General features: G+C 67.5%; 49 protein-coding genes (1 of these 49 only partly in view). 29 read left to right on the plus strand and 20 right to left on the minus strand.

Going from position 1 to position 57,018, the window contains the following annotated elements:
* The 6 genes from WKW79_RS08210 to WKW79_RS08235 form a co-directional block, all read right to left on the minus strand.
* A partial coding sequence (locus tag WKW79_RS08210; protein ID WP_479694193.1) for a transposase domain-containing protein occupies positions 1 to 441 on the minus strand: 441 nt, incomplete at its 3' end.
* An 85-nt stretch (positions 442 to 526) separates the two neighbouring features.
* Positions 527 to 868, minus strand: coding sequence for an IS66 family insertion sequence element accessory protein TnpB (gene tnpB / locus WKW79_RS08215; RefSeq protein WP_340334649.1), 342 nt, complete (start codon positions 866 to 868; stop codon positions 527 to 529).
* Positions 869 to 880: 12 nt separating this feature from the next.
* Positions 881 to 1,303, minus strand: coding sequence for an IS66-like element accessory protein TnpA (gene tnpA / locus WKW79_RS08220; RefSeq protein ID WP_340334650.1), 423 nt, complete (start codon positions 1,301 to 1,303; stop codon positions 881 to 883).
* Entirely contained in the window at positions 1,260 to 1,658 is a 399-nt protein-coding gene (locus WKW79_RS08225) for an SMP-30/gluconolactonase/LRE family protein (protein ID WP_340334651.1), read from the minus strand. Before WKW79_RS08225 ends, tnpA begins: the two co-directional genes overlap by 44 nt.
* 67 nt (positions 1,659 to 1,725) lie before the next feature.
* Positions 1,726 to 3,606 carry a glutamine--fructose-6-phosphate transaminase (isomerizing) gene (gene glmS, locus WKW79_RS08230; RefSeq protein WP_340334652.1) on the minus strand — a complete coding sequence of 627 codons (1,881 nt, stop codon included), beginning with the start codon at positions 3,604 to 3,606 and terminating at the stop codon, positions 1,726 to 1,728.
* A gap of 342 nt (positions 3,607 to 3,948) precedes the next feature.
* Positions 3,949 to 4,764, minus strand: a complete 816-nt coding sequence (locus WKW79_RS08235) for a DUF481 domain-containing protein (RefSeq protein WP_340334653.1) — start codon at positions 4,762 to 4,764, stop codon at positions 3,949 to 3,951.
* Between the two features lie 367 nt (positions 4,765 to 5,131).
* On the opposite strand from WKW79_RS08235, the gene WKW79_RS08240 reads away from it, so the two are divergent.
* Positions 5,132 to 5,629, plus strand: a complete 498-nt coding sequence (locus WKW79_RS08240; RefSeq protein ID WP_340334654.1) for an Lrp/AsnC family transcriptional regulator — start codon at positions 5,132 to 5,134, stop codon at positions 5,627 to 5,629.
* Between the two features lie 52 nt (positions 5,630 to 5,681).
* Here WKW79_RS08240 and glmU read toward each other — a convergent pair whose 3' ends face one another.
* Positions 5,682 to 7,094, minus strand: a complete 1,413-nt coding sequence (gene glmU / locus WKW79_RS08245) for a bifunctional UDP-N-acetylglucosamine diphosphorylase/glucosamine-1-phosphate N-acetyltransferase GlmU (RefSeq protein ID WP_340334655.1) — start codon at positions 7,092 to 7,094, stop codon at positions 5,682 to 5,684.
* Here glmU and WKW79_RS08250 point away from each other — a divergent pair.
* Positions 7,093 to 8,004, plus strand: coding sequence for a DUF6279 family lipoprotein (locus WKW79_RS08250; RefSeq protein ID WP_340334656.1), 912 nt, complete (start codon positions 7,093 to 7,095; stop codon positions 8,002 to 8,004). The genes glmU and WKW79_RS08250 overlap by 2 nt on opposite strands.
* Here WKW79_RS08250 and WKW79_RS08255 read toward each other — a convergent pair.
* Complete coding sequence (locus WKW79_RS08255) at positions 7,986 to 9,272, minus strand: hypothetical protein (RefSeq protein WP_340334657.1); 1,287 nt, start codon at positions 9,270 to 9,272, stop codon at positions 7,986 to 7,988. The genes WKW79_RS08250 and WKW79_RS08255 overlap by 19 nt on opposite strands.
* Positions 9,273 to 9,289: 17 nt before the next feature.
* On the minus strand, positions 9,290 to 9,991 hold the full coding sequence (locus WKW79_RS08260) for a Crp/Fnr family transcriptional regulator (protein ID WP_340335171.1): 702 nt from the start codon (positions 9,989 to 9,991) through the stop codon (positions 9,290 to 9,292).
* 163 nt (positions 9,992 to 10,154) lie between these two features.
* On the opposite strand from WKW79_RS08260, the gene WKW79_RS08265 reads away from it, so the two are divergent.
* Positions 10,155 to 10,553 carry a BLUF domain-containing protein gene (locus WKW79_RS08265; RefSeq protein ID WP_340334658.1) on the plus strand — a complete coding sequence of 133 codons (399 nt, stop codon included), beginning with the start codon at positions 10,155 to 10,157 and terminating at the stop codon, positions 10,551 to 10,553.
* A 4-nt stretch (positions 10,554 to 10,557) separates the two neighbouring features.
* Here the strand turns inward: WKW79_RS08265 and WKW79_RS08270 are convergent, their stop codons facing one another.
* Positions 10,558 to 10,869 (minus strand): DUF2917 domain-containing protein, encoded by a 312-nt coding sequence (locus tag WKW79_RS08270; protein WP_340334659.1) that lies wholly within the window; start codon positions 10,867 to 10,869, stop codon positions 10,558 to 10,560.
* Between the two features lie 125 nt (positions 10,870 to 10,994).
* Here WKW79_RS08270 and WKW79_RS08275 point away from each other — a divergent pair, with 125 nt between their 5' ends.
* The gene (locus tag WKW79_RS08275; RefSeq protein ID WP_340334660.1) at positions 10,995 to 11,978 is read left to right on the plus strand and encodes a LysR substrate-binding domain-containing protein; all 984 of its coding nucleotides are present in this window, start codon (positions 10,995 to 10,997) and stop codon (positions 11,976 to 11,978) included.
* 69 nt (positions 11,979 to 12,047) lie between these two features.
* Positions 12,048 to 13,055 (plus strand): Bug family tripartite tricarboxylate transporter substrate binding protein, encoded by a 1,008-nt coding sequence (locus WKW79_RS08280; protein ID WP_340334661.1) that lies wholly within the window; start codon positions 12,048 to 12,050, stop codon positions 13,053 to 13,055.
* Positions 13,056 to 13,196: 141 nt separating this feature from the next.
* Here the strand turns inward: WKW79_RS08280 and WKW79_RS08285 are convergent, their stop codons facing one another.
* On the minus strand, positions 13,197 to 13,814 hold the full coding sequence (locus WKW79_RS08285; RefSeq protein ID WP_340334662.1) for a 5-formyltetrahydrofolate cyclo-ligase: 618 nt from the start codon (positions 13,812 to 13,814) through the stop codon (positions 13,197 to 13,199).
* Positions 13,815 to 13,823: 9 nt separating this feature from the next.
* Here WKW79_RS08285 and WKW79_RS08290 point away from each other — a divergent pair, with 9 nt between their 5' ends.
* From WKW79_RS08290 to WKW79_RS08300, 3 genes are all read left to right on the plus strand, one after another.
* The gene (locus WKW79_RS08290; RefSeq protein ID WP_340334663.1) at positions 13,824 to 15,827 is read left to right on the plus strand and encodes a lytic transglycosylase domain-containing protein; all 2,004 of its coding nucleotides are present in this window, start codon (positions 13,824 to 13,826) and stop codon (positions 15,825 to 15,827) included.
* A 76-nt stretch (positions 15,828 to 15,903) separates the two neighbouring features.
* Positions 15,904 to 16,461 (plus strand): MgtC/SapB family protein, encoded by a 558-nt coding sequence (locus WKW79_RS08295; RefSeq protein WP_340334664.1) that lies wholly within the window; start codon positions 15,904 to 15,906, stop codon positions 16,459 to 16,461.
* A 94-nt stretch (positions 16,462 to 16,555) separates the two neighbouring features.
* Positions 16,556 to 17,251 carry a glutathione S-transferase family protein gene (locus WKW79_RS08300; RefSeq protein ID WP_340334665.1) on the plus strand — a complete coding sequence of 232 codons (696 nt, stop codon included), beginning with the start codon at positions 16,556 to 16,558 and terminating at the stop codon, positions 17,249 to 17,251.
* 7 nt (positions 17,252 to 17,258) lie between these two features.
* On the opposite strand, the gene WKW79_RS08305 is transcribed toward WKW79_RS08300, so the two are convergent.
* Positions 17,259 to 17,987 carry an OmpW/AlkL family protein gene (locus tag WKW79_RS08305; protein ID WP_340334666.1) on the minus strand — a complete coding sequence of 243 codons (729 nt, stop codon included), beginning with the start codon at positions 17,985 to 17,987 and terminating at the stop codon, positions 17,259 to 17,261.
* A gap of 208 nt (positions 17,988 to 18,195) precedes the next feature.
* On the opposite strand from WKW79_RS08305, the gene WKW79_RS08310 reads away from it, so the two are divergent.
* The 4 genes from WKW79_RS08310 to otsA all read left to right on the plus strand — a co-directional run bounded on the left by WKW79_RS08310 (position 18,196) and on the right by otsA (position 22,669).
* Positions 18,196 to 19,323, plus strand: a complete 1,128-nt coding sequence (locus tag WKW79_RS08310; RefSeq protein ID WP_340334667.1) for a tRNA nucleotidyltransferase/poly(A) polymerase-related protein — start codon at positions 18,196 to 18,198, stop codon at positions 19,321 to 19,323.
* A 102-nt stretch (positions 19,324 to 19,425) separates the two neighbouring features.
* Positions 19,426 to 20,439, plus strand: coding sequence for a hypothetical protein (locus WKW79_RS08315; RefSeq protein ID WP_340334668.1), 1,014 nt, complete (start codon positions 19,426 to 19,428; stop codon positions 20,437 to 20,439).
* A gap of 71 nt (positions 20,440 to 20,510) precedes the next feature.
* The gene (gene otsB, locus WKW79_RS08320) at positions 20,511 to 21,284 is read left to right on the plus strand and encodes a trehalose-phosphatase (protein ID WP_340334669.1); all 774 of its coding nucleotides are present in this window, start codon (positions 20,511 to 20,513) and stop codon (positions 21,282 to 21,284) included.
* Positions 21,281 to 22,669, plus strand: a complete 1,389-nt coding sequence (otsA, locus tag WKW79_RS08325; protein WP_340334670.1) for an alpha,alpha-trehalose-phosphate synthase (UDP-forming) — start codon at positions 21,281 to 21,283, stop codon at positions 22,667 to 22,669. Before otsB ends, otsA begins: the two co-directional genes overlap by 4 nt.
* 87 nt (positions 22,670 to 22,756) lie before the next feature.
* Here the strand turns inward: otsA and WKW79_RS08330 are convergent, their stop codons facing one another.
* Positions 22,757 to 23,674 carry a LysR family transcriptional regulator gene (locus WKW79_RS08330; RefSeq protein WP_340334671.1) on the minus strand — a complete coding sequence of 306 codons (918 nt, stop codon included), beginning with the start codon at positions 23,672 to 23,674 and terminating at the stop codon, positions 22,757 to 22,759.
* A 108-nt stretch (positions 23,675 to 23,782) separates the two neighbouring features.
* Here WKW79_RS08330 and WKW79_RS08335 point away from each other — a divergent pair, with 108 nt between their 5' ends.
* Entirely contained in the window at positions 23,783 to 24,541 is a 759-nt protein-coding gene (locus WKW79_RS08335) for an SDR family NAD(P)-dependent oxidoreductase (RefSeq protein ID WP_340334672.1), read from the plus strand.
* 9 nt (positions 24,542 to 24,550) lie between these two features.
* On the opposite strand, the gene WKW79_RS08340 is transcribed toward WKW79_RS08335, so the two are convergent.
* The 3 genes from WKW79_RS08340 to hisN are packed head-to-tail and all read right to left on the minus strand — an operon-like array spanning position 24,551 to position 26,488.
* Positions 24,551 to 25,495: an ROK family protein gene (locus tag WKW79_RS08340; RefSeq protein ID WP_340334673.1), complete on the minus strand. Its 945-nt coding sequence runs from the start codon at positions 25,493 to 25,495 to the stop codon at positions 24,551 to 24,553.
* 19 nt (positions 25,496 to 25,514) lie between these two features.
* Complete coding sequence (locus WKW79_RS08345) at positions 25,515 to 25,709, minus strand: DUF2905 domain-containing protein (protein ID WP_340334674.1); 195 nt, start codon at positions 25,707 to 25,709, stop codon at positions 25,515 to 25,517.
* Positions 25,706 to 26,488 (minus strand): histidinol-phosphatase, encoded by a 783-nt coding sequence (hisN, locus tag WKW79_RS08350; RefSeq protein WP_340334675.1) that lies wholly within the window; start codon positions 26,486 to 26,488, stop codon positions 25,706 to 25,708. The genes WKW79_RS08345 and hisN overlap by 4 nt, the downstream gene beginning before the upstream one ends.
* Positions 26,489 to 26,621: 133 nt before the next feature.
* Here hisN and WKW79_RS08355 point away from each other — a divergent pair, with 133 nt between their 5' ends.
* Positions 26,622 to 27,005 carry a DUF5329 family protein gene (locus WKW79_RS08355; RefSeq protein WP_340334676.1) on the plus strand — a complete coding sequence of 128 codons (384 nt, stop codon included), beginning with the start codon at positions 26,622 to 26,624 and terminating at the stop codon, positions 27,003 to 27,005.
* Between the two features lie 31 nt (positions 27,006 to 27,036).
* On the opposite strand, the gene WKW79_RS08360 is transcribed toward WKW79_RS08355, so the two are convergent.
* Positions 27,037 to 27,771, minus strand: a complete 735-nt coding sequence (locus WKW79_RS08360; RefSeq protein ID WP_340334677.1) for a hypothetical protein — start codon at positions 27,769 to 27,771, stop codon at positions 27,037 to 27,039.
* Positions 27,772 to 27,962: 191 nt separating this feature from the next.
* On the minus strand, positions 27,963 to 29,069 hold the full coding sequence (locus WKW79_RS08365; protein WP_340334678.1) for a class I SAM-dependent methyltransferase: 1,107 nt from the start codon (positions 29,067 to 29,069) through the stop codon (positions 27,963 to 27,965).
* Positions 29,070 to 29,088: 19 nt separating this feature from the next.
* On the opposite strand from WKW79_RS08365, the gene WKW79_RS08370 reads away from it, so the two are divergent.
* The 10 genes from WKW79_RS08370 to WKW79_RS08415 all read left to right on the plus strand — a co-directional run bounded on the left by WKW79_RS08370 (position 29,089) and on the right by WKW79_RS08415 (position 47,651).
* Entirely contained in the window at positions 29,089 to 29,871 is a 783-nt protein-coding gene (locus WKW79_RS08370) for an SDR family oxidoreductase (protein ID WP_340334679.1), read from the plus strand.
* Positions 29,868 to 30,257, plus strand: a complete 390-nt coding sequence (locus WKW79_RS08375; RefSeq protein ID WP_340334680.1) for a dihydroneopterin aldolase — start codon at positions 29,868 to 29,870, stop codon at positions 30,255 to 30,257. Before WKW79_RS08370 ends, WKW79_RS08375 begins: the two co-directional genes overlap by 4 nt.
* Before the next feature lies 1 nt (position 30,258).
* Positions 30,259 to 31,164 carry a tRNA 2-thiocytidine(32) synthetase TtcA gene (gene ttcA, locus WKW79_RS08380; protein ID WP_340334681.1) on the plus strand — a complete coding sequence of 302 codons (906 nt, stop codon included), beginning with the start codon at positions 30,259 to 30,261 and terminating at the stop codon, positions 31,162 to 31,164.
* A gap of 9 nt (positions 31,165 to 31,173) precedes the next feature.
* Complete coding sequence (locus tag WKW79_RS08385; RefSeq protein ID WP_340334682.1) at positions 31,174 to 31,824, plus strand: DUF4136 domain-containing protein; 651 nt, start codon at positions 31,174 to 31,176, stop codon at positions 31,822 to 31,824.
* A 14-nt stretch (positions 31,825 to 31,838) separates the two neighbouring features.
* Positions 31,839 to 32,477 carry a histidine phosphatase family protein gene (locus WKW79_RS08390; protein WP_340334683.1) on the plus strand — a complete coding sequence of 213 codons (639 nt, stop codon included), beginning with the start codon at positions 31,839 to 31,841 and terminating at the stop codon, positions 32,475 to 32,477.
* A 539-nt stretch (positions 32,478 to 33,016) separates the two neighbouring features.
* On the plus strand, positions 33,017 to 40,177 hold the full coding sequence (locus WKW79_RS08395; protein WP_340334684.1) for an amino acid adenylation domain-containing protein: 7,161 nt from the start codon (positions 33,017 to 33,019) through the stop codon (positions 40,175 to 40,177).
* A gap of 11 nt (positions 40,178 to 40,188) precedes the next feature.
* Positions 40,189 to 45,177, plus strand: a complete 4,989-nt coding sequence (locus WKW79_RS08400) for an amino acid adenylation domain-containing protein (RefSeq protein WP_340334685.1) — start codon at positions 40,189 to 40,191, stop codon at positions 45,175 to 45,177.
* A gap of 11 nt (positions 45,178 to 45,188) precedes the next feature.
* A complete protein-coding gene (locus WKW79_RS08405) occupies positions 45,189 to 45,893 on the plus strand; it encodes a 4'-phosphopantetheinyl transferase family protein (RefSeq protein WP_340334686.1) in 705 nt (234 codons plus the stop codon).
* The gene (locus WKW79_RS08410) at positions 45,890 to 46,696 is read left to right on the plus strand and encodes an alpha/beta fold hydrolase (protein WP_340334687.1); all 807 of its coding nucleotides are present in this window, start codon (positions 45,890 to 45,892) and stop codon (positions 46,694 to 46,696) included. The genes WKW79_RS08405 and WKW79_RS08410 overlap by 4 nt, the downstream gene beginning before the upstream one ends.
* Before the next feature lies 1 nt (position 46,697).
* Positions 46,698 to 47,651: an alpha/beta fold hydrolase gene (locus WKW79_RS08415; RefSeq protein ID WP_340334688.1), complete on the plus strand. Its 954-nt coding sequence runs from the start codon at positions 46,698 to 46,700 to the stop codon at positions 47,649 to 47,651.
* 48 nt (positions 47,652 to 47,699) lie between these two features.
* On the opposite strand, the gene WKW79_RS08420 is transcribed toward WKW79_RS08415, so the two are convergent.
* Together WKW79_RS08420 and WKW79_RS08425 are read right to left on the minus strand one after the other, a co-directional pair.
* Complete coding sequence (locus WKW79_RS08420; RefSeq protein ID WP_340334689.1) at positions 47,700 to 50,873, minus strand: efflux RND transporter permease subunit; 3,174 nt, start codon at positions 50,871 to 50,873, stop codon at positions 47,700 to 47,702.
* Positions 50,870 to 52,087: an efflux RND transporter periplasmic adaptor subunit gene (locus tag WKW79_RS08425; RefSeq protein WP_340334690.1), complete on the minus strand. Its 1,218-nt coding sequence runs from the start codon at positions 52,085 to 52,087 to the stop codon at positions 50,870 to 50,872. The genes WKW79_RS08420 and WKW79_RS08425 overlap by 4 nt, the downstream gene beginning before the upstream one ends.
* A gap of 209 nt (positions 52,088 to 52,296) precedes the next feature.
* Here WKW79_RS08425 and WKW79_RS08430 point away from each other — a divergent pair, with 209 nt between their 5' ends.
* The 5 genes from WKW79_RS08430 to WKW79_RS08450 all read left to right on the plus strand — a co-directional run.
* Entirely contained in the window at positions 52,297 to 52,764 is a 468-nt protein-coding gene (locus tag WKW79_RS08430; RefSeq protein WP_340334691.1) for a hypothetical protein, read from the plus strand.
* Between the two features lie 176 nt (positions 52,765 to 52,940).
* A complete protein-coding gene (miaB, locus tag WKW79_RS08435) occupies positions 52,941 to 54,302 on the plus strand; it encodes a tRNA (N6-isopentenyl adenosine(37)-C2)-methylthiotransferase MiaB (protein WP_340334692.1) in 1,362 nt (453 codons plus the stop codon).
* Positions 54,302 to 55,729: a sensor histidine kinase gene (locus WKW79_RS08440; protein WP_340334693.1), complete on the plus strand. Its 1,428-nt coding sequence runs from the start codon at positions 54,302 to 54,304 to the stop codon at positions 55,727 to 55,729. The genes miaB and WKW79_RS08440 overlap by 1 nt, the downstream gene beginning before the upstream one ends.
* A 58-nt stretch (positions 55,730 to 55,787) precedes the next feature.
* Entirely contained in the window at positions 55,788 to 56,402 is a 615-nt protein-coding gene (locus WKW79_RS08445; protein WP_340334694.1) for a hypothetical protein, read from the plus strand.
* Positions 56,399 to 57,018: the start of a sigma 54-interacting transcriptional regulator gene (locus WKW79_RS08450; protein ID WP_340334695.1), read on the plus strand. The gene runs 790 nt beyond the window's last position; only the first 620 of its 1,410 coding nucleotides appear in the window; the start codon lies at positions 56,399 to 56,401; the stop codon falls past the right edge of the window. The genes WKW79_RS08445 and WKW79_RS08450 overlap by 4 nt, the downstream gene beginning before the upstream one ends.

Raw genomic sequence — 57,018 nt, forward strand, 5'->3', positions numbered from 1 at the left:
CTCGCCGACGCGGTGCATGGGCCAGCCGCACTCAGGGTTCTGGCAGGTGGTGTCCTGAGGTTCGTGGCGATGCTCGACGCGCTCCAGATGCTCGGGCAGCGCCTGGCGGCGCGGCTTACGAGGGGGTGCCTTCGGCGTCTTGGGCGCCTCGGGCAGGCCGCGCTGCAATGCGGCGAGTTGCGCCTGCAGGCTGGCCTCGTCCTCTGCCAGCGCATCGTGGAACAGGGTGCGCTGCTGAGCCGTCATAGCCTCGGTCTTGGCACCGAACTTCCAGCGCTTGAGACGGGCAAGCTCGAAGTTGATCTTCTCGAGTTTGGCGTCGCGCCAGGCGATCTCCCGCGCCTGGGCCTGCACCTTCTGATGCAACCCAGTGATCAGCGCCACCGCCTCTGGCGGCAGTTGCGCCATGTCGATCCGGGGGGAAGCGGTGTCGCCGAGCATGCTCGGTATGTTGCACGAGTGGGGACGTGCTGCGCATCCGCAGATGCGATGTCAACGGCGGCACTGGGCTGTCAGCGCCCAGCACTCAGGTTCGACTGATGACGCTGAGCTCGCCCAAGCGTTGCCAGGGCAGACCCACCGCCAGGGCTTCGAACTGCTGCGCGGTCAACTGCAGCGTTGGAGCCTGCCCTGGCGCACGCTCCAACCAGACGAAGCGACCCGCGTGCAGGCGGCGCGTGGCGCACCACACACCGAACCCGTCGTGCACGAGCAGCTTGATGCGCGTGGCGCGCAAGTTGGCAAACAGGTAGCCGTGGTGCGCGTGCGCCGAGCCGACGGTGTTGACGACGATGTTGAGCAACCGGTCGGCGCCGGCACGCATGTCCTGCGGCTGGGTGCACAGCCACAGCGAATCAATGCGGATCAACGGGCAGGCTCCTTAGACGGCGCACAGCGCTTCGGCTAAGGCGCGCAATTGCGCGGCATACAGCGCGCCTGCGCTGGCAGCGCACTCAAGCTTCACGTGTAGGCCGCCGCGCTGGAGCTCGATGCGGATCTCGGACTGGGATGTTGGGGTGGCGACCACGCACTCAGACCGTGGCAACTCCACAGGGACGAACTGCAGAGCGGGCGCGGCGCCACTGGCCGCCGGCGCAGCGACGCTCATGCGCTTGAGACCGCGGCCCGTGAGCCACTTGCGCACGACGTTGGCATTCAAGCCATGTGCGATGGCCACGGCTGAGACCGACGTGCCGGGCTGCCGGCACTCGGCCAAGACCCGCGCCTTGAACTCGGCACTGTGGACCCGGCGATTGGAGCTATTGGGATGCATAGGTGTCCGCCAAAAATAGGTGGACGCCATCCTCTAAGGGTGCCGCGGAAGGCGCAAGGTGGGACCGCCGGACGCTCACGATCCACAGGCGACCGCGACGGTCGCATCGGCCGTCATTCAGCCGCGTGCCATTGCCGGCGGGTTCCACGTCGACGATGTGCTCCAGCGACGTGTTGGCAGGTTCGAAGCGGTGCAGGCTGTTGTCGAGCGCCACGACGAATCCGCCCCGGCGGTGCAAGGCCAGGCTTCCCAGGAAGGTGCTGTTGTCGAAGCGGTGGATGTCGTGCTGGCCGGTGCTTTCGTCGAAGGACTGCAGCCTGCGACGCTCGATGTCTATCCACCAGATTTTTTCTGTGCGCGGGCACCACAGGGGCGTTTCGCCCAACTGGTCACGGGCCTGGACGACGACGCGGACCGCGGGCCCGCTCTTCCCCCCGAGCGCAGTTCCATGCTCACTCCACCGTGACGCTCTTGGCCAGGTTGCGCGGCTTGTCCACATCCGTGCCACGCGCACACGCCGTGTGATACGCGAGCAACTGCAGCGACACCACATGCAGCAGCGGCGACAGCACGCCGTAGTGCTCCGGCATGCGAATCACATGCACGCCTTCGCTGCTCTCGATCTTCGTGTCGCCATCGGCCAGCACATACAACACGCCGCCGCGCGCCCGCACTTCCTGCAGGTTGCTCTTGAGCTTCTCCAGCAGCGCATCGTTGGGCGCCACGGTCACGACCGGCATCTCGCTGGTCACCAGCGCCAGCGGGCCGTGCTTCAGTTCGCCCGCGGCGTAGGCCTCGGCATGGATATAGGTCACTTCCTTGAGCTTGAGCGCACCTTCCAGCGCAATCGGATAGTGCAGCCCGCGGCCGAGGAACAGCGCGTTTTCCTTGCGCGCGAAGTCTTCCGACCAGCTGATGAGTTGCGGCTCCAGCGCCAGCACGGATTGCAACGCGACCGGCAGGTGCCGCATCTCCTGCAGGTACTGCGCTTCATCCGCATCGCTCAGCCGGCCCTTGGCCTGCGCCAACGCCAGCGTCAGCAGGAACAGGCCTGCCAACTGCGTCGTGAAGGCCTTGGTCGAGGCCACGCCGATCTCGACGCCGGCACGCGTGATGTAGGCCAGCTTGCATTCGCGCACCATCGCGCTGGTGGCCACGTTGCAGATCGTCAGCGTCTGCTCCATGCCCAGGCTGCGCGCATGCTTCAGCGCCGCCAGCGTGTCGGCGGTCTCGCCAGATTGGGTGATCGTGACGACCAGCGTCTTGGGGTCGGGCACCGAATCGCGGTAGCGGTATTCGCTCGCGATCTCGACCTGCGTCGGGATCTTCGCGATGCTTTCCAGCCAGTACTTGGCCGTGCAGCCGCTGTAGTAGCTGGTCCCGCAGGCCAGGATCAGGACCTTGTCGATCTCCTTGAACACGCGGTGCGCGCTGGCGCCGGTGCTGCCATCGTGCGTCACGCCATCGAACAGTTCCGGCGCGATGCCCACCACGCCTTCGAGCGTGTCGGCGATGGCGCGCGGCTGCTCGAAGATTTCCTTCTGCATGTAGTGGCGGTACGGGCCGAGCTCGGCCGCGCCGCTGTGCGCCTGCACGGTGCGCACGGTGCGCGTCACCGGCTTGTGCGCGCGGTCGACGATCCAGTACTTGCCCGGCTGCAGGTCAATCACGTCGCCTTCCTCGAGGTAGACGATCTGGTCGGTCACGCCGGCCAGCGCCATCGCGTCGCTGGCCAGGAAGTTCTCGGTGCCGTCCTTGCCCACGCCCAGGATCAGCGGCGAGCCGGCGCGCGCGCCGATGACGCGCTGCGGCTCGTCGCGGCAGATCACGGCGATCGCGTAGGCGCCATGCAGTTGCAGCACCGCGGCCTTGACCGCCTCGAACAGGTCGCCGTCGTAGAGGCTGTCGATCAGGTGGGCGATGACCTCGGTGTCGGTCTGGCTGTGGAAGACGTAGCCCTTCGCCTGCAGCGCGGCACGCAGCGGCTCATGGTTCTCGATGATGCCGTTGTGGACCATCGCGATGCGGGCCGGGCGGGCCTTTTCCGCGCCCTCGCCGGCGCCGTGGCTGAAATGCGGGTGCGCGTTGTGCACCGCCGGCGCGCCGTGCGTGGCCCAGCGGGTGTGGGCGATGCCAGTGAGGCCTTCAATCTTGTCGTCATGCACCTGGGTCAGCAGGTCGGCCACGCGCGAGGTGGTACGCGCCCGCGTCAGGCCGCCCGCATGGACGGCCACGCCGCAGGAGTCATAACCGCGGTATTCAAGCCGCTGGAGGCCCTGGACCAGGACCGGGACGATGTTGCGATGGGATGCTGCGCCGACGATGCCGCACATAGGAAGTTGCCTTGAAGGATTGCCAAGGTGCGAATGGTAGGCGCCTCGCGTCAAATAATGATTTCAATAGTCTCTAATATTTGAATTATTTTGCCATGTATCCCAGTTTATGGATATTTATTTCAAAAACTCAACAAATACGGAATAATCATCCAAACACTAGCGCAGAGCTAGTGAAAAGGTCCGCCTAAGCGGACCAAGTTCACATCGGCAGCGGGAAGAAGAGGTGAAGCTTTCGTAGCGAGGGCGCCGAGGTCGGGTCTGCGGCGCGGAACTGCACTCACGTGCAGTGAGCACCGCAGGCCCGAGATCGGCGTCCGCAGTAGAAAGCTTCACCCCTTCTCAGTACTTGTAGCCGAAGCCCACCGTGAGCAGTGCATCAGTGGTCTTGCGGCCCAGCGGCACCTTGGAGGCGTGGCGAATGGTCACGCCGGTATTGAGCGTCCAGGTGCCGGAGATGGCAGTGGCCAATCCGGCGTCGAAGGTGGTCAAGGCGCCCAGGTCCCCAGTGCCCGGGCGGAACTCCAGGCGTTGCTTGAAGGTCGTGGTCGAACTCAGCCGGTGCGACGACTGCTCGCCAAACAACAGTTCCGCGCCGCTGGCCGACCGGCCATCCGTGTAGCGGACGTTTGCCGCACCGACACCAGCGTAGACGTCGAAAGTGGTGTCCGGCGTCTGGAGGAGGTGATAGCCCGCGCCCACGTCGGCGCCAATGCGCGAACGCAGTCCGGCGACCTTGTTGGTCTCACCCTCGCCCGTGCCGAAGGCAAACACGCTCTGCGTCAGGTTGTAGTCGTAGCGGCCGCCCAGGCGCAGGCTGTCGTTGTTGGTCGTCTTCACGCCATTGTTCTTGCTGCTGCCATAGTTCGCGATGCCCCACAGCGAGATCTTGTCCTTCGCGGTCGCCTTGACGCCGTCGGCCGCAGCCGTCAGCACGAGGGTCGAGGCATTGCCCGACGCGGCCGCCCCGCCGATCGAGATGCCGCCATGCCACTGGTTGTCCAGCGGCGTGACAGGCGCCGTGGCGGGCGCCGGAGCGGCCACCGGAGGCGGCTGCTTCACCGTTTGCGCCTGCGCCGTGGCGGCAGCACCAAGTGCGGCAATGCAGGCCGCTGTCGCGCGGGTGATGTGTGACAGTTTGGAAGAAGTACGGTTCATGGGTCCCTGAAATTGAAGTTTTATGTGTGCTTGAAACGCGTGGGAGGGAGAGGAATCAAGGATTCATAGGCACGGAGGGGGTTGTAGGCACTGGCCCGGAACGCCTTTTTTAAGGGCGAAGTTGACCCGGTTGCACCGCGATGACGTCCAAAAGAGGAACTTTCGAACTACCAATGGGCTTTCCGTGAAATAAGTCAAATCCGGCGCGCGCCATTCGTCCTATTCGACTTCCGGCTTGCAACTTTGCGGCACGAAGACGAGTCGAGCGCGCGCTTTGCACTCGCTCGCATTCCAATACCCGTCGATCCATGAAATCGGATGCCATCCACGCCGGGCGCCGGAGTTTTCCTCCAGAATCTCGCCGATCATGGAATCAATCTCGCTGGACCCCATCGACCTGCGCCTGCTCGACGCCCTGCAGCGCGATGCCTCGCGGACCAACCAGCAACTGGCAGCCGACCTCCACCTCTCGCCGCCCACCTGCCTGCGCCGCGTGCAGCGCCTGCGCGCCGCCGGCTTGGTCGAGCGCGACATCGCCTTGCTCTCGCCCGACAAGCTCGCGCCCCTGCTGGGCCATGGGTTGCAGGCGGTGGTGGAGATCTCGCTGGACCGCCAGGGCAGCGAGGCGCTGGACGCCTTCGAGGCGCGCGTCGCGCCCGACGACGCCGTGCAGCAGTGCTACCGCGTGTCGCCCGGGCCTGACTTCGTGCTGATCGTCGCGACGCGCGACATGCCCGACTACCTGGCGCTGCAACAGCGCCTGTTCACGGCGGATGCCAACGTGCGCAACGTCAAGGCGTACTTCAGCCTGAAACGCTCGAAGTTCGCACCCCTCGTCCCCATGGACGCGTTAGAAAAAAGATAGCAGGAACCCGAAGTGCATCTCGTGGGCACCCGCGGAACGATTCGGGGGTGGGTCACGCCTTCGGCTTCTTCACAGGCCGCTTCCAGTCCGCGAAGCTCACCTGCTTGGAGCGCCCGATCGTGAGCGCGCCCGGGTCGGTCGACTTGGTCACCGTCGAGCCGCCGCCCACCGTGCCGCCGGCGCCGATGGTCAGCGGCGCCACCAGCACGCAGTTGCTGCCCACGTGCACGTCGTCGCCGATGATGGTGCGGTGCTTGTTGGCGCCGTCGTAGTTGGCCGTGATGCTGCCGGCGCCGTAGTTCACGCGCGCACCCACCGTGGCATCGCCCAGGTAGGCCAGGTGGTTGGCCTTGGCCCCCGCGTCCAGCGTGGAATTCTTGACCTCGACGAAGTTGCCGATGTGCACCTCGGCGCCCAGGCGCGCGCCCGGACGCAGCCGCGCGAACGGCCCGATGCGCGATCCCTCGCCAACCGTCACGCCAACCTTCTCGCCATCGATGTGGGTGAACGGATGGATCACCGCGCCGGTCTCGATGCGCGCGTTGGCAATCACGCAATTGGCGCCGATCGTCACGCCCGCGCCCAATGACACCGCACCTTCGAAGACGCAGTTGACGTCGATCTCCACGTCCGCCTCGCACACCAGCGTGCCGCGCACGTCGAAGCGCGCCGGATCGGCCAGCCGCACGCCCTGCGCCATCAGCGCATCGGCCAGCCGGCGCTGCCAGGCGCGCTCCAGGCCCGCCAGCTGGGCCGGATCGTTCACACCCGTGACCTGCAGGTGATCGTCGGTGCGGTGCGCCACCACCGGCACGCCATCGAGGGTGGCCATGCGCACGATGTCGGTCAGGTAGAACTCGCCCTGGGCGTTGCGGTTGTCCAGCCGCGCCAACCAGGGCTTGAGCAGCCGCGCGGGCACCGCCATCACACCACTGTAGACCTCCTTGATCGCGCGCTGTTCTTCGGTCGCGTCCTTCTGTTCGACGATGGCCTGCACCGCCTCGCCGTCGCGCAGGATGCGGCCATAGCCGGTCGGATTCTCGAAGTCGATGGTCAGCAGCGCCAGCCGGCGGCCGGCGCAGGCCGCGATCAAGGCGCGCAGGGTGTCATCGCGGATCAGCGGCACGTCGCCCGACAGCACCACCACGATGCCGTCATCCGGCAGCAGCGGCGCCGCCTGCTGTACCGCATGGCCGGTGCCGAGTTGCGGCATCTGGCGCGCGAAGACCGGAGCGCAGGGCGCATCGGCCAGCGCGGCCTCGACCTCGTTGGCGCCGTGGCCGGTCACCACCACCACGCAGCGCGCGTGCAGTCGCGCCGCGGTGTCCAGCACGTGCAGCGCCAATGCGCGGCCCGCCAAACGATGCAACACTTTGGGCCAGCTGCTCTTCATGCGCGTGCCCTTGCCGGCCGCCATGACGACGATGTCGACCGGCTCTTCGTTGTTGTGGGAAAAATCTGTCATGCGTACCTGCTCGCTCGATCAATGCTGGAAGTTGGCGCGGATTATCGTCGGCGCCCTCGGGTGCGCGCTGCTGGTCGCCTGCAGCTCGGTCAAGCTGGCCTACAACAACCTGCCGACCGTGACATGGTGGTGGCTCGACGGCTACGTCGACCTCGACGCCACCCAGTCACCGCGCGTACGCGAGGCGCTCGCGCAACTGCTGGACTGGCACCGCCGCAATGAGTTGCCCCGCTTCATCCCCCTGCTGCAGAAAGCGCAGTCGCTGGCACCGGACACGCTCACGGCGGAGCAAGTGTGCGCCCTCAGCGACGAGATCCGTGATCGCCTGCTGGCCTTTGCGGTGCAGGCCGAGGCGCCAGGCGCGGAACTGGTGCTCAGTCTTGGCGATGCCCAGCTTCAACATCTGCAGCGCAAGTACGCCAAGGTCAACGAGAGCTACCGCAAGGACTGGCTCGTTCTCGATGCGAACAAGCGTCAGGACAAACGCTTCGATCAACTCCTCGACCGCTACGAGGACTTCTACGGGCCGCTCGACAAATCGCAGCGCGAACTGCTGCGGCAACTTGTCGCGCAATCCGTCTTCAGTGCCGAGCGGTTCGATGCACAGCGACGGACGCGACAACAGGAAGCACTGGCCTTGCTGCGCGGACTGCGTGCGGGCTCGCCCTCCCCGGCCGAGGCCCCGGGCACCCAGGACATGCAGGCGGCCCAGGCCGCGCTGAATGGGTATGTGCAGCGCACCGCCCACCCACCGCCCGGCCCCTGGCGCGACTACCAGCAAGCCCTGTCGATGGAGGGCTGCCGCAACCTCGCCGCCCTGCACAACACCACCACCCCCGCCCAGCGCGAGCGCGCGGCACGGCGGCTGCGCGACTACGAGAACGACGTGCGTCAGCTGGCGGCGTCCTGATCCTTGTGCAGGTGCGACATCCGCGCGCCGAGCAGCGCATACTGAGCGACGAAATTGGCCAGACTGGTGGCAATGCCGAAGCCAAGCACCGACACCAGGTCTGAAATGCCGAACAGCCAGAAGTAGAGGACCTGCACGCTGATGATCACCGGCACGGTGTAGTGCTGCTTGGCCGTGAGTCCGCGCACGGCCAGCGTGCGGAAGGCGAAGCCGGAGGCGTTGATCAGGATGGCCGAGAGAATCACCATCCACACATGCGATTCCAGGTTGGCGTACTTCGCGCCGAGCAGCATCACCCAGAAGTGCCCGCCAAACACGGCGCTGAGGAACACCAGCGCCATCGCTGCCATATAGGCCGCGTGCACGCGCAGCACGATCTTCCCGAGCCGCGGCCCCGTAGGCGTACGCGCCAGCACCGGAAACAGCAGCACGCTGGTCACACGATCCACCACCGTCAACACGATTGCCAGCCGGCCGAACGCACCCACCTCGGCCAGCAGGTCGGTGGACCCAAACAACGACGCAAGGAAGATGGTGGCTACGCCCTGCACCTGCAGGAAGATCCCGGCCGGCAACAAGGGCAGCGTGATCTTCAGCGCCTGCTTGTCGACCTTCTTTCGATCCGCAGCGTCCAGCGTGAAGTCGGGCACCTCCAGCTTGCGCAAAGCGATGCGATACATCTCCACTGCCACCATGCCCGCCGCCGCCGTGGCGCCGAGGATGCCGGTGACCGACCAGTCCGTGACCGGCAGCAACAGCACCGCGCCGATCAACACGAGGCGGGTCGTCAACGCCACCGCGGCGATCCGGTTGGTGGTGGAGATATGGCCCAGGACAACTGCCACAGAGTTGTAGTAGTGCTCCCGAAGCTGCAGCAGCACGATGGTGAAGTACAACACCGTGCCAACCAGGTAAGCTGGCTCGATCCAGCCCCGACCGCTGGAATTGAAGTACCAGTAAGGCCCCACCACCAGCAGTCCCCCCGTCAGCATCACCCACCGCCAACTGAAGACCTGCCTGGAGACGCCGACCACCCACGTCTTCTCGCCGGCACGCGTGCCGATGATCGGCAACACGCAATGCGCAAGGCCGAGATCGCTGATACCCAGCATCAGGTTCGAAGCGGCGACAAGAAAGGTGTACTGCGCGTACTGTTCCTTGGGCAACACATTGACGATGAGCAGTCCGGCAATGCCTGCGAAGACCACCCCGAGCGTTTCGATACCGCCAACTGCCAGTATCTGGCGCAAACGGGCTTTGAGATTCATGGAGATCGGGAACGCTTTCAGATCAGTGGTGTCGGCCGCAGGGGCCGTTCGAAATAGTCGCCGAGGGCTTCGAGCGCCTTCGGATCGAGGATGCGCAGCCAGCCATTGTCGAACTCGTGCAGGCCGAGTTGCTGTAGCCGCCGCAAGGTCTTGTTGGTGTGAACGAGGGACAGGCCGATCGCATCGGCGATGTGCTGCTGGTTGAACGGGAACTCGACCCAGCCGTCGCGCTCCAGTCCTGCGCGCCTTGCGCGGCGATACAGGTGCATGAGCAGCATCGCCACGCGCTCGGTCGCATTGCGCCGACCCGCGGTCACCAGATTGTCGTCGACCATCTTTTCTTCACGCGCGGCCAGCCAGGTGATGTCATAGCCGAGCCGCGGCTGGCTGTTGAACAGGGGCCAGAGCTTGTCGCGCGGGAACACGCACAGCGTGACCACCGTGGCCGCCTCCACACCGTGCGTCTGGCCATCCGCGAACTCGTCCTGCACGCCGATGAAATCGCCCGGCAGCAGGAAACTGAGGATCTGGCGCCGGCCGTCGCTCAGCGTCTTGAAGCGAAACGCCCAACCTGAATAGAGCGTGAACAGTTGCGGGCTTGCACGGGACTCCTCGATGACCGCACGACCCGCCTCCACTACTCGCTCGCCGTGGCGAAAAGATTGAATTGCCAGGAGTTCCTCGACCGATACCGGCGTGAAGGCGGGACTGGCACGCAGTCCGCACGCCTCGCACGGATGGGTGCAATGCGGGGGATAGACAGGTGCGGCGTAGTCCTCGAGTTTCACCGGCGCACTATAGGCTGCGAACCCTGACTCGGGCGCCACACTGTGTCTTTTCACATTTTCGGATTGTGAATTGCTCCCTAGACTCGCCGGCCTGATGTCCCCAGCGAACCAAGCCCTTCATGAGATTCTTTATTGCAGCAAGCTCACCACCGGAGTATCACCGGCCGTGGTGGGCGCAATAGTTGCTCACGCACGCGTGCGCAACGCACAGAGCGGCGTCACAGGTCTACTGGTCTTCGATGGCGATCGCTTCTGCCAGCACTTCGAGGGACCGCGCGACGCCATAGTGCGCCTGATGGACCGCATCGGCGATGACCCGCGCCACACTGATGTTCGCGTGGTCTATGAAGGCCCGCTTGGCCAGCGCCGCTATCCGCGCTTCGAGATGGGTCTGGTCGATGCGGAGAAGGACTTCCCGGACCTCGACCGGCTCGACGGGGAGGAAGCGCTCGCGCGCTTCCTCGAACTGCGACCCGGCTACGACGTTTCGTAGACGTTCAGGCAACGTCCCACGTGTAGGTCGCGCCGTAGCCATCCCACGGCTCCATCACGAGCCGTTCGCCGGCAGCGACCTTCAGCGACTCGCCGGGGGCGAGCACGATGTCTTCGCTGCCATGCGCGCGGTTGGCATCGAGCGTGACCCAGACGCGACCCTGACGAATCCGCATGATGCTGTTCGATGACGCCTTCAGGCTGATCGCCTGGCCGGCGCAAATCTGCCACGCGCCGCGACGCGTCGCGGCCGGCACGGTGGCCGGACGTGCGGGCAGCGATGCGGACGAGGACGGGGCGTAGACGGCGGTGGACATGATGAACTCCTGTGTGGTTCCGAAATTCGCAAAATCGCGATTCGGGAATGAATGATCGGTCTTGCCCCGTTGGCAGTCCAATGAATACGAGATAGGCTACTGATTCCGTTTCCGCATCAATCACCGTGCAGTATTCCCAGACCCACCTGCGTTCCCGGCCCATCTCGGCGGGCCACCTGCGTGCGTTCGAGGCCGTCGCCCGGCACCTCAACTTCCGGGCCGCCGCAGAAGAGATGGCGCTGACCCAGTCGGCCGTGAGCCGGCAGATCCAGTCGCTGGAGGAGGAGGTCGGCGTCGCGCTCTTCCTTCGCCATACGCGCGCGGTCGAGCTCACCAGCGCGGGCTCGCAACTATTGCTCGCCGTGCAGCAGTCGCTGCCGCGCATCGACGGCGCGGTGCGGCAGATCCGCCAGAGCGCGGGACGCAAGAGCGTGTCGCTCACCACCTTCGCATCCTTTGCATCGATGTGGTTGATCCCGCGGCTCGAAGCCTTCCAGCGCGACAACCCCGACATCGACATTCGCATCGACGCCAGCGACACCGCCGTGGACCTCGACGTTGCCGATGTCGATCTGGCGCTGCGTTACGCCCCGCCGAGTTCGATGCCGCCAGGATCGCTGCGACTGTTTGGCGAAACCCTGACGCCGGTGGCCAGCCCCTGGCTCATCAAGAGCAGCCCGCCGATCAGGACGCCCGCCGACATCGCGCAATTCACGCTGATCGAGGCTGGCGATGCACACCGCACCCACCTTGAATGGCTGACCTGGCGCCGCTGGTTCGAGATCAACGGCCAGGCCCGTGCGCAGCCGCGACGCTGGCTGTACTTCAGCTATGCCTACCAGATGGCGCAGGCGGCGTTGACCGGCCAGGGCCTGGTACTGGCGCGAAGTTCGCTCATTGCCGAGAGCCTGGCGAACGGCGACCTCGTCCAAGTGCTGCCGCAGCACCGACTGGATTCACCGATGGCCTACTGGCTGATGATCTCCCCCCGCAGCGCACAGCGCCCGGAGATCAAGGCCTTCTGCGACTGGTTGCAAGCGCAGGCCGCCATCACGCGCCAGACCATTGGCGAGGTGCCCGACCCGGATACGGTGGATTTCATCGAATGACCCTCCCTGGCGCGGGTTGTCTGTAGGCGCGCGCAGCCAGACAATCGGCCGACAAATCAAGGAGGAGACATGACTCGTTCGAACCCACCGTCGGCGCCCACGCGCCGTCATTGCCTCGCCCTCGCGGCCGGCGCCGCGGCCACGCTGCTGCTGCCCACGGCTCATGCCCAGGCCTGGCCATCCAGGCCCATCCGCATCGTGGTGCCCTACCCGCCCGGCGGCGCGACCGACAACCTCGCCCGCATCATCGGGGACAAGCTCTCAGCGCGCCTCGGGCAGCCCGCGATCATCGACAACAAGGGCGGCGCCGGCGGCATCGTGGGCACCGATGCGGTGGCCAAGGCCGCGCCCGACGGCTACACCCTGCTGGTCGCCCTCACCACCTCGATGCTGACCAACCAGTTCCTCTACGAAAGCCTGCCCTACAACCCGCAGCGCGACCTGGCGCTCGTCTCGCAGATCGTGGTGGCGCCGGTGACGCTGGCGGTGCATCCCTCGATTGCCGCCAGCACCATGCCGGAGTTGATGAAGTACATCGCGGCCAACAAGGGCAAGCTGTCCTACGGCTCCTGGGGCAACGGCTCGTACGCGCACATGGCGGGCGCGCACATGAGCCAGGTGGCGGACGGCGACATGGCGCATGCCGCCTACAAGGGCGAGGCGGCCATGATCCAGGACCTGATCGGCGGCCAGATCCAGATGGCCTTCGCCAGCGCGCTCAACTCCAAGCCGCATGCGGACACGGCCAAGCTCAAGCTGATCGGCGTGACCGGCACCAAACGCATGCCGATCCTACCGAACACGCCGACCATCCTGGAGCAGGGCCTGAATGACGAGGTCTATCAGATCGTGGGCTTCATCGGCATGGGCGCGCCTGCGAAGACGCCGCGCGAGATCGTGCAGCGTCTCTCCAGCGAGGTGCAGACGATATTCGAGGCGCCCGACATCGCGCAGCGCGTGGCCAACATGGGTTTCACGGTCACGGCCGGCACGCCCGAGGCCTTTGCCGCGACCTACAAGCGCGACCTGCCGGTGTGGCAGCGCATGGTCAAGGCGTCCGGGGCGAAACTTGACTGACACCCCCAAGCGCCTACGGCGCTCCCCCTCGAGAGGGCGCACCCAACGGCCCGGCAGAGCCGGTTCCGTGGGTGCCCACGAACAAGCCTCGTCGTGATGCCCCTCAACTCTGCGAGGATGGCGTGCACTGCATGCGGCGCGTCACCCAATCGGCCAGACCACCCCGTTGTCATTGAGGATGGCGTCCAGCGGCACATCGTGCGGCTCGGGCTCGAAGTCGTCCAGGAAGCCTTGCGTGAAGCCGAGGCCCACGGTGAACGGCTTGGGTTGCAGCGTCGCCAGCGTGCGGTCATAGAAGCCGCCGCCGTATCCCAGTCGGTAGCCGCCCGCGCTGTAGCCCAGGCAGGGCACGAACAGCAGCGTGGGCACGATCAGCATCGTGTCCTTGGGCTTGGGAATATCGAAGGCATCGTGCTCCATCGGGCAGCCGGGATACCAGGAATGGAAGGTCAGCGTCTTGTGCTGGCGGTTCATCACCGGCAGGCCGATCTGCCGCGGCTGCGGCGCGCCCTGCAGCTCGCCGTCCTCTTTCCAGCGATGCAGCGCCGGCAGCGGGTCGAACTCGCCCTTGATGGGCCAGTAGGCGCCGATCACCGTATCGGGCCGGCCGACCAGCCAGATGCGCATCACGCGCTGCAGCAGGTCGGCGCGCACTTCCCGGTCGGGCATCGATAGACGCTGCTCGATCAGTGCATTACGTAGCTGACGCTTCAGAAAAGTGGCGGTGGCCGAGGTGTCGGCGTCGTTTGACTTGTCCATAATCCCCCGATGCAGTTCCGAAGCATTTTGGCACCCACGAGAACCTTTCTCTCCATTCTTGTTCTGGCTGCAACGACCTTGTCGCAGCCAACCAGCGCGCAAAGCAACCAGAACGACGACATCCTGCTGCAGATGAAGCAGGCGTCGCAGCGCGGCGACAAGGCCCGGCTCTCCGCCCTGCTGCCGCAGGCGCGCGGCCACATCCTCGAGCCCTGGGCCGCCTACTGGGAACTGAAGGCTCGCCTGCAGGAAGCCAACCCGCAGGAAGTGCAGGACTTTTTAACGCGCTACGCCGGCACTTATCAAGAGGATCGCCTGCGCAACGACTGGCTGCTGCTGCTCGGCCAGCGCCGCGACTGGGATGCCTTCGCGACGATGCACGACGCCTACCGCATGCGCGACGACGGGCAGGTGCGTTGCTATGCCGTGCTGGTCGACATGCTGCGCGCCGGAGGCTTGCCCACCGCGGCGCAGGCGGACGAAGTTCGACGCACCTGGTACGCGCAGCGCGAAAACGATGACGGCTGCGCGACCGCTGCCGACCGCCTCGTGTCGGCGCGCATGATGTCGCCGAACGACGCGTGGAAGAGAGCCCGGTTGTCGGTCGAGGCCAATCGTCCGGGGGCAGCGCGTGGCGCCGTGCTGATTGCCTCGCCTGACGCCGTGCCACAGTTCGACGAGATGAACGCCGGCGCGGCCAAGTACCTGATCAAGAGCGGCCCGGTCGCGGGCAAGGCGCGCCGCGAGATCGTGGTGCTGGCGCTCATCCGCATCGCGGTGGCGGACCCGGACCAGGCTGCCTCTATGCTGCAGGACCGCTGGAGCACGATGCTCTCGCCGGAGGAACGCAACTGGATCTGGGGCGTCATCGGCAAGCAGGCCGCGAGCAAGCTCTCGCCAGGAGCGATGGGCTACTTCGACAACGTCACGAAGAACGGCGACCTGAGCGACGACATGCTCGGCTGGAAGACCCGCGCCGCGCTGCGCATGGGCAACTGGAAGGAAGTCCAGGCCGCCACCGCCGCCATGAGCCCCGAGGGGCAGCAGGACCCGACCTGGGTCTACTGGCGCGCGCGTTCGCTGCAGGCCATCGGCGGCGACGATCGCCGTGCCGAGGCTCGCCGCCTCTACGAGACCATCGCCGGTACGCGCGGCTTCTACGAGATGCTGGCGCTGGAGGAAATTGGCCAGCGCGCCAGCATGCCGACCCGGCCGGCGCCCCTCACCGCCGAGGAAAAGCGCGCCGCCGCCAACAACCCTTCGCTGGTCCGCGGGCTCTATGCCATCTCGATGGGCCTGCGCGCCGAAGGCACGCGCGAATGGAACTACGCCACCAACCTGCACGACAAGGGCGGCATGGACGACCGCGCGCTGCTGGCCGCGGCCGACTACGCCTGCCAGCGCGAGGTGTGGGACCGCTGCATCAATACCAGCGAGCGCACCAAGGGCGTGATCGATGCCGAGCAGCGCTTCCCGATGCCCTTCCACGACACGGTGCTGCGCAAGAGCGCCGACATCGGGCTCGACCCGGCCTACGTCTACGGGCTGATCCGGCAGGAGAGCCGCTTCATCATGGATGCGCGCTCGGGCGTCGGCGCCTCGGGCCTGATGCAGGTGATGCCGGCCACCGCCAAGTGGACCGCCAACAAGATCGGCATGGCCGGCTTCACGCCCAGCCAGATCAACGACCGGGAGACCAACATCGTCATCGGCACCAGCTACCTCAAGCTGGCGCTGGACGACTTCGACGGCTCGATGCCGCTGGCCGCCGCCGCCTACAACGCCGGCCCCGGTCGTCCGCGCAGCTGGCGCAACGGGCCGGTGATGGAAGCGGCGATCTGGGCCGAGAACGTGCCCTTTGCCGAGACGCGCGACTACGTGAAGAAGGTGCTGGCCAACACCACCAACTACGCGGCCATCATCACGGGCAAGCCGCAATCGCTGAAGGCGCGGCTGGGACGCATCGGGCCGCGCGATGCTGCGATGCCCGAGCCCAACAAGGATCTGCCATAAGCTTGGCCGCGCGGGGCAACTGAAACGCCTCGCTCCTACAGCCAGCGCGCGCTTCGCTGGCTAGAGTGGTGAGGCCATGGCCTCATCCCACTGGACCACCACCATCTCCGACACCGTCGCGGCCGAGTTCTCGGACGTGCCGGATCTCGCGCAACTGACGCGCATCGCGGTGCGGCTGACGCTGGCCGCGTTGCTCGGCTTCGTGCTGGGTTTCGAGCGCGAGGAGAAAGGAAAGGCAGCGGGTGTTCGCACGCACATGCTGGTGGCGATCGGCTCGGCGATGTTCGTGCTGATTCCGCTGCAGACCGGCATGGACCCCTCCGACATCAGCCGCGTGATCCAGGGACTGGTGGCCGGTGTCGGCTTTCTCTGCGCGGGCACCATCCTCAAGCAGGGCAAGGACGAGCAGCAGGTGCAGGGCCTGACCACCGCCGCCGGGCTCTGGATGACGGCGGCCATCGGCATGGCCTGCGGGCTCGGCCGGGAGACGACCGCGGTGGCGAGCACGTTGCTGGCACTGGCCGTGCTGGCGCTGGTGCCGCACGTCGTCAGCGTGATCGAGCGCATGTGGGGCGCGCCGCGCGACAAGGGCGATGACGCGCACGAACGCCCACAAGACACGCGCGACTCCTGAACCGCGGCGCATCAATCCAGCCGCTTTTCAGCATCAACCGGCGTGCGCCAAGGCGCTAGCATCGCGGCTCTGAAAAACTCCAAAGGGCCGAGCCATGCGCCAGCTGTACGTGGGCAACAAGAACTATTCGTCGTGGTCGATGCGGCCGTGGGTGCTGATGAAGCAGGCGGGCATCGCGTTCGAGGAGGTCATGGTGAAGTTCGACTCCTTCGGCGAGGACTCGGTCTTCAAGCGCACCATGCTCCCGATCAATCCGAACGGCACGGTGCCGGTGCTGGTCGATGACGGCCTGGCCATCTGGGACACGCTGGCCATTGCCGAATACCTGGCCGAGACCTGCACCGAGGCGCAGCTATGGCCCGCGGACCGCAAACAACGCGCCCGCGCGCGCAGCATCTGCGCCGAGATGCATGCCGGTTTCGGCGCGCTGCGTTCGGCCTGCGTGATGAACATCGAGGCCGACATGGCAGAGCAAGGCGCCATCATCTGGCGCGACAACGCCGGCGTGCGCGCCAACGTGGCGCGCATCGTTTCGATGTGGAGTGAATTGCTCGCCGACCACGCGGCCAGCCATGCCGACGGCATGCTGTTCGGCCGCTTCAGCATCGCCGACGCGTACTACGCGCCGGTGGTGATGCGGCTCACGCGCTATGCCCTGCCGGTGCCGGCGGACATCGCGGCCTACCTGAAGCGCGTGGAGGCGCTGCCGGGCGTGAAGGCGTGGATCGACGCGGCGCTGGTCGAGCACGACTTCGTGGCGTTCGACGAGCCGTACAGGCTCAAGCGCTGACTGATCGTCAAAACTTGTAGGTGACAGCCACGTAGGGGACGATCGGGTTGAGCGTCAGCTTCGTCTGGCTCGTGGCCACCGGGAAGCCGGCAACGGTCGTGGTCGTGAGCTTGGCGGTGGTCTTCATCGGGATGTAGGAGACCGATGCCGACAGGCCCCAGTGCGGGTCGAACTGCCAGGCCATGCCGACATTCGCCACCGGTGCGAAGGTGCCGTCGAGCTTGGCCGTGGTCACCGTGGCACCGGCCGGCGCGTGCAGCAGCTTGCCCATCGCGCCCTGGAGGCTCGGCGTGAGGTTCACGTCGGAGTACCAGACGTAGGTCGCGCCCAGGCCGACGTACGGACGGAACTTCGCATCGCCGTCGTTGAAGTAGTACTTGCCGAGTACCGTCGGGCTCCACTGGCGGGCTTCGCCGATCTCGCCGACAGATTCCAGGCTGCCGGTGCCGTAGAGCTTGAACTTGGGCGGCACGCCGAGCACGCCTTCGACGGCCCAGTGGCTGTCGATGAAATACATCGCCGTCAGGCCCAGCGTGTCGGAATTGCTCACGCGTGCGCCGGAGCCGGGCACCACGGTCGCCACGGGCGAGGTCAGTGCCAAGGGCTGGCTCGAATCCTGGGGCGCCAAGTGCATCCAGCCGGCGCCGACGACCCAGTCGCCAGCCTTTTGCGCCATGGCGCTGCCCGACGCGAGGGCGGCCAATACGGCGAGCGCGCGCAATGCTTGTTTCTTCATGGGGAATCCTTTTTCGAGATATCGGTTGGTTGCGCGCCCGAGGCCTGGCGGTGCCGGGCAAGCTCCCCGAGGGGGAGTGCGTCGAGGTGGCCAAGCCACCACGACCAGAGAGCGCTGAAAAGACTTGCACCACAGTGGCGCCGGGAAAACCCTAATTGTCTCAAATTGCAAACAACCCACTCCTACACTCGGTCGGATGACATCTGGTATGAGGACCTATCTCGTGGGCGGCGCCTTGCGCGACCGGCTGCTCGGCCTGCCGGTGAGCGACCGCGACTGGCTCGTGGTCGGCGCCACGCCCGAGCAGATGGTGGCGCGCGGCTACCTGCCGGTGGGCCGCGATTTCCCGGTGTTCCTGCATCCGAAGACGCGCGAGGAACATGCGCTGGCCCGCACCGAGCGCAAGAGCGCGCCGGGCTACCGCGGCTTCACCATCCATGCCTCGCCCGAGGTGACGATCGAGGAAGACCTGGCGCGGCGCGACCTCACCATCAATGCGATCGCACTCCCGGCCGAGCTGGCCGATGCGGCGACGACCGATGCGAACGCCCTGGTCGACCCGTTCCACGGCCAGCGCGACCTGCGCGACAAGGTGCTGCGCCATGTGACCCACGCCTTTCGCGAGGATCCGGTGCGCATCCTGCGCGTGGCGCGCTTTTCGGCGCGCTTCCATGACTTCAGCATCGCACCGGAGACGATGGCGCTGATGCGCGGCATGGTCGAGGCCGGCGAGGTCGATGCGCTGGTGCCCGAGCGCGTGTGGCAGGAACTGGCACGCGGGTTGATGGAAGCCATGCCGTCGCGGATGTTCGACGTGCTGCAGGCATGCGGCGCGCTGCAACGGTTGCTGCCCGGGGTCGAGGCCCATGCCTACCGTCTTCGATCCATCGACAGAACTGCACGGCTCGGTGCGCCGTTGCCGGTTCGCTTCGGTTGCCTCACATGGGGCCTGGCGACGCCGACGCTGCTCGCCGTTTGCGATCGCTTGCGGGCGCCAACGGACGAGCGCGACCTCGCGCTGCTGTTGGCGCGCGAAGGCCAGTCCGTGGGGGCGAGCACGACGCTGGGCGCCGCCGACATCGTCGCGCTGCTCGAGCGCTGCGATGCCATCCGCAAGCCGGCGCGTTTCGGGCAACTGCTGCAGGCCTGCGAATGCTGCGAGGTCGGCGACGCCACCCGGGCCGGCCAGCGCCTGGGCGCGGCGTTGTCGGCCGTTCAGGCTGTCGCCACCAACGTCATCGCGCGCGAGGCCCAGTCGGCAGGGGAATCGGGTCCGAAGATCGGCGACGCGATCCGACGCGCGCGAATCGAGGCAGTCGCCCGCGCGTTCGACTGACCTGGGCGTGTGCCGCTTGGCTCAAGCGGGGGGCCGTGCCAAACTCGACCTGCGTCGCGGCCCAAGCGCGGCGCGCCATGCACAACATTCAGGGAGACACGCATGAAATTTCGACTCTGGGTCGCGGCGTCCGCCGTGGCCCTGTCCGCCTGCGGCGGCGGTGGTGGCCACGGATATTCCGGCCTGCCGATCACGCCCCCCACCGGCTCAACCCCCACGACGCCTGCGGATCCGGTGGCGGTGACACCGACCACCCCCACCACACCCACGACGCCGACAACACCAGCGATCAACACGGTGATCTACGAATCACTGACCTGGCCGGACACCACCGACGAACGACTGGCGCAACTCAACGCACAGGGCGCGCGCGGATACCGCGAGCTCCTGGGTCAAGGGCTCTACATCAAGGACGCCGAAGCCACTTACGTCTACGAGACCCTGCCCAAGGCGCACGGCATCGGCGACTTCCAGGAACAGCTCAACACCCAGGGCGCGCGAGGCTACGAGTGGCTGGCCGACTACCAATACGACTACGACGTCGCCTACTACCGGAAAACCACCGGATCCGCGTCGACATTCACGTACAAGCTCGTGGAACCGCCACTCACGCCCAACAGTTCCCAGCCCAGTGTGTCCGGCATGGTGGAGCAGGCCAATGCCTTGGGGGCCGATGGCTACTACGGCGTCCAATTCAGCAGGGCCTCTGGCTCCCTCAGCGTCTATCGCAAGGACTCGCTGAGCACCGCCACCTACGGCTATGAGTTCAATTCCGGACTGGGCAACGCGCTGAAGCAGTTCAACGATTACGGTGCCCGCGGCTATCGCTTCCGGGGGGTGTGGGGACTCGAATTGGGCTCGTTCCACAACGGGCTCATCTTCGTCAGGGACCTGTCCCAATCGGCCACCTTCAGCTTCACGGCCTTGCCCGATCCGCCCGTCAGCGGGACCTTCCTGGACCAGGCGAACGCCGAGGGCGCCAAGGGAAATGTGTATTTCTTCAGGTCGCCCCGCACACTTCCCAGCGCGCAGAACCCTACGCCCGAGTCGTTCAACTACTACATGACGCCGGCGGCATGTACGGGGTTCACCTGCACGTCACACTCGGCGTACTGAATCCACGGCTTTTCCATTCGCGGCATTGACCGACGCACGAAACCGCCCCGCGCTGTTATCGTGCCCGGTTGATGACCGCGCCCCCCCAACTCACTCCTGACGCCGCCCTCTTCCTCGACTTCGACGGCACGCTCGTCGCGCTGGCCGAAACGCCCGAGGCGATCGAGGTGCCGCCTCAACTGGTCGCGCTGCTGGGCGACCTGAGCAAGCTCTTCGGCGGCGCGCTGGCGGTGGTGTCGGGCCGGCAGATCGACGCGCTCGACCGCTTCCTGGCGCCGCTGCGCCTGCCGTCCGCGGGCGAGCACGGTGTGCAGCGGCGCAATGCGGCGGGCCACATGCAGGAGCAGAAGCCGCCCGACCTGGACGCGGTGCTCGACGTGGCCAACAAGCTCGCCGGCGCACATCCCGGCCTGCTTGTCGAGCGCAAGCATGCGGCCGTCGCGCTGCATTACCGCATGGCGCCCGATCTCGAGGCCGTCTGCCGCGATGCGATGTGGGCCATCATCGCGCACCAGCCGCAACTGGAACTGCTGCATGGCAAGTTCGTGTTCGAGGTGAAGCCGGCCGGCATCAACAAGGGCGTGGCCATCGATGCCTTCATGCGGGAGCCGCCCTTTGCCGGCCGCGTACCGGTGTTCGCCGGCGACGACACCACCGACGAGACCGGCTTTGCCGTGGTGCAGCCGCGCGGCGGCATTGCGATCAAGGTGGGCAGCGGGCCCAGCCTGGCGATGCACCGGCTCGAATCGCCGCGCGCGGTGTTCGAGTGGCTGCTGCAGGCGCGCGACCTTCTCACGCAAGCGCCTCGACAGGCGAGCGCTGCGGATGAAGGCCGCAACACATGAGCCGCCTCGTCGTCATCTCCAACCGCGTGGCCGACCCCCGCAAGCCGGCGGCCGGCGGACTGGCCGTCGCGCTGGGCGAGTCGCTGCAGCAAAGCGGTGGCCTCTGGTTCGGCTGGAGCGGCACGGTCGTCGAAGGCGGGCCCTCGGGCGAGGGCGAACTGCATCGGCAGCAGGCCGGCAAGGTCACGCTGGCCACCATCGACCTGAGCCGCGAGGACCACGACAGCTACTACCTCGGCTACAGCAACGACGTGCTCTGGCCGGTGTTCCACAACCGGCTCGACCTGGCGCATTTCGACGCCGGCTTCATCGGCGGCTACCGGCGCGTGAACCAGCTGTTCGCGCGCAAGTTGCTGCCGCTGCTCAAGCCCGACGACGTCATCTGGGTGCACGACTACCACCTCATCCCGCTGGCCGCGGAGCTGCGCGCCATGGGTTGCCGCCAGCGCATCGGCTTCTTCCTGCACATCCCGCTGCCGCCGCAAATCATCATGGCGGCGATTCCGCAGCACGAGTGGCTCGTGCGCTCGCTGTTCGCCTACGACCTGATCGGGCTGCAATCGCACCAGGACCGGGAGCACTTCGACCGCTATGTGGTGGACGAGGCCCACGGCACGGCGCAGGCCGGGGACATGTACCAGGCCTACGGCCAATCGGTGCGCTGCAGCGCCTTCCCGATCGGCATCGACGTGGACGAGTTCATGGAGCTCACGCATGCCAAGGAGGCACAGGAGATGTGCCAGACGATGCGGCGCGAGTATTCGCAGCGGCGCCTGATGATCGGCATCGACCGGCTCGACTATTCCAAGGGCATCCCGCACCGGGTCCGCGCCTTTCGCGAACTGCTGGCGCACTACCCGGAGAACCGGCGCAGCGCCACGCTGATCCAGATCGCCTCGCCCACGCGCGAGACGGTCGACGCCTACGGCGACATCCGGCGCGAACTGGAGTCCCTGTGCGGTGCCATCAACGGCGACTACGGCGAGCTCGACTGGATGCCGGTGCGCTACATCCACCGCATGGTGGCGCGCAAGCGCGTGCCGGGGCTGTGCCGCGCAGCGGCGGTGGGCCTGGTGACGCCGCTGCGCGACGGCATGAACCTGGTGGCCAAGGAATACGTGGCCGCGCAAGACCCGGCCGACCCGGGCGTTTTGGTGCTGTCGCGCTTCGCGGGCGCGGCCGAGCAGTTGAAGGAAGCCTTGCTGGTCAATCCCTACGACACGCACGGCACGGCCGAGGTCATGCAGCAGGCGCTGCAGATGCCGCTGGAAGAAAGGCGGCATCGGCACCAGAAGCTGCTGCAGCGCATCCGGGAGCATGACGTGCACTGGTGGCGCAGCGCCTTTCTGGCTGCACTGGCGGAGACGGTACAGGTCACGGATTGAGCGCTCTCCTTGCGCCCTTGCATTCGAGCGCAGAACCAGGCGGGGCGCCGCAACGTGGTGCAGCACCGGCAAGGTGCTCCAACGCAATCATGCGTTCCAAGGCAGATCCGGATCGAGGTGCGGCGTCAGCACCTCGCCCAACCAGTCCATCAACGCCTGCACCCGCTTCGAAAGATTGCGCCGGTTCGGATAGACCAGCGACACCGGCATCGGCTGCGCCGTGAACCCCGGCATCACCTCCACGAGCAATCCCGCGGCCAACGCGGCCACGGCGCCCGTGCGCGGCGCCTGGATCAGGCCCAGCCCGGCGAGACAGGCGGCCTGGTACGCATCGGTGTGGTTGACGGTGATCACGCCCGGCATCTCCAGCAGGCGATAGCGCTCGCCATCGTGGTATTCCCAGCCGGCCGCGCCGCCGCCCAGTGTCGGCGCCCACCGCACCAGGCGGTGGTGGGCCAGGTCTTCCAGCGTCTGCGGCGTGCCGAACTGCGCGAGATAGGCGGGGCTTGCGCAATTGATCTGCGCAAGCTGGCCGAGCCGCCGCGCGACCAGCCCCGAATCCTGCAGTTGGCCGATGCGCAGCACGCAGTCGAAGCCTTCGTTCACCAGGTCCACGCGCCGGTCGGTCGTGCTCAATTCGATCTCCAGCAGCGGATGCGCGGCCAGGAATTCCCACAGGCGCGGGATCACCACGCTGCGCGCCAGCCCGGTCGGCAAATCGACGCGCACGCGGCCACGCAGGCTGCTGGGCGCTTGCTGGAACAGCGTGCGCAGTTCTTCCGCATCGGCCAGCAGCGCCTGGGCCCGCTCGAGGAACTGCTCGCCGTCGGGCGTGATGCGCACGGTGCGGGTGGTCCGGTGCAAGAGGCGCGTGCCCAGTTGCGCTTCGAGTTGCTGGACGCTGGCGGAGACGCGCGACTTCGGCAGCCCAAGTTGCTCGGCGGCACGGGTGAAGCCGCCGAGCTCGGCCACCTTCACGAAGGTTTGCAACAGGGCGAGGTCCATCTATTGTTCGTTTCAAGAGAACGATGAAGTCAGGATACGCTGGTTTATCGCGAGATTGTTCGAACCTAAAGTTCAGTCCATCCAAACTGATCTTCCAAGGAAACGGACATGAGCACCCCCATCGCACTCGTCACCGGCGCCAGCCGCGGTCTCGGCAAGAACACCGCCCTGCACCTTGCACGCCAAGGCAGCGACCTGATCCTCACCTACCGCAGCGGCGCCGCGGAAGCGCAAGACCTCGTGAAGCAGATCGAGGCGCTGGGTCGCCGCGCCGTCGCCTTGCCGCTGGACGCGGCCGACAGCGCCAGCTTCGCGGCCTTCGCCGCCTCGGTCGCGGCGGCGCTGCGCACGACCTGGCAGCGCGACCGCTTCGACCACCTGGTCAACAACGCGGGCACCGGCCTGGACGCCAGCTTCGCGGACACGACCGAGGCGCAGTTCGACGCGATGATGAACATCCACCTGAAGGGTCCGTTCTTCCTCACGCAGGCCTTGCTGCCGCTGCTCGCCGACGGTGGGCGCATCGTCAACATCTCCACTGGTCTCGCGCGCTTCACGCGTCCCGGCAAGGCAGCCTACGCATCGATGAAGGGCGGCATCGAGGTGCTGACGCGCTACCTCGCGAAGGAACTGGGCCCGCGCGGCATCGCGGTGAACGTGGTCGCGCCGGGCGCGATCGAGACCGACTTCGGTGGTGGCGTGGTGCGCGACAACCCGCAAGTGAACAAGATGGTCGCCTCCCAGACCGCGATGGGCCGCGTGGGCCTGCCGGATGACATCGGGGGCGCGATCTCGATGCTGCTGCAGCCGGGCAACCGGTGGATCACCGGGCAGCGCATCGAGGCATCGGGTGGAATGTTTCTCTGAGGCGCCTTCTCAATCGAGCAAGGCAAGGGCTGCGTAGTCGCCCACCTTTTCGGCCAGCCCCGCCGGTACCAAGGTGACGCCTTCCGTCAGCGATGGCAGCCTGCCTTTCACTTCAGCCTCCAGCCGCGGCAGCAGCAAGGCCCGGTTGTTTCCGAACACGCTGCCGCCCAGGCTGATGCGTTGGAGGTCGAGCGTGGCGATCAGGTTGTAGAGCATGCGGCCCATGACGCGACACAGGCTGTCGACGCGGGCCAGGGCCGCTGCGTCGCCGGCGCTCGCGGCGGCGAACAATTGCTCCGCCGGCTGGCCGTAGCGGCGCGCCACGGCGTTGCCCGCGACCAATCCTTCGACATCGCCGACGTTGCCGCAGCCGCACAGGGCATTCGTGTCATCGTCCACCACGAAGGTATGGCCGGCATGGCCGGCGTTGCCGTTCTTGCCGCGCAGCACATGGCCGTCAACGCAGAGGCCCACGCCGATGCCGGTGCTCCAGGTGACGTAGGCGCAGTGGTCGGCGCCCTTGAGCGCACCCCAGCGCCGCTCCGCCTCCAGCGCGCCGACCGCGTCGTTCTCCACGCGCACCACGTCGAAGCGCTGGCGCAGCGGCCCCTCGATGGGCGCCGTCATCCAGTCGTTGGGCAAGCCCCGCGCCGGTCCGGCGATGCCGCCGCAGATGTTGGGCGTGGCCAGCGAAATGCCGCTGGCGTCGATCACGAAGGGGCCGGCGGACGACACGCCGGCGCGCCGCACCGCATCGGGCGTGATGCCCTGCTCGGCACAGACCTCGTCCACCATGCGCAGGATCTGGCGCGACACGGCCAGGTTGTCGCCGGTCTTGGCGGTGGGTTCGCTGCGGCGCCCCAGCAGGGGGCGCGGGCTGCCGTCCAAACCTTCGCCGTCGGCGGCCAGGCTGACGGCAATCTTGGTGCCGCCGATGTCTACACAGGCTCTCATGAAGTCTCGGTCCTTGTGGTCATATCCAGCGCGCGATCAGCGCGGCAATCATGCTGAGCACCACGGTGCTCCCGATGGGCAACTGCCAGTGTCGCCCCAATGCCTTGAACTCGAAGTCGCCAGGCAGCCGCCCGAAACCGTGACGGCGCAGCCATTCGGTCAGCCCGCTCATCAGCAGCAGGGCCAGCACGACGACGATGAGCCAGCGGATCATTTTTGGTTCAGGAGTGCAAGCGCAGCGCGGTGCAATTCAGGCGTGGCCGCGGCGATCACGCGGCCGTCGGATTTCAGGCCCAGGCGCTGGCCGCTCCAGTCTGTGATGACGCCGCCCGCGGCCTCGATCAGGCCCGCCGGGCCAAGGTAGTCATAGGGTTGCAGGCCGGCCTCGACCACCAGGTCGATGGTGCCGCCTGCCAACTGCGCATAGCCGTAGCAGTCGCCGCCGAAACGCCGCATCGCGCAAGCGCGGCTGAGGCGGTCGAAGGCCTGCCAGTCGGCCGGGCCGAAGATATCGGGCGAGGTGGTGACGATGCGGGCCTTGCCCACTTCGCTGACGTTGCTCGCGCGCACGTACTCCCCGTTGCGCGTGGCGCCCCCGCCGGCCTGGCCGATCCAGCGCTCCTTGAGCACCGGCATGTCGATCATGCCGAGCGTGAGGCGCCCACCCTCCAGCAGCCCGATCAGCGTGCCCCACAGCGGCGAGCCGGTGATGAAGCTGCGCGTGCCGTCGATGGGGTCGAGCACCCAGACGCTGTCGGCGTCGAGGCGTTCCAGGCCGTGTTCCTCGCCGTAGATGCCATCAGCGGGGCGCTGCGCTCCGAGGATCTCTCGCATGGCGATCTCGGCTGCGCGGTCGGCCAGCGTGACCGGGCTTTCATCGGCCTTGGTGATGACGTCGAGCGGCGTGCGGAACCACTTCATCGACTCGGCCGCCGCCGCATCGGCAAGCAACTGCGCGACACGCAAGTATTCCTCGGGGGATCTGGAACTCATGATTTCTCGATAACTGGAGAAGGCGAGATTAGAACCGAGCCGCCCTGAATTGACAGCGCCCGATGGCGCCGCCTAGCATGCGACGCACTCGCCCAGCGCCCGCCATGAGGCCCGAGGCACGCCTGGAGTCGGCATGAGACTGATCCTTCGCAACGACCTGCGCAAGCTGATGTTTGCGCTGTTGCTGCTGGCTGCCAGCTTCGGGCACGCCGGCGCCACGCCGCCACCCAAGGAAGACCAGATCATCCTGGCCCTGATCCAGCGCGTGGAAGCGCGAACCGACCTCGTGTTCGTGCGCAACGGCAGCGACCACAACGCGACCGAGGCGGCCAAGCACCTGCGCAGCAAGTACAAGTACTTCAAGGTCGAACTCATCGATGCGGAAGACTTCATCGAGCGCTGCGGCTCGCGCTCCGAACTGACGCGCAAGCCCTACCAAGTAAGGACGGCGGGCGGCGCCGTGCGCGACGCGGGGGACTTCCTGCGGGAAGAACTGCGCGCCCTGCGCGCGAACTAGGCTCCTTCTGTGAGCGGCGCGGTCGGCTCCCTCATGCTCCGCCAAAAACGCGAGCGGGAAAAGCGCTGAGTGCGTGAAGAAACAGTGTGGAATACGCTTCGGTCGCGTCGGGCCAGATTCGATGCGCGAGAAGCCACGCCCACAACAAGCACAACGCGGCCAACAAGAGTTGTACTGGGGCAGTCCCATACCAAAGGGCGCGGGAATCTCCGAACGGCGCGGGCCACCTGTTTTCGTGTGCAAAGCGCTGAACGTCCTGCGCATACTGCCTGCCCAGATACTTGAGTTGCGAAATGGCACCGCGAATCCCGAGCCACCCGGACAGGGTGATGCCCAAGCCCGCAAGCGGGAGTGCCCCGAGAAGAAAATGCACGAGCCAAGGGACCATGACTTCGACGTTCCGACCGTCGCCCGCAGGCGAAGATTTCAAGAATGCCAACGCCACGAACAGAAGCCCATTGAAATGCAGCAGCCAGGTCATTCGACTGTGGATCTGTCCCTCCGCGCGCGAGACCTGCGCTGAGAGATAGTCGTATCGCTGCTTGAATGCGGCGGCTTCCGCCCTGCTGCCCGAGGCGGAACTCGTCTTCACCTCTTCTTCAAGACGCATGCTGATCGCATTGGTGAGCCGGATGATCGAGGCGGCCACGCCGGGGCCGGCAACGTTCAGCGTGACCGCGGCATCGCGGCCGTCCGCTGAATCAGCGTGGCCAGCGACGCCCTGTGTCGTCGTCGCCGGCTCGTCCTTGCTTCCAACTGTCGCCATCGTCACCTCCGATCTGACCGCAATGGTCCAATTTGCCGTCTGGCAACGACCGGGACAATGCCGTCTGTCGCTCCGTGCCCGTTCGCTCGATCGCGAACGTCTGCACGTTGAAACGCGGCCCTGCCGTGCGCGCGGAGGCAGGGACAGCCGCCGCAGGTAGCCCAAGGCCGAGTGCGGCCTGCGAGGATTCCTCAAAGCGTATGCGAGCGGTCCCCCTCCGCGAACCCGATGGCCTCCCACGGCTCACCCGCGGCAAAGCCGATCACTTTGAACAGCTCGCCCATCTCATGCTCGTGGATCAGCCGCGCAGCCAGCGTGCGCTGCGCCAGCGGGGCCTGTTCCATCTTCGACGCCAAGCCGCAGTTGATGAGGAAGCGCGCCTGGTTGCAGTACCCGAGCACATGCAGCCCGGCGTCCTGGCCCGCGAGCGCGATGCCGGTGAAGTTGACGTGTGCGGTGATGTCCTTCGCGCCCAGGTCGGCCAGCGGATCAGGGTCGGCCTGGTGCGCCTTGTGGCACATCACCGTGCCCATGTGGCGCTGCGGGTGGTAGTACTCGGCCTCCGGAAAGCCGTAGTCGAGGAAGAAGGCCGCGCCCTGCGTCAGGCGGTCGGCCAGGGTCCGGATGAAGGCCTCGGCCTGCGGATGGATCTCGGTCAGGTAGTCCTGCGGGCCTTCGGGCTCGACGGGGGGACGCAGTTCGGTCGGGCGGTCTTCCCAGGCCCAGCCGTCGCCGTGCGCCACCACGCCGCGCTCGAACCACCGGCCCTTCACGCGCACCAGCAGTTGTACCGGCATCGCATCCAGCACCTCGTTACCGACGACGACGCCCTGCATCGCATCAGGCAAGGCGCTCAGCCATTCGACGCGGTCGCCGAAGCGGTCCAGCGTGAGCCGCTGCCGCGCGCGCAGGCTGCCGGACAGGTCGACGATGCGGTAGCGCTTCACGCGCCGGCCCATCGCGTCGAGCGCATCGAGCAATTGCGAAGCCAGCGCGCCTGAGCCTGCGCCGAATTCCCAGACCACGTCGGTACCGGTCTTCTCCAGCGCCTCGGCCACCTGCACGGCCAGCGCCTGGCCGAACAGCGGCGTCATCTCGGGCGCGGTGACGAAGTCGCTGCCGGTGTCCGGCATCTGGCCGAACTTGCGGCTGTCGTTGGCGTAGTAGCCGAGGCCGGGCGCGTACAGGGCCAGCGCCATGAACCGGTCGAAGGGCAGCCAGCCGCCCGAGCGGGCGAGCGTGGCGTCGATAATCCGGGTCAACGGATGGGCGCGTTCCGCGCCGGGCTCCAATTTCATGGAACGGGAATCTATCAGCATGGCAACAACGGCTTCGGGCGTGCTCGTGACAGGCGGCGGACAGCGGCTCGGCGCCGCCGTCTGCACGGCCTTCGCGCAGGCCGGCTGGCGCGTGTGGTGCCACTACCGCGCCTCGCGCAACGCCGCCGAGGCGCTGTGCGCGCGTCTGCGCGATGAAGGCCACGCGGCCGAGGCCATCGAGGCCGACATCACGAGCGAACCGGCACGCGAGGCGCTGGTCGCGCATATCTCGGCCACCGGCCCGCTGCACTGCATCGTCAACAACGCCTCTGCCTTCGACCCCGACACCGCCCTCGACTTCGACCCCGATGCCGCGATGAAGCAATGGGGCGTGAACCTGGTCGCGCCGTTGTCCTTCGCCCGCCTGCTGGCCCGGCAACCCGCCGACGGCGCCGACCGCTGCGCCATCCACATCCTCGACCAGAAGGTGTTCAACCTGAACCCCGACTACTTCTCCTACACCGTGTCCAAGCTCGCGCTGGAACGCGCCGTGGCCCTGCAGGCGCAGGCGCTGGCGCCCGCCGTGCGCGTCTGCGGCGTCGCGCCGGGCATCCTGTTCACCAGCGGCCCGCAGAACACCACCAACTTCGAGAAGGCGTCGCGCGCCAACCTGCTGCGTCGCCCGATCGACCCCGCCGACGTGGCCCGGACCTGCGTCTTCCTCGCCGGCACGCCCAGCGTGACCGGCACCACCCTCTGCGTCGACAACGGCCAGCACCTGGTGCCGACCGAGCGCGACATCATGTTCGTGGTCGACGACCTCCTGAAAGCCACCCCGTGACCTTTGCCGCCCTCGATCCCCTGTTGCTGTCGTGCCGGCGCGTGTTCCTGCGCGACTACGAGGTGTGGATCAACATCGGCGTGCACGATTTCGAGAAGACGGCCGAGCAGCGCGTCATCATCAACGTCGACCTGTACGTGCCGCTGGAACTTTCCACGCCGAAGTCGGACGAACTGGACGAAGTGGTCGACTACGACTTCATCCGCCGCACCATCGCCGCGCGCGTGAGCAAGGGCCACGTGCAACTGCAGGAGACGCTTTGCGACGACCTGCTCGCGGCCATGCTGGCCCATCCCAAGGTGCACGCCGCCCGCGTGTCCACCGCCAAACCCGATGTGTACCCAGACTGCGACGCGGTCGGGGTCGAAGTTTTCCGGAGCAAATGACATGAGCGCCATCTGGATCGACGAGGTCGCACCCGCGAACTCCCTCAAGATCGAACGAGAAACCCACAAGCTGGAGAAGCGCCTGTGCCGCCAGGTCGGCCAGGCGATCGTCGACTACAACATGATCGAGGACGGTGACAAGGTCATGGTCTGCGTCTCGGGCGGCAAGGACAGCTACGCGATGCTGGACATCCTGCTCAAGCTCAAGGCCCGTGCGCCGATCCACTTCGACCTGGTCGCGGTCAATCTCGACCAGAAGCAGCCCGGTTTCCCGGAAGAGGTGCTGCCGAAATACCTCAGCGAACTCGGCGTGGCCTTCCACATCGAGAACCAGGACACCTACAGCATCGTCAAGCGCGTCATTCCCGAGGGCAAGACCACCTGCGGCCTGTGCAGCCGGCTGCGGCGCGGCATCCTGTACCGCGTGGGGGACGAACTGGGCGCCACCAAGGTCGCGCTCGGCCACCACCGCGACGACATGCTGCAGACCTTCTTCCTCAACATGTTCTTCGCCGGCAAGCTCAAGAGCATGCCGCCCAAGCTGGTGAGCGACGACGGCAAGCACATCGTGATCCGCCCGCTCGCCTACGTGAACGAGAAGGACCTGGTCCGCTGGGCGCAGCACCGCGAATTCCCGATCATCCCGTGCACCTTGTGCGGCAGCCAGGAGAACCTGCAGCGCAAGCAGGTCGGCGAGATGTTGCGCGAGTGGGACAGGAAGTACCCCGGCCGCGTGGAGAACATGTTCACCTCGCTGCAGAACGTGGTGCCCTCCCACCTGCTCGACGGAACGCTGCACGACTTCAAGGGTCTCAAGGCGACGGGCGTGGCCGACGAGGACGGCGACAGGGCCTTCGACCCGCCCGAGCTTCCGGCCCCAGGCATCGGGGTCCTGCGGATGGTCTAGGAGATCTCCATGCGACGCCTGCTGGCCGCCCTCTTCGTGATTGCAAGCCTTGCCGGCTGCGCATCCACCTGGGTGGTCGACAGCAACGTCCGGAGTTTCTCCAAGCTGGATGCCGTGCCCGCGGGCACCACCTATCGCTTCGAACGCCTGCCGTCGCAGCAGGTGGCCGAGCCGCAGCAATCGCAACTGGAGGGCATGGCCGGCGCTGCGCTGGCGCGTGTCGGGTTGCAGCGGGACGACGACCGGGCGGTCTACAGCGCGCAGGTCACGGCGCGCGTGGCCGCGACGCTGTCGCCCTGGGCCGATCCGTGGCTCTATGGGCCAGGCTGGGGTCCCGGGTGGGGGCCGGGCTACGGTTATGGCTACTACGGCCCGCGCTACGGTCGCGGCTGGTATGGCGGCGGGTGGTACGGGGGTGGCTGGTACGGGGCCCCGTTCTACACGCCGGCGGCCAACCCGTGGTACGAGCGTGAAGTGGGCCTCGTGCTGCGTGACCTGAAGTCCGGCCAGGTGGTCTACGAGACACGGGCCCGCAACGACGGCCCGTACAGCTCAAGCGGCGTGATCCTCGCCGTCATGTTCGATGCGGCCCTGCAAGGCTTCCCGAATCCGCCGCCGGGCGAGCGGCGAGTCGACATTCCGCTCCAGCCCCGGCCCTGAACAAACTCGCTCCGATGGACGTCACCCGCCTCATTGCCGTTCGCCACGGGGAAACCACCTGGAACGTCGACGCCCGGCTGCAGGGCCAACTCGACATTCCCCTGAACGCCACCGGCGCCTGGCAGGCCGCGCGCCTGGGCGACGCCCTGGCCGGCGAGCCCATCGCCGCGGTCTATGCCAGCGACCTGAGCCGCGCCTGGCAAACCGCGGAAGCGATCGCGGCGCCGCATGGCATCGACATCGTCAGCGACGTCGGCCTGCGGGAGCGTGGCTTCGGCCACTTCGAGGGCAAGACCTTCGCCTGGATCGAGGCCGAGATGCCCGAGCAGGCACGCCTCTGGCGCACCCGGGACACGGCCTACGCGCCGGAGGGCGGCGAGTCGCTCCTGGTCTTCCGCGACCGCGTGATCGCCACCGCCACGGCCATCGCGGCACGCCACACGGGTGAACTCATCGTCCTGGTGGCCCACGGCGGCGTCATGGACGTGCTCTACCGCGCCGCCACGCGCCAGGAACTCCAGGCGCCCCGCACGTGGCAATTGGGCAACGCCGCCGTCAACCGCCTGCTCTGGACGCCGGAGGGTTTCTCGCTGGTGGGATGGAGCGACACCACCCATCTGGCGGGGGATGCGCTGGACGAGAACGCGCCCTGAAAATCCGCAATTTCGCAGCTTTGCGTAACTTTTAGGGCGGTAGCCGTCACTCACAGGCGGCATTTCGTATTCAAACTACGGCATCGGGCGCAGAATGGTTTGCGAGTGTGAAGTTTTTCCGTTGTCAACCTCTGAATCGCAACCGATTGCATACGGCTTGACACAGATTGTGCAGCGCAATAGGCCTTTCGGTCAGCCCATTTGGTGAATGTGCCCGACGGCTTATAGAGGGCAATATCGGGACCAGACACGCCATGAACTCTTTTGCATTACTTTCTACCTTCGGAAACATCATGTTTCCTCTCTTGCAGCAGGTGGCTCCAAGTTCACCGCTCAAATGTTAATCAACTGATACCCGACTGAACCGAACGCCCATGGCCATGCAACAGGAACCCGTGACTTCCGCGCAGACCGGCGGTTCTCTGCTCGGCTTGTTCCCACCAGTCGCCGGATCCGCAGCCGGCCAAACGGCCCCTTTCGAGATTGAGCACGCCTTCGGTAGCGGTTTGGCCGAGCGACTCGAGACCGTCTCTCCCAGGATGGGTTGGCTGCCAGATACGCCCCACATCGCTGCGTGGTTCCTGTTGCGCCAGCGCTGGCTCGACGCCGCGCCTGCCGCACGCACCGGGACTTGCGGCGAATGGATCGCCAGCGTCGAGGCCGTGCGGCGGGATGGCAGCCTGGACGATGCGGCCATCGACTGGATGCGCTCCACCACGGCTGCGGCGGAGCAACTGCGGCTGGCCGGTGATCAACGTGCGCTGCGCTTGGTGGCGCCCGCCGGCCAGATCGACTCGGTAACTGCTTCCCAACTTCTTGAAACACTGGCGGCAACGATGATCGCGTTGCTGGCCGATCTGGATGCGCCGCTGGCCCAGGTGCCCGACGTGAAGCCGGCCGACCAGCAACGCATGCTGCGCGAATGGAACGCGCCGGTTTCCGCCTACGACCCGGCGCGCACGGTGCATGGCTCGTTCGCGGCGCAAGCCGTCGCAATGGCCGACCGCACGGCAGTGGTGGGCGTGGGCCAGTCGATGCGCTATGCCGAACTGGACCAGCGCGCTGAGTGGATTGCCCGCCGGCTGCAATCGCAAGGCGTGCGTCCGGGCGATGCCGTCAGCGTGATGTTGAGCCGCTCGCCTGACGCCATCGCCGCCTTGCTCGGCATCCTCAAGGCCGGTGCGGCGTACGTGCCGCTGCAGCCCGATTTCCCGGCCGAGCGCATCGCCTTCATGCTGGGCGATGCCGGCGTGAAAGTGCTGGTCAGCGAACAGGCACACGCCGCGACCGTGCCGGCCGGATTGACCGTGCTGTGGCTTGACGATGCGCAGGCTGACGCTGCCACGCTGGCACCGCTGCAAACCGTCGCGGTCGATGGCGACGCGCGTGCCTATGTCATGTACACCTCCGGCTCGACCGGCGTGCCCAAGGGCATCGAGATCTGCCATCGCTCAATCCTGCGGCTGGTGATCGACGCGCGCTACGTGGACCTGCGCGCCGACGAGCCCATGCTGCACGCCGCGCCGCTCGGCTTCGACGCCTCGACGCTCGAAATCTGGGGCCCCCTGCTCAACGGCGGCTGCTGCGTCGTGCACGACGAGGACATGCCCACCGGCGCTGGTCTCGCCCGCACCATCGGCCAGCACGGCGTCAAGACCGCCTGGCTCACGGCCGCGCTGTTCAATGCCGTGGTCGACGACAACCCGGCCCACCTTTCCGGCCTGCGCCAGTTGCTGGCCGGCGGCGAGGCACTGTCGGTGGCCCATGTGCGCCGTGCGATGGCCGCCCTGCCCGGCCTGACGCTCATCAACGGCTATGGCCCGACCGAGTGCACCACCTTCGCCGCGACGCACCGCATCCCGCACGACCTGCCGGCCGATGCCCGCTCGGTGCCGATCGGCAAGCCGATCACCGACACGACGCTGCACGTCCTCTCGCCCACGCTGGGCCTGTTGCCGGCCGGCTTTGTCGGTGAACTCTGCATCGGCGGCCGCGGCCTGGCCCGCGGGTACCTGCAACGCCCCGAACTGACGGCCGAACGCTTCGTGCCCGATCCCTTCGGCGCACCCGGCGAGCGGCTCTACCGCACCGGCGACCAGGCCCGCTGGCTGCCTGACGGCACCATCGAATTCCTCGGCCGCGCCGACGGCCAGGTCAAGATCCGCGGCCATCGCATCGAAACCGGCGAAATCGAGACCGCGCTCAACACCCATCCCGGCGTGCGCACCAGTGCCGTGGTGCCGCGGCCGGACGCCGCTGGCGAAACCCGTCTCGTGGCCTACCTGGTGGCCAGCGACAAGCCGGTGCCATGGAGCGAACTGCGCGCCCACATCGCGGCCCATCTGCCCGAAGTCATGGTGCCTGCCGCGCAGGTCTGGCTGGACCGCCTGCCCGTCACGACGAATGGCAAGCTCGACCGCCGCGCCCTGCCGGAGCCGACCCGCCAGCGCCCCGAACTGGCCCAACCCTACGAAGCGCCGCGCAGCGAAGCCGAGCGCCAGGTCTGCGCTGCCTTCGCCAGCGCGCTGGGGCTGGAGCCGATCGGCCGCCGCGACAACTTCTTCGACCTGGGCGGCAACTCGCTGCTGGTACTCAAGGTGCTGGCCCAACTGCAACGCAACAGCGCACGCACGCTGTCGGCGAACCTTTTCTTCACCGACCCGACGCCGCTCGCAATCGCAGCCGAGATGGGCGATGCACCCGTGGTCGCGCAACAAGCCGTGGCCCCTGCGACGCAACGCGAGGCAGAAGAACCCATCGCCGTGATCGGCATGGCCTGCCGCGTCCCCGGCGCCGCCGATGTCGAGCAGTTCTGGACCAACCTCGTCGAAGGCCGCGAAAGCATCAGCTTCTTCGACGATGCCACGCTCGACGCCGGCGTCAGTGCCGCGTTGCGTGCCGACCCGTCGTATGTGCGGGCGCGCGGCGTGATCGACGACATCGAGATGTTCGACGCCGCCTTCTTCGGCATCAACCCGAAGGAAGCCGAACTCACCGATCCGCAGCACCGCGTGTTCCTCGAACTCTGCTGGGAAGCCCTCGAACGCGCTGGCCATGCGCCGGACCAATGCACCGATCCGGTCGGCGTCTATGCCGGCATGTACAACGCGACCTACTTCCAGCGCCACGTCAGCACGCGGCCGGACCTGGTCGAGGCGGTGGGCGACTTCCAGGTGATGCTGGCCAACGAGAAGGACTACATCACCACCCGCGTGGCGAACAAGCTCAACCTCACCGGCCCGGCGGTCGCGGTGCACACCGCCTGCTCGACCTCGCTGGTGGCTGTGGCCCAGGCCTTCCATGCGCTGCGCAATGGCCAATGCCGAATGGCGCTGGCCGGCGGCGCGTCCGTCACCTGCCCGCCCCGCAGCGGCTACCTCTACAACGAGGGCTCGATGCTCTCGCCCGACGGCCACACGCGCAGCTTCAGCGCGCAGGCCCGCGGCACCGTGTTCAGCGATGGCGCAGCGGTCGTGCTGCTCAAGCGCCTGTCCGACGCGATCGCGGATGGCGACACCGTCCATGCGGTGCTGCGCGGCGTGGCCGTCAACAACGACGGCGGCGCCAAGGCCAGCTTCACCGCGCCGAGCGTCAAGGGTCAGGCGGCGGTCGTCTCCGCGGCGCTGGCCTCGGCCGGTGTCGACGCACGCAGCATCTCGTATGTGGAAGCGCACGGCACGGCCACGCCGATGGGCGACCCGGTCGAAGTCGAAGGCCTGCGCCAGGCCTACGCCCGCCACACCCCCGACCTCGGCTTCAGCGCCATCGGCTCGCTCAAGAGCAATGTCGGCCACATGGTGACGGCAGCCGGTGCCGGCGGCCTGATCAAGACCGTGCTGGCGCTGGAAAACGAAACCCTGCCGGCCTCGCTGCACTACGACGCCCCGAACCCGGCGATCGACTTCGCCGCCACACCCTTCAAGGTGCAGCATGAACGCGCCGCCTGGCCGCGTACGGCGCAACCGCGCCGCGCCGGCGTCAGCGCCTTCGGAGTGGGCGGCACCAACGCACATGTGATCGTCGAGGAAGCCCCGCTGCAGGCGCCTTCCGATGCATCGTCGCTGCCGCAGTTGCTGCAGGTCTCCGCCCGCACACCCACCGCGCTGGCGACGGCGATCCAGCGCCTGGCCGACCACCTCGAATCGCACCCCGACGTGTCGCTGCCCGACGTGGCCCACACCCTGCGCGTCGGCCGCAAGGCTTTCGCGCAACGCGCCGTGGTCGTCGCCGACGATGTGGCCCAGGCCGTGGCCACGCTGCGCAAGGCCGACTCGCCGATGCGCGCGAGCGCCACCGTCGCAGCCTCCGTGCCGCAACCCGTGTTGATGTTCCCGGGCCAGGGCGCGCAGTACGCGCGCATGGGCCAGGGCCTGTACGAAGGCGACGCCGTGTTCCGCGCCGCCTTCGATGATTGCCTGCGCGCCTTCGAGGGCGTGCCCGGTTTCGATATGCGCGAGCGCATGTGTTCAGCGGACCCGGCTGCGTTGTCACCGACGTCAGTGACCCAGCCAGCCACGTTCACGCTGGAATATGCACTTGCGCGCCAATTGCTGTCACTCGGCCTGAAGCCGGCGGCGCTCATCGGCCACAGCGTCGGTGAGTTCGCCGCTGCGGTCCTGGCCGGCGTGATGTCGCTGGAAGACGCAGCCCGTCTGGTGGCCCGCCGCGGCGCACTGATGCAGGCGCTTCCGGCCGGCGCGATGCTCAGTGTGCGCCTGCCCGCGGCCGACCTGGAAGCCCGCCTGCCGACCGCGATTTCGCTCGCCGCCGAGAACGGCCCGACCGCCTGCGTCGCCGCCGGCCCCTTCGAAGCCATCGAGACGCTGCGCGCCACGCTCGAAGCCGAAGGCGTCGCGGTGCGCCTGCTGCAGACATCGCATGCGTTCCACTCGTCCATGATGGACGCCGCCGTGGCGCCCTTCGAAGCGCTGGTGCGCGACGTGAAGCTCTCCGCCCCCACGCTGCCGATCTACTCGACGCTGACCGGCCACCTGCTCACCGACGCCGAGGCCACCGACCCGCGCTACTGGGCCCGCCACCTGCGCGAAGCGGTGCGCTTCTCGCCGGCCGTGCGCAGCGTGATGGCAGAGGTGCCGCATGCGTACTTCATCGAAGTCGGCCCGCGCAACACGCTCGCCACGCTGGTCCGCCAGCACGCAACCAAGTCCTTCCCCGCGCCCGCCATCGCGCTGCTGGCTGACCAGCCGGCGGCCGAATGCGGCGCATGGCGGCTGGGTGCCGGCCGGCTCTGGGCCACCGGTGTCGAGATCGATCTCCTGAAACTCGACGAACGCACGCGCAAGCTGCGCCTTCGCCTCCCGACCTACCCCTTCGAGCGCAAGCGCTTCTGGGTCGACATCGCTGCAGCGACACCTGTGTCGACTGCCGCCATCGCATCGCCTGTCACACCCTCCGCCGCACTTGCTGTCACCCCTGCCGTCGCAATTGCCGTCCCCAACCTCGCCGCCCCACTTTCACAGCCCCTCCCGGAGCCGACCATGACCGCCGTACTCCCCGCCTCCACCGCCGCTCCCGCGCGCCGCGCCGCCCTGACCGCGCGCCTGCGCGAACTGTTCGAAGAGATTTCCGGTATCGAGATGGGCGGTGCCGACGGCGGCGCGCCCTTCGTCGAAATGGGCCTGGACTCGCTCACCCTCACGCAGGCCGCCACGCAGGTCAAGAAGCACTTCAAGGTCAACCTGAGCTTCCGCCAGTTGATGGAGAGCTATAGCAGCTTCGATGCGCTGGGCGAGTTCCTCGACGTGACGCTGCCGCCAGATGCGGCGCCTGCAACGGCACCCGCCGTCGCTGCCACGCCCATGGCGGCCCAACCGACCGCCGCCGCAGCACAAGTCCAGCCGCAGGCCGCGATGCCGTTGCAGGCGATGCCTGTGCAAGCGCTGGCGATGCCGGCTGCAGGCGGCAGCTTGATGCAGCAGGTCATCGCGCAGCAGATGCAACTCATGCAGCAGCAATTGATGCTGCTGTCCGGCGCACCGCAGCAGGCCGCCGCCATGGTGGTGCCCGCGGTCGCGGCCGCCGTGCCGGTCGCACCAGCTACGCCCGCCACGCCTGTCGCCGCCCCGGCCACAGCTGCCACTGCACCGACCGCCGCCGCAAGCGACGCCGCTGACGGCGAGCCCCAAGGCCCGATCAAGTACGACGTCAAGAAGGCCTTCGGCGCCATCGCCCGCATCCACACGCAGAGCAAGGACCCGACCGAGCGCCAGCGCGCACGGCTGGCCGCCTTCATGCGCCGCTACACCGACCGCACCGCCAAGAGCAAGGCCTTCACCCAGGACAACCGCTCGCACATGGCCGACCCGCGCGTGGTCAACGGCTTCCGCCCGGCCACCAAGGAGATCACCTACCAGGTCGTGGTCGAGCGCTCCAAGGGCTCGCGCCTGTGGGACATCGACGGCAACGAATACGTCGACGTGCTGAACGGCTTCGGCATGAACATGTTCGGCTGGCAGCCCGAGTTCGTGCAGGACGCGGTCAAGAAGCAACTCGACCTCGGCTACGAGATCGGTCCGCAGCATCCGCTCGCCGCCGAGGTCACGCAACTGATCTGCGAGCTCACCGGCTTCGACCGCGCCGCGCTGTGCAACACCGGCTCCGAATCGGTGATGGCCGCGATCCGCATCGCGCGCACCGTCACGGGCCGCAGCACCATCGTGCTGTTCAGCGGCTCCTACCACGGCACCTTCGACGAAGTGCTGGTGCGCGCCGGCAAGAACGGCAAGGGCATGTCGGCCGCGCCCGGCGTGATGCAGGGCATGTTCGGCGACGTGCGCGTGCTCGATTACGGCACGCCCGAAGCGCTCGAATTCATCCGTGCCAACGCCGATGACCTGGCCTGCGTGGTCTGCGAGGCGGTGCAGAGCCGCCGCCCCGACTTCCAGCCGCGCGAATTCCTGCGTGAGGTCCGCGCCATCACCGAGAAATCGGAAACCTGCCTGATCTTCGACGAGGTCATCACCGGCTTCCGCTCGAATCTCGGCGGCGCGCAGGCCGTCTTCGGCATCCGTGCCGACCTGGCCTGCTACGGCAAGGTCATCGGCGGCGGCTTCCCGGTCGGCGTGGTGGCCGGCAAGCGCGAGTTCATGGACGCGCTCGACGGCGGCGGCTGGCAATACGGCGACGCCTCGGTGCCGACGGTGGGCGTGACCTACTTCGCCGGCACCTTCGTCCGGCATCCGCTGGCACTCGCCGCCTGCAAGGCCTCGCTGCTGCACCTGAAGGAAGCCGGCAACGCATTGCAGACGCAGCTCAACCTGCACACGGCCGCCATGGCCGACGAACTCACGGCCTTCTGCCGCGAAGTCGGCGCGCCGCTTGAGATCCGCTACTTCGCCTCGCTGTGGCGCGTGAGCTGGCTCGAAGACCACCCGCTGCAGGACCTGCTGTTCGCGATGATGCGCAGCCGCGGCGTGCACATCCTGGACAACTTCCCCTGCTTCATGACGACCGCGCACACGCAGCAGGACATCGCCACCATCAAGTCGGCCTTCAAGGAATCGATTGCCGAAATGCAGGAAGCCGAATTCCTGCCCCGCCGCGCCGCCGCCGTGCAGAAGTTCGACGCCGCGCACCCGCCTGTTCCCAACGCTCGCCTGGGCCGTGACAAGGACGGCCAGCCTGCCTGGTTCATTCCCGATCCCGCCGCACAGGGCAAGTTCATCAAGATCCAACCATGAGTGAATCCAGCATGGCATTTGAAGCCGACGACGCAGTTGCATTCGATCCCTTTGCGTCGGGCCAGATCGAGCAGATCGTTCCGAGCACCGAAGCCCAGCGCGAAGTCTGGCTCGGCGACCAGCTCAGCGCGGAAGCTTCACTCGCCTACAACGAATCCATGGTGTTCCGCCTGCGCGGTGCACTGCAAGTCGAGGCGCTGTCGCTGGCCCTCAACCAGCTGGTGCAACGGCACCAGTCGCTGCGCGCCACCTTCTCGGCCGACGGCACGCAACTCGTGATCGGCGAGGCCGCGCCGCTCGCCCTGGCACAGCATGACCTGAGCGCGAGCGAGGCGTCGGTTCGCCAGCAAGCCCTGGCTGACGCGCATGCCGCGGCCATGCACCAGCCCTTTCCGCTGACGCAAGGCCCGCTGCTGCGCGCCGCGCTCTACAAGCTGGGCGCCGCCGAACACGAACTCGTGATGACGGCGCACCATGCGATCTGCGACGGCTGGTCGTGGGGCGTCATCGCCGAGGAACTGCCGCAGCTCTATGCCGAGCAGACCGGCGAGGGCCCTGCCCTCGACCCGGCCGTCGGCTACAGCGACTACGCCGCCTGGGAGGCCGTCGAAGCCGCCAACCCGGCCATGCAGGAGCACGTGAACTACTGGCTGGGCCGCTTCGGCGGCGGCAACCTGCCGGTGCTGGAGCTGCCGCTCGATCACCCGCGCCCCGCGGTCCGCACCTTCAACTCGCGCCGTGTCGACCACCTGCTCGACCCGGCCCTGCTCGGCGACCTGCGCCGCGTCGGTTCCAGCACGGGCGTCAGCCTGTTCGCCACGCTGTTCAGCGGCTTCGGCGCGCTCCTGCACCGGCTGACGGGCCAGGACGACCTGGTGATCGGCATCGCCGCCGCCGGCCAGCTGGCCAGCGACATGCCCAAGCTCGTCGGCCATTGCGTCAACACGCTGCCGCTGCGCCTCTCGGTCGATCCGAAGGCGCCCTTCGCCGACTTCGCCCGCGCATCGTCGAGCGTGCTGATGGACGGCTTCGAGCACCAGACCCTGACCTACGGCTCGCTGCTTACCAAGCTGGCCGTGCGCCGCGACCCGAGCCGCCTGCCGCTGGTGAGCGTGCTGTTCAACGTCGACGGCGACGCCACGCCGAGCGCCGGTTTCCCTGGCCTTGAAGTCGAGCAGCGCAGCATCCCGCGCGCCTTCGAGAACTTCGAGATGTTCGTCAACCTGAGCCCGGTCGCGGGTGGCATGCGCATCGAGGCGCAATACAACAGCGACCTGTTCGACGAAGCGACGATCGTCCACTGGCTCTCGATCTACGAGACCCTGCTGCGCTCGATCGCGCTGGACCCGAAGCAGGACCTGGCGCACATCAACCTGGTGTCGCCGGTCGAGTCGCAGGCGCTGGCCGAGATGCAACCGGCGCCCACCGCATTGCCGGCTCCGGCGCTGATGCACACCGGCTTCACAGACATGGCTGCGCTGCAACCGGAGCGCCGCGCGATCCGCTTCGGTGCGCGCACCATGGGCTATCGCGAGCTGGACGAGCAATCCAACAAGCTCGCGCATGCCCTGCGTGCGCGCGGCGTCGGCCGCGGCCAGTTGGTCGGCCTCTGCATCGAGCGCGGCTTCGACATGATGATCGGGCTGATCGGCATCCTGAAGGCCGGTGCCGCGTACGTTCCGCTCGACCCGACCTTCCCCAAGGCCCGGCTCGACTACTACGCCGAGGACGCGCGCCTGAGCCTGCTCGTCACCTCCGCCCTGCTGTCCGGCGCGCCGCGCAGCTGGTGCGCCGATGCGGCCCAGCGCGTGTTCGAGATCGATGCCGACAACGAATGGAAGTCCGGCAGCGCCGCCGCCCCGGCGCCGAGCGCGCTCGATGCGCAGGAAGAAGACCCGGCCTACGTCATCTACACCTCCGGCTCGACCGGCAAGCCCAAGGGCGTGGTCGTGCCGCACCGCGCCGTGGCCAACCTGATCCGGAGCATGCAGCGCGCCCCCGGCATCGGCCCGCGCGACCGCCTGGCCGCCGTGACCACCTTGTCCTTCGACATCGCCGTGGCCGAACTCCTGCTGCCGCTCACCGCCGGCGCCGAGGTCATCATGGTCCCGCGCGAAGTGTCGATGGACGGCAACCAGTTGCGCGCGCTGCTCGAATCCGAGAACGTCTCCGTGCTGCAAGCCACGCCCGGCATGTGGCGCCTGCTGCTCGATGCCCAATGGACCGGCGGCCCGCAGATCTGTGGCTGGATCGGCGGCGAAAGCGTGCCGGCCGACCTGGCCCTGGCCCTGCTCGACAACTGCGCCGAAGTCTGGAACGTCTACGGCCCGACAGAAACCACCGTCTGGTCCACCGTCTGGAAGATGGACCGCGAACAGATCAGGAAGAGCGGCGTGTCGATCGGCCAGCCCATCGACAACACCGGCATCTGGATCCTCGACAGCGCATTGCAGGCCTGCCCGGTCGGCGTGCCCGGCGAGATCTGCATCAGCGGCACCGGCGTCACGCTGGGCTATTTCGACCGCCCCGAACTCACGGCCGAGAAGTTCGTCACCACCCTCATCGACGGCCAGGAAACCTTGATCTACCGCACCGGCGACAAGGGCCGCTGGCGCAACGACGGCCTGCTGGAGCACATGGGCCGCTTCGACTTCCAGGTGAAGGTGCGCGGCTACCGCATCGAGCTGGGCGAGATCGAATCGCGCGCCAACGAGGCCCCCGGCGTGGCGCGCAGCGTGGTCATCACCCGCGAGGACCGTCCCGGCGACGTGCGCCTGGTCGCCTACCTCGCGCTGACCCCTGGCGCGACTTTCGACGCCGCCGCCTTCGACCGCCACCTGCGCGCCCACCTGCCGCAGTACATGCTGCCGCAGCACGTGGTCACGCTGGATGCGCTGCCGCAGTTGCCCAACGGCAAGATCGATCGCAAGTCGCTGCCCGCACCGCAGGCCGCAGCCGTCGATTCGGCCGAACGCGTCATGCCGCGCAACGAGCGCGAGCAGACCGTGCTGAAGGCCATGGAAACGGTGCTGAACCTGCCTGGCCTGGGCATTCGCGACGACTTCTTCGCGCTCGGCGGCCACTCGCTGCTGGCCGCGCGCCTCACCACCCAGCTGGGCCGCACCTTCGGCATCACGGTGCCGCTGCGCACGCTGTTCGAGGCGCCGACCACCGAGCAGCTGGCCCTGGTCATCGCCGAGATGCTCGACGCCGGCGCGACCGTGACCTCGATCCCGCATCAGGCCGGCCGCACCACCGCACCGCTCACGCCGATGCAGGAGCGCATCCGCTTCCTGGAAGAGCTGCATCCGGGCCGCTCGGTCTACAACGAGCCCTCGGCGCACCGCTTCAGCGGGCCGCTCAATGCCGTCAAGTTCGCCGCCGCGCTCAAGGAAATCATCCGCCGCCAGCCCGCCATGCGCACCTGCATCGGCGTGGATCCCGCGACGCGTGAAGCGGTGCAGCGCATCGAGCCTTCGATCGCCTACGAGCTGCCGATCATCGACCTGCAATCCGTGCCGGCCGACCAGCGCGAAGCCGAACTCGGCGAGCGCATGCAGACCCTGGCCGACCAGCCCATCGACATCCACCGCGCGCCGCTGTTCCATGCCGCGCTGTTCCGAATGGCGCCGGACGACCATGCCTTCGTCTACGTGCCGCACCACCTGATCTGGGATGGCTGGTCCTTCGACCTGCTGCAGAGCGAACTCGCCACCATCTACAGCGCCATGGTCAAGGGCGAGCCGCACGGCCTGCCGGAGCTCACGGTCGATGCCGGCGACTTCGCCGCCTGGTACAGCAACTGGCTGAAGCAACCCGAATTCGAGGAGCAACTGCGCTACTGGAAGGCCCGCTTCGCCAACGCGCCGACGCCGAGCGCGCTGAAGACCGACATGCCGCGCAAGGCCGGCATGAGCGGCCAGGGCGGCACGCAGTGGATCAGCGTCGACAAGACCTTGGCCGACCGCCTGCGCCAGGTCGCGCTGGAACACGGCGTGACGCTCAACATGCTGACGATGGCCCTCTACCTCGCGATGCTCGGCCGCGTGACCGAAGGCGATGCCGTCACCATCGCGATGCCGGTGCGCGGCCGCGAACAGCCCGAGCTGGAAAGCGTGATGGGCTTTTTCAACAACGTGCTGCCGCTGGCCTTCGAGGTCAAGCAACACCAGCGCCTCGGCGACTTCCTGCAGTACGTCAAGCGCGAGTTGCTGGGCGTCATGGGCCACCAGCAGGTGCCGTTCGAACGCCTTGTGGCCGAGCCGGAGTTCTCGGCGCGCGTCAAGGGCGGCGGCCTGTACCAGTCGCTGTTCTCGTTCCAGGACACTCGCGAGCGTCCGCGCGACCTCGGCGGCCTGCAGGACAAGCAGATGCACCTGTTGCAACGCGGTGCAACCGACGACCTCGGTGTCTGGCTGATGGAAAAGGCCCAAGGCCTGGAAGGTGCCGTGGTCTACAACGCCGACATCTATCGCCGCGACACCGCCGCCGCCTTCCGCGACCGCTACATCGAAGTTCTGCGCGCCGCCGCCGCGCAACCCGATGGCCTGCTCGAAGTCATCACCGCGCCCGGCGATTCGGCTGCGGCGGCGCATCTGCAACGCCTCGGCAAGGGCGCGGCGGAGGCCAAGGCCGCAGTGACGCCGGCGCCCGCCTCCGCCCCGAACAACGTGCAGCCGCTGCTGCTGCCCGAGCAAGCGCAGTTGGCCCAGCTCTGGGCCAGCACGCTGGGCATCGACGTGAACGACATCCGCAGCACCGACAACTTCTTCGACCTCGGCGGCGAATCGATGCAGGCGATGCGCATCGTGCAGCAGGCCGAACAGGTGCTCGGCTTCCGCGTCGAGCCTCGCCGCTACGTGTTCGAGAACCTCGGCCAGCTCGCGACGGCCGAACTGGGCACGCCCATCGACCCGGCCGCTGCGCCAAATGACACAGAACGCGCACCTGTGAAGCGGGGATTGCTCGGCCGCGTGCTCGGCTGGGGCCGCAAGAACTAGGATTGGGCACCATGTCCATCACGGCACTCCCCTCGGCACTGGCTTGCGCGCTCTGGCGCGTCGACCTGGACACGCCGCCCGCACCCGACGCGCTGCGCGGTCTGTCGCAGGCCGAGGCCGACCGGGCCCGCCGTTTCGTCTTTGCCCGCGACCGCAGCCGCTACCAGGCCGCCCACGTCGCACTGCGCCAGACCCTGGCCGGCCCGGCGCGCCGTCATGCGGCCCAGTTGCGCTTCACCGCCGGCCGCTTCGGCAAGCCCAGGCTGGAGGCCACGACCGGCGTGCATTTCAACCTGAGCCACAGCCAGGGCGTGGGCCTGATCGCGCTGAGCGACCATGCCGAGATCGGCGTCGACATCGAGCTCGTGCGCCCCATGCCCGATGCGGCTGAACTCGCCGCCAACTACTTCGACGAGGCCGAGCAGGCCGCGCTCGCGGCCGTCGAACCCGGCCCGGCGCATGACCTCGCCTTCTTCCGCTGCTGGACGCGCAAGGAGGCCTGCCTCAAAGCCGTCGGCGTCGGCCTCGGGCTCGACACCCGCTCCTTCCACGTCGGCATCCGGCCGGTGGCCAGCCGCGTGGTGATGCCGCTGGAATCCGGTCCGATGCAGCTGGCGCTGGTCTCCACCGACGGTGGCGACGGCGCCGTGGCGGCCCTGGCCATGGTGCTGACCGTGAAGGCCGGCACGCCTGAAGAATGTGAGGCACGCCCATGACCCCACTCATGTTCGGTCCTTCGTCGCGCCAGTTGTTCGGGCTGTTCCATCCCGCCGAGCGCGTGAGCGGAACGGCGGTGCTGATCTGCCCACCCTTCGGCCAGGAAGCCATCCGCGCCCATCGCCTCATTCGCGTGCTGGCGGACCGGCTGGCCCGCTCCGGCGTCTCGGTGCTGCGCTTCGATTACTACGGCAGCGGCGATTCGCCCGGCGACGAATCGGAGGCCGAGCTCGAAGGCTGGCGCCGCGATGTCTGCGTGGCCCACGAAGAACTGGTGCGCCTCACCGACGCGCCCAACGTGGTCTGGCTCGGCGCCCGGCTCGGCGCGGCGGTGGCGGTCATGGCCGCGCACAGCGGGCGCTGCGATCCCGCGCGACTGCTGCTGTGGGACCCGATCGTCGACGGCAAGGCCTACCTGGCGCAATTGCGCGAGCGGCACGTCGACGCGCTGGAGCGCTCCTTCGTCGTGCCCAAGGCCGAGTGGCGCCGGCAGTTGTCGCAGCCGCCGGAGACCTTTACCGGCGAACTGCTTGGCTTCGAGATCTCGCCCGTGCTGCACGGCCAGCTTCGCACGCTCGACGCGGCCTCGCTGCCGCTCACAGCGCTCTATGAAACGACAGTTCTCGCAAGCGAAGACGACACCGTGACCCGCCATTGGGCCGAGCGCGAGCAGGCGCGGCACATGCCGCTGCGCCTGCTGCCCTTCAAGCACCTGATGGAGTGGCTCTCCGATCCGCATCCCCACAATGCCCTGGTGCCGGCCGAAGCTGTGCAGCGCCTCCTGGCGGAAGTAGGAAAGTGACATGAAAGAAACACCCGTTCTCTTTGGCGGCGACAGTTCCCTGGTCGGCCTCGTCACGACGCCGAGCGAGGAGGGCCGCATGGCGCCCGTCGCCTGTCTCATGCTCAACATGGGCGCCACGCACCGCGTCGGCCCGCACCGCGCGAACGTCAAGCTGGCGCGGCACATGTCGACGGAGTACGGCATCAGCAGCATCCGCTTCGACCTGGCCGGGCTCGGCGACAGCGGCGCGCCGGCCAACGCCAACCACTACATGACGCAGGTGGTGTTCGACATGCAGGCCGCGATGAACCTCATCGAGACCATGCTGGGCATCCGCCGCTTCATCGTGATCGGCCTGTGCTCGGGCTCGACCAACGGCATGGCCGCCGCGATGGTGGACCCGCGCATCGTCGGCATCCTGATGTTCGACAGCTACGCCTTTCCGACCCGGCGCGCGCAGCTGGAACTCACCCTGCGTCGCGCCCTCGCGGCGCCGACGAACCCGGCCGTGATCGCCAAGTCCATCCGCTGGCTGCACCGCAAGTTCTCGGCCAAGGCCGCGGCGGCGGCAGCACCGGTCAACTTCCTGCGCGCCGTTTCGCGCGAGGAAACGGAGGAGACTTTCCACCGCTCGATGACCGAACTGGTGGGCCGCGGCGTGGCGCTGTTCTTCCTCTACACCGGGACGAAGCACGTGCGCGACCGCGGCCGCGACCAGCTCGGGCGCTTCGCCTCGGAGCCGTATGCCCAGCACATCGACTACCAGTTCATCGCCGAGATCGACCACAGCATCACCACGCTGGCCTCGCAGCACACCTTCCAGGCGGTGGTGAGCGAATGGGTGCTGCGGGTGGTGGCCGGCCGCACGCCGGCGCAGCAGAACCGGGCGGCGGGCAGCAAGCCAATCACGGTGAATGCGCCGCTGACGGCGAGCGTGACGTCACGGCAACTGGGGCCGATAGGCTCGCACTGAGCCTGCGCCCGGAGCGCGGGGAATCGCGCTCGGCGCACGCCAACTGAGCTATTGCTGGGGCACAGCCCCGCCTTGTCCCGTCGCGTCGGCAGCGCCGGCCGGCCGCTCGCCCGGCAAGCTCAGCAATGGCCCGGTGCCGCTGTAGCGGTCCAGCGCGAGGTAGATCGCCGGCGTGATGTAGAGCGTGATCACCTGCGAGAAGATCAGCCCGCCCACCACGGCCACGCCCAGCGGCTGCCTGAGTTCGGCGCCCGCGCCCAGGCCGAGCGCCAGCGGCAGCGCGCCCATGAGCGCGGCCAGCGTGGTCATCAGGATCGGGCGGAAACGCAGACGGCAAGCTTCGCGGATCGCATCGACCGGCCGCATGCCTTCGGTGCGCTGCGCGTCGAGCGCGAAGTCGATCAGCATGATCGCGTTCTTCTTGACGATGCCGATCAGCAGCAGGATGCCGATGGTCGCGATCAGCGTCAGGTCGAAGCCGAACAGCTTCAGTGACAGCAACGCCCCCACCGCCGCCGAGGGCAGACCCGCCAGAATCGTGAGCGGGTGGATGTAGCTCTCGTACAGCACGCCCAGCAGCACGTAGATCACCAGCACCGCCAGGATCAGCAGCACCGCCTGGCTGCCCTGCGAGCTCTGGAACACCGCCGCATCGCCGCCGTAGCTGGTGATGATCGACTCGGGCATCTTGATCTCCTGCTTGAAGCGGTCGATCTTGGCGGTCGCGTTGCCCAGCGGCACGTCGGGCCCCAGGTTGAAGGACAGCGTGATCGCCTGCAGCTGGCCCTGGTGGTTGACCGCCGTCGGGCCGATCGTGCGCCGCACGGTGGTGAACGCGGTCAATGGCACCAGTTGGCCCGCCTTGTTGCGGACGGACAGCCGCGACATGTCCTGCTCGAACTGGCGGTCGTTGTCGGAGGCCGACAAGATCACCTGGTAGGTGTTGCTGGCGCCGTAGATGCTGCCGATCTGTCGATCGCCATACGCGTTGTAGAGCGCGGTGCGCAGGTCGCCGACCTGCACACCGAGCACGCCGGCCTTGTCGCGGTCGATGTCGAGCGTGGCCTGCAGGCCGCGGTTCTGCGAGTCGCTGGTGACGTCGCGGAAGTCCGGGTCGGCGCGCATGCGCTCCATCATCTTGCCGGCCCATTCGCCCATCGCGCCGGCATTCACGCTCTGCAGCGTGTACTGGTAGCGCGCCTTGCTCTGGCGGCCACCGAGGCGCAGGTTCTGCACCGGCTGCATGTAGACGGCAATGCCCGGGATCTCGCGGAAGCGCTTGCGCAGCGATTCCAGCACCTGCGGCATCTTCATGCGCTCGGCACGCGGCTTGAGCACGGCGAACAGGCGGCCCGCGTTCTGCGTCGCGGTCGGTCCGCCGGCGCCGACGAAGGAGGTCACGTAGGCCACGTTCGGATCGGCCTGCAGCGCGTCGGACACGCGCCCCTGCAAGGTCTTCATCGCGGTGAAGGAGATGTCTTCCGAAGCCTCGGTCGTGATCTGGATCTGGCCGATGTCTTCCTCGGGGAAGAAGCCCTTGGGGATGGTGACGAACAACCAGGCGGTGACGACAAAGGTCAGGCCGGCGAGGCCCAGCATGACCGGGCGGTGCATGAGCGTCCAGTCCAGCGAGCGCATGTAGCCGCCGTGCGTGGCCTGGTAGAGGCGCTCGAAGGCGCGGCCGATGGCGGTGCCGGGCTCGGGATGCACCTCTTCATGGTCCAGCTTGCCGGGCGCATGGTCAACCTGCTTCAGCAGGCGGCTCGCCAGCATCGGCACCAGCGTCAGCGACACGATCGCCGACACCAGCACCGCCAGCGCCACCACCACAGCGAACTCGTGGAACAGCAGGCCGATGACGCCCGGCATGAAGAAGATCGGGATGAACACCGCGACCAGCGAAATCGAGATCGACACGATGGTGAAGCCCACCTCGCGCGCGCCGCGCAGCGCGGCGGCCATCGGCGGCATGCCCTTCTCCACGTAGCGCATGATGTTCTCGAGCACCACGATCGCGTCGTCCACCACCAGCCCCACGGCCAGCGTGATGCCCAGCAGCGACACGTTGTCCAGGCTGTAGCCGAAGGCGTAGAGCAGCGCCACCGCGCCGATCAGCGAGATCGGAATGGTGGCCGCCGGGATCAGCGTGGCCACCAGCCGGTGCAGGAACAGGAAGATCACCAGCACCACCAGCAGGATGGTGCCGATCAGCGTGATCTGCACGTCGTGGACCGCCTCGCGGATCGACAGCGAACGGTCGTTGACCATGTCGATCTGCACCGACTGCGGCAGCTCCGCCTTGAAGCGCGGCAGCAGCGCACGCACCGCGTCCACCACCTGCACGGTGTTGGCATTGGGCTGGCGCTGCACGGCCAGCGTGATCGAGTCCTTGCCGTTGTAGGCGCTCGCCGTCTTCACCGACTCGAAGCTGTCCTCCACGGTCGCCACCTCGTCGAGCCGCACCGGCGCGCCGTTGCGCTGGCCGACGATGACGCGGGCGAAGTCGGCGGCCTTCAGCATCTGCTCGTTGGCCTGGATGGTCAGCGTCTGGCGCGGCCCGTCGAGCACGCCCACCGGCGTGTTGGCATTGGCCAGCCGCACCGCGTTGGCCAATTCGTCAAGCGTGATGTTGCGGGCGTTGAGCAGGTTGGCGTCGGCCTTGATGCGCACCGCGAAGGCCTTGCGACCGTACACCGCCACCTGGGCCACGCCGTCGATGGTCGAGAGCGTGGGCGAGATCAGGTTCTCCGCATAGTCGTTGAGCTCGGTCGGGTTCATCGAGTCCGACTGCAGCGAGATGAACAGCACCGGCGCGTCGGCCGGGTTGACCTTGCGGTACGAGGGCATCTGCGTCAGTTCGGCCGGGAGTTGGCGCTGGGCACGCAGCAAGGCGGCCTGCACGTCGACCGCGGCGGCATCGATGTCACGCGTGCTCACGAATTCCAGCGTCAGGGAGGTCACGCCCTGCGTGTTGGTCGAGCTGATGGTTTGCAGGCCGGGAATGGTCGAGAACTGCTTTTCCAGCGGCAGCGCGACCGACGAGGCCATCGTGTCCGGACTCGCGCCCGGCAGTTGCGCATTGACGTTGATGACCGGCGTGTTGTAGCTCGGCAGTGCCGCCACCGGGATGCTGAAGTAGGCAAAGATGCCGATCACCACCACCGCGGCGGACAGCAGCACCGTCATCGCCGGACGGCGGATGCAGAGCTCGGAGATGTTCATGACTTCACCTGCCGCGGAGTGCGGTCCACCTGGGCCGGCGAAAGCGACGCGGGCGACACGGCCGACGAAGGCTCGCCCGGCGCCGCCTTGGGCGCGGCCGGCTTCTCGACGCGCACCTTGCCGCCGGGCCGCACGTTCTGCTTGCCCTCGATCACCACCTGCTCTCCAGGTTCGATCCCTGTCACCACCACCTGCGTGCCGAAGGTGTACTGCGTCTTGACGGGGCGCCGCGCAGCCTTCTGCTCGGCGTCGACGACGTAGACCGACACGCCATCGCCCAGCATCATCAGTGCGGCGGCGGGCACCACGGTGGCGTCGCGCAGCGTGCGGACCGTGACGCGCGTGGCGACGAACTGGCCCGGCCACAGCGCCTGGTCCTCGTTGGCGAACACGGCCTTGGCGCGCACCGTGCCGACCTGCGGATCGACCGTGTTGTCGACGAAGTTCAGCACACCCATCAGCGGCTTCTTGCGGCCGTTGATCACGGCCTCCACCGGTGTCTGCGCACGCGCCGCGGCCAGCAGGTCCTGCAGTTGCCCCTCCGGCACCGGAAAGCTCACCGCGATCGGATCGAGCTGGGTGATGGTGACCATCGGCACCGTGGGCTGTGCCAGGCTGCCGGGGTAGATGGTGACCGCGCCGATGCGCCCGGCGATCGGTGCGCGCAGCGTGGCATAGCCCAGCGCCACCTGCGCGGCCTGCACGGCGGCGCGGTCCGCGGCGATGGCGGCCTTCTGCGCTTCGAGCTGCGAGAGGATCGTATCGACCGCGCTCTTGGCGATGAAGCCCTGCCCGACCATCTCCTGGCCGCGCCGGTACTGGCGTTCGTAGTCAGCCAGCGTCGCCTCGTCCTTCTGCTGCTGCGCCCGCGCCTTGGCCAGGTTGGCCTGGTCGGGCCGGTCATCGAGCGTGAACAGCAACTGGCCGGCCTTCACGAACTGGCCCTCCTTCACATGCACCTCGCGCACGGTGTTCGTGACCTGCGGGCGCAGGTCGACGCTGTTGAGCGACACCACGCTGCCGTTGACTTCCACCGTGACCGGCACCGTCTGCTTCTGTGCGGCGGCCAGCGTCACCAGGGCCGGCGCGGCGACTTGCACCCCATTGCCTTCCGACTTGGCCGTGGCCTGCTGCCTGTGGCCCGACCACCACCAGCCACCCGCCGCGGCAACGGCCAGCACGCCGGCAAGGGTGACAACGATTTTTTTCTTCATGGAACGACTTGCAAGGTACTGCCAGCATCGAGTAAAAAACGCCAGCTTGTTTACGAATAGTCACCATTGGACCAGCGGTCGAGGGGTGGCGTCCACAACCCGCACAAAGATTGATCCGCCGCGCCCGCGAAGGATCGCTTTCCCACCCTCGGGGAATTCCCTGAGGCCCCTCGGTAGAATCGCCGCTTCACAGCCTCTGGATATACCCCATGAATCGCTGCAAAACATCCCCCACTGCACATTTCCTGATAGCGCTTTCCCTTGCCCTGGGCAGCCTGGTCGCGACCACGGCACAGGCCCAGGTCTCGCCCGAGGCCGCCGTCGGTGGCCGCAACTTCCCGACCGGGACTCTGCGCGGCAAGCTGGTCATCCTCAATGCCCCCGAGGTCGTCCTCGACGGCCAGCCTGACCGCCTCTCGCCCGGCGCCCGCATCCGCAGCCCCCAGAACATGCTGGTCATGGTGGGTGCCATCCAGGGGCAGAAGTTCCTCGTCAACTACACGCGCGACCCGGCCGGACTGGTGTCGCAGGTCTGGATCCTGACGCCCGAGGAAGCCTCCATCGAGCGTGAAACGGCCGAGCGGCCCTTCCTCAACTTCTGGCCCTTCGTGTCTGCCAAGGGACCGACGGACGACGGCAAGACGCCCTTCGACCAGTTGCCGAAGTACGGCCAGTAGGGCTCCGATCCGGGAACCCTTGATCGCAGAGGGCGCAAGGGTTTCACAGCGGTCGCGAAGGCGCAACAGCCAGACCCGGCTGACGCATCGCCTTCCGCCCCCGTTGCCCTCCGTAATTTTTTTCGTCCGTGGCGCGCCACCGAGCCTGCCACGCACATCGCTTCCAGGGAAACAACATGTCCAAGAAAGTTTTCATCAAGACCTTCGGCTGCCAGATGAACGAGTACGACTCGGACAAGATGGCCGACGTCCTCAACGCCGCCCAAGGCTACGAGCCCACGCAGAACGTCGACGAGGCCGACCTCATCCTCTTCAACACCTGCTCGGTGCGCGAGAAGGCACAGGAGAAGGTGTTCAGCGACCTCGGCCGCGTCAAGCACCTGAAGGCCAAGGGCGTGAAGATCGGCGTCGGCGGTTGCGTCGCCAGCCAGGAGGGTGACGCGATCATCGCCCGCGCGCCGTACGTCGACATCGTGTTCGGCCCGCAGACGCTGCACCGCCTGCCCGAGATGCTGGCCGAGCGCGAACGGCTGGACCGCCCGCAGGTCGACATCAGCTTTCCGGAGATCGAGAAGTTCGACCACCTGCCCCCTGCCCGTGTCGACGGCGCGACCGCCTTCGTGTCGATCATGGAAGGCTGCTCCAAGTACTGCAGCTACTGCGTGGTGCCCTACACCCGCGGCGAGGAAGTGAATCGCCCGCTCGACGACGTGCTGGTCGAGGTGGCGGGCCTGGCCGACCAGGGCGTGCGCGAGATCACGTTGCTGGGCCAGAACGTGAACGCCTACCGCGGCAGGATGGGCGACACCGCCGAGATTGCAGACTTCGCGCTGCTCATCGAATACATCGCCGAGATCCCCGGCATCGAGCGCATCCGCTACACGACGAGCCATCCGAACGAATTCACGCCGCGGCTGATCGAGGCCTACGCCAAGGTGCCTCAATTGGTGTCACACCTGCACCTGCCCGTGCAGCACGGCAGCGACCGCATCCTCATGGCGATGAAGCGCGGCTACACGGCGATGGAATACAAGAGCACGGTGCGCAAGCTGCGCGCGATCCGCCCGGAACTGGCCTTGAGCAGCGACTTCATCGTCGGCTTCCCCGGCGAGACCGACGAGGACTTCGCGAAGATGATGAAGTTGATCCATGACTGCGACTTCGACGCCAGCTTCAGCTTCATCTTCAGCCCGCGCCCCGGCACGCCGGCCGCCGCGCTGCACGACGACACGCCGCACGAGGTCAAGCTCAAGCGCCTGCACGAGTTGCAAGCCGTGATCGACCTCAACGTCAAGCGCTTCGGCCAGGCCCTGGTCGGCCAGACAAGGCGCGTGCTGGTCGAAGGCGCCTCGCGCAAGGACGCGACCGAACTCATGGGCCGCACCGAGTGCAATCGCGTCGTCAACTTCGCCGGCGACCCGCGCCTGGTCGGGCAGATGATCGACCTGCGCATCACGAAATCGCTGGCCTACACGCTGCGCGGCGAGGTGCCGATCCGCGACGAAGGCGCGGTGCCTGCCGCGGTGCTCAGCGCTTGATGCCGAATTCCAAATCCTCCCTCGGCTCGTTCCAGCAACTGCTGCTGTTCGCCTTCCTCGTCATCACCGCATTGCTGGTGGGCGTGGCCCTGCGCTCGCTGTTCCAGTACGAGACCCTGATGACCGAGAGCCGCAATGCGGCGGCGCGTGCCCTCGCACTGTCCGGCGGCGCGCAGTCGCTGGCCGAGCGCAGCGCTGCGATGGAACGCGCGGGCCGGCAGTCGCTGGTGCTCAACGACGCGATGTTGCGACGTCGTTTCAACGATGCGGTGAAGGATGCCACCGCCGTCGTCGGCAAGCTGGTCGACAACGGTCTCTCCGCCGAATCGGTGGTCGGCTGGCGCGCACAACTCGCCGCCATCGAAGACCTCATGGACGGCCCTACCGACACGGCGCTGTCCCGGGAAAACGCCGTGGCCTTGCAGTTCCGCGAACTGGACGGCTTCAACACCGCCATCGCGCAACAGGCGCAGAACCTCATCGAGACGCAGAACAAGGCCCTGGCCGAGCGCATCGAGAACGCTGGCGACCGGCTGATGCGCCAGGTGCTGGCGGCCAGCGCGCTGGCGGTGTCGCTGGCGCTGGCCTTCGGCGTGTGGCTGGCGCGGCCCTTCAAGCGCATCGAGCGCGCCATCGTCGGACTCGGGCAGAACCGCCTGGACGAGCCGATCAACGTCCGCGGCCCGGCCGACGTGCGGCGCGTGTCGCAGCAGCTCGAATGGCTGCGCCTGCGCCTGACCGAACTCGACGCCGACAAGGCGCGCTTCTTGCGACATGTCTCGCATGAACTCAAGACCCCGCTTGCTGCATTGCGCGAAGGCGTTTCCCTGCTGGAGGACGGCGTGACCGGCGCGCTCAACCCGGCCCAGCGCGAGGTCGCGCAGATCCTGCAGCAGAACACGCTGTCCTTGCAGAGCCAGATCGAGGCGCTGCTGCGCTTCAACGCCGCCGCCTTCGAGGCGCGCGAACTGCGGCGCGAGCGCACCGCGCTGCTGCCGCTGATCGAGGAACAGATCGACGCGCAGCGCCTGCAGTGGCAGGCCCAGGGCCTCAAGGTCCGTGCGGAAGGCGAGCCGGTCACGGCCACGGTCGACCCGGTCAAGCTGGGCACCGCCATTGCCAATCTGCTGTCGAATGCGATCCGTTTCTCGACGCGCGGCGGCACCATCACCATCGCCGTCTCGAACGAGCCCGGCGTGGCCCGCATCGACATCAGCGACGCCGGCCCGGGCATCGCGCCAGCCGACCGCGACCGCGTCTTCGAGCCCTTTTTCCGGGGCGAACGCCAGCCGGAGCATGCGGTCAAAGGCACAGGGATCGGTCTTTCGATCGTGCAGGAGTACATTGCTGCACATGGTGGCAATATCACTCTGCTGCCCGACGGCCCCGGCGCACGTTTTCGCATCGAGCTACCCCGCGCCGCCTGAGCCCGATTTCCCTTTTTCCCTGTCCATGTTGTTCCAACTCGTTCGCAGAACCTCGCGGGTGACCGCGTTAGCTTTGCCCCTGCTTCTGGCCGGCTGCACCTTGCCGCCGGTGCTGAAGCCCGCCGTCCCCGCGCCGCCGCCGCCACCCCCGATGCCGCGCGTGACGCCGGTGGAGGTCGACCCGGCAGCGCCCGCCACTCGCCTGTTGCCGCCGCCTGTCGACGCGCCGGCGCCCAGCGCCGTGGTGCTGGCCTATGCCGACCGCATCCGTGCGCTCGGCGGCAATGACCTGGGCAACGAGATCGCGCGCCTCGGCGACCCCTCCGATTCCCCGCAGACCCAGATGCAATTGGCGATCGCGCTTGCGCAGACACGCAACCCGCCGGACCTGGTACGCGCCATCAGCCTCATGCAACGCGTGATCGGCAATCCCTCGCCCGAGGCCCAACCGCTGCAGCCCTTGGCCCGGGCACTGGTCCAGCGCTACAACGAGCAACGCCGCGTCGAAGACGATCGCGACCGCCAGGCGCAGCAAGTGAAGGAAAGCCAGCGCCGCATCGACCAGCTGAACGACCGCATGGAAGCGCTGCGCGCCATCGAGCGCAGCTTTGCGCGCCCCAGCAACAGCGCGATCCCGCCGCCCACGGCGCCCACCACCCGGCCCACACCATGAGCGATACCGCAACACCCGGCGCACGCCTGCTGGTGGTCGATGACGACCCCGACATGCTGCGGCTGCTCTCGATGCGGCTCAACTCGGCCGGCTACCAGGTGACGGCCGTGACCTCGGCCGAATCGGCGCTCACGCAACTGGAAATCGAGCATCCGCAACTGGTGTTGAGCGACGTGCGCCTGCCCGGCAAGGACGGCCTCGCGCTGTTCGACGAGATCCGCAAGCGCCACCCCTCCCTGCCGGTGATCCTGCTGACCGCCCACGGCACCATCCCCGACGCGGTCGAGGCCACCGCCCGCGGCGTCTTCACCTACCTCACCAAGCCCTACGAAGCCCGCGAGCTGCTCGAGAAGATCAGCCAGGCGCTGGCCCTCGGCGCCCCGGTGCACCTGCCCAGCAAGGGCAGCGACGAAAGCTGGCGGGCCGAAATCGTGAGCCGCAGCAACCGCATGGCCGAGGTGCTGGCCGAGGCCCGCATGATCGCCAAGTCGGACGCCAGCGTGCTCCTGCGCGGCGACAGCGGCGCCGGCAAGGAACTGCTGGCCCGCGCCATCCACCGCGCCAGCGCGCGCGCCGAGAAGCCCTTCGTCGCCGTCAACTGCGGCGCCATCCCCGA

The sequence above is a fragment of the Variovorax robiniae genome (genome assembly GCF_037889955.1).
GTDB lineage: Bacteria > Pseudomonadota > Gammaproteobacteria > Burkholderiales > Burkholderiaceae_C > Variovorax > Variovorax robiniae.

What these genes read in the sequence shown, in the direction of transcription:
- WKW79_RS08305 (WP_340334666.1), bottom strand. Translation starts at nt 17,987, where the DNA reads ATGAAGAAACAAGCATTGCGCGCGCTCGCCGTATTGGCCGCCCTCGCG.
- otsB (WP_340334669.1), top strand. Translation starts at nt 20,511, where the DNA reads ATGACCGCGCCCCCCCAACTCACTCCTGACGCCGCCCTCTTCCTCGAC.
- WKW79_RS08295 (WP_340334664.1), top strand. Translation starts at nt 15,904, where the DNA reads ATGGCCTCATCCCACTGGACCACCACCATCTCCGACACCGTCGCGGCC.
- WKW79_RS08335 (WP_340334672.1), top strand. Translation starts at nt 23,783, where the DNA reads ATGAGCACCCCCATCGCACTCGTCACCGGCGCCAGCCGCGGTCTCGGC.
- WKW79_RS08355 (WP_340334676.1), top strand. Translation starts at nt 26,622, where the DNA reads ATGAGACTGATCCTTCGCAACGACCTGCGCAAGCTGATGTTTGCGCTG.
- otsA (WP_340334670.1), top strand. Translation starts at nt 21,281, where the DNA reads ATGAGCCGCCTCGTCGTCATCTCCAACCGCGTGGCCGACCCCCGCAAG.
- WKW79_RS08315 (WP_340334668.1), top strand. Translation starts at nt 19,426, where the DNA reads ATGAAATTTCGACTCTGGGTCGCGGCGTCCGCCGTGGCCCTGTCCGCC.
- WKW79_RS08290 (WP_340334663.1), top strand. Translation starts at nt 13,824, where the DNA reads ATGCAGTTCCGAAGCATTTTGGCACCCACGAGAACCTTTCTCTCCATT.
- tnpA (WP_340334650.1), bottom strand. Translation starts at nt 1,303, where the DNA reads ATGGCGTCCACCTATTTTTGGCGGACACCTATGCATCCCAATAGCTCC.
- WKW79_RS08430 (WP_340334691.1), top strand. Translation starts at nt 52,297, where the DNA reads ATGAATCGCTGCAAAACATCCCCCACTGCACATTTCCTGATAGCGCTT.
- WKW79_RS08285 (WP_340334662.1), bottom strand. Translation starts at nt 13,814, where the DNA reads ATGGACAAGTCAAACGACGCCGACACCTCGGCCACCGCCACTTTTCTG.
- glmU (WP_340334655.1), bottom strand. Translation starts at nt 7,094, where the DNA reads ATGACAGATTTTTCCCACAACAACGAAGAGCCGGTCGACATCGTCGTC.
- WKW79_RS08410 (WP_340334687.1), top strand. Translation starts at nt 45,890, where the DNA reads ATGACCCCACTCATGTTCGGTCCTTCGTCGCGCCAGTTGTTCGGGCTG.
- WKW79_RS08250 (WP_340334656.1), top strand. Translation starts at nt 7,093, where the DNA reads ATGCGTACCTGCTCGCTCGATCAATGCTGGAAGTTGGCGCGGATTATC.
- WKW79_RS08420 (WP_340334689.1), bottom strand. Translation starts at nt 50,873, where the DNA reads ATGAACATCTCCGAGCTCTGCATCCGCCGTCCGGCGATGACGGTGCTG.
- WKW79_RS08395 (WP_340334684.1), top strand. Translation starts at nt 33,017, where the DNA reads ATGGGTTGGCTGCCAGATACGCCCCACATCGCTGCGTGGTTCCTGTTG.
- WKW79_RS08425 (WP_340334690.1), bottom strand. Translation starts at nt 52,087, where the DNA reads ATGAAGAAAAAAATCGTTGTCACCCTTGCCGGCGTGCTGGCCGTTGCC.
- miaB (WP_340334692.1), top strand. Translation starts at nt 52,941, where the DNA reads ATGTCCAAGAAAGTTTTCATCAAGACCTTCGGCTGCCAGATGAACGAG.
- WKW79_RS08240 (WP_340334654.1), top strand. Translation starts at nt 5,132, where the DNA reads ATGGAATCAATCTCGCTGGACCCCATCGACCTGCGCCTGCTCGACGCC.
- WKW79_RS08370 (WP_340334679.1), top strand. Translation starts at nt 29,089, where the DNA reads ATGGCAACAACGGCTTCGGGCGTGCTCGTGACAGGCGGCGGACAGCGG.
- WKW79_RS08255 (WP_340334657.1), bottom strand. Translation starts at nt 9,272, where the DNA reads ATGAATCTCAAAGCCCGTTTGCGCCAGATACTGGCAGTTGGCGGTATC.
- glmS (WP_340334652.1), bottom strand. Translation starts at nt 3,606, where the DNA reads ATGTGCGGCATCGTCGGCGCAGCATCCCATCGCAACATCGTCCCGGTC.
- WKW79_RS08440 (WP_340334693.1), top strand. Translation starts at nt 54,302, where the DNA reads ATGCCGAATTCCAAATCCTCCCTCGGCTCGTTCCAGCAACTGCTGCTG.
- WKW79_RS08310 (WP_340334667.1), top strand. Translation starts at nt 18,196, where the DNA reads ATGAGGACCTATCTCGTGGGCGGCGCCTTGCGCGACCGGCTGCTCGGC.
- WKW79_RS08385 (WP_340334682.1), top strand. Translation starts at nt 31,174, where the DNA reads ATGCGACGCCTGCTGGCCGCCCTCTTCGTGATTGCAAGCCTTGCCGGC.
- ttcA (WP_340334681.1), top strand. Translation starts at nt 30,259, where the DNA reads ATGAGCGCCATCTGGATCGACGAGGTCGCACCCGCGAACTCCCTCAAG.
- WKW79_RS08365 (WP_340334678.1), bottom strand. Translation starts at nt 29,069, where the DNA reads ATGAAATTGGAGCCCGGCGCGGAACGCGCCCATCCGTTGACCCGGATT.
- WKW79_RS08280 (WP_340334661.1), top strand. Translation starts at nt 12,048, where the DNA reads ATGACTCGTTCGAACCCACCGTCGGCGCCCACGCGCCGTCATTGCCTC.
- WKW79_RS08400 (WP_340334685.1), top strand. Translation starts at nt 40,189, where the DNA reads ATGGCATTTGAAGCCGACGACGCAGTTGCATTCGATCCCTTTGCGTCG.
- WKW79_RS08360 (WP_340334677.1), bottom strand. Translation starts at nt 27,771, where the DNA reads ATGGCGACAGTTGGAAGCAAGGACGAGCCGGCGACGACGACACAGGGC.
- WKW79_RS08415 (WP_340334688.1), top strand. Translation starts at nt 46,698, where the DNA reads ATGAAAGAAACACCCGTTCTCTTTGGCGGCGACAGTTCCCTGGTCGGC.
- hisN (WP_340334675.1), bottom strand. Translation starts at nt 26,488, where the DNA reads ATGAGTTCCAGATCCCCCGAGGAATACTTGCGTGTCGCGCAGTTGCTT.
- WKW79_RS08235 (WP_340334653.1), bottom strand. Translation starts at nt 4,764, where the DNA reads ATGAACCGTACTTCTTCCAAACTGTCACACATCACCCGCGCGACAGCG.
- WKW79_RS08270 (WP_340334659.1), bottom strand. Translation starts at nt 10,869, where the DNA reads ATGTCCACCGCCGTCTACGCCCCGTCCTCGTCCGCATCGCTGCCCGCA.
- WKW79_RS08330 (WP_340334671.1), bottom strand. Translation starts at nt 23,674, where the DNA reads ATGGACCTCGCCCTGTTGCAAACCTTCGTGAAGGTGGCCGAGCTCGGC.
- WKW79_RS08265 (WP_340334658.1), top strand. Translation starts at nt 10,155, where the DNA reads ATGTCCCCAGCGAACCAAGCCCTTCATGAGATTCTTTATTGCAGCAAG.
- WKW79_RS08405 (WP_340334686.1), top strand. Translation starts at nt 45,189, where the DNA reads ATGTCCATCACGGCACTCCCCTCGGCACTGGCTTGCGCGCTCTGGCGC.
- WKW79_RS08340 (WP_340334673.1), bottom strand. Translation starts at nt 25,495, where the DNA reads ATGAGAGCCTGTGTAGACATCGGCGGCACCAAGATTGCCGTCAGCCTG.
- WKW79_RS08345 (WP_340334674.1), bottom strand. Translation starts at nt 25,709, where the DNA reads ATGATCCGCTGGCTCATCGTCGTCGTGCTGGCCCTGCTGCTGATGAGC.
- WKW79_RS08300 (WP_340334665.1), top strand. Translation starts at nt 16,556, where the DNA reads ATGCGCCAGCTGTACGTGGGCAACAAGAACTATTCGTCGTGGTCGATG.
- WKW79_RS08390 (WP_340334683.1), top strand. Translation starts at nt 31,839, where the DNA reads ATGGACGTCACCCGCCTCATTGCCGTTCGCCACGGGGAAACCACCTGG.